General features: G+C 64.4%; 76 protein-coding genes (2 of these 76 cut by a window edge). 7 read left to right on the top strand and 69 right to left on the bottom strand.

What is annotated here, in order from left to right; all coding sequences use genetic code 11:
• Positions 1-133, top strand: partial view of a DUF2637 domain-containing protein gene (locus tag LPH33_RS04065; RefSeq protein WP_229567212.1) — the end only. The gene continues 626 nt to the left of window position 1, outside the view; the window shows 133 of its 759 coding nt (coding positions 627-759); its start codon lies off the left edge, out of view; it ends in the stop codon at positions 131-133.
• 576 nt (positions 134-709) lie between these two features.
• On the opposite strand, the gene LPH33_RS04060 is transcribed toward LPH33_RS04065, so the two are convergent.
• The 66 genes from LPH33_RS04060 to LPH33_RS03740 all read right to left on the bottom strand — a co-directional run bounded on the left by LPH33_RS04060 (position 710) and on the right by LPH33_RS03740 (position 47,758).
• Complete coding sequence (locus tag LPH33_RS04060) at positions 710-1,324, bottom strand: hypothetical protein (protein WP_229567210.1); 615 nt, start codon at positions 1,322-1,324, stop codon at positions 710-712.
• A gap of 16 nt (positions 1,325-1,340) precedes the next feature.
• Positions 1,341-1,565, bottom strand: coding sequence for a hypothetical protein (locus LPH33_RS04055; RefSeq protein WP_229567208.1), 225 nt, complete (start codon positions 1,563-1,565; stop codon positions 1,341-1,343).
• A 166-nt stretch (positions 1,566-1,731) separates the two neighbouring features.
• Positions 1,732-2,307: an IS630 family transposase gene (locus LPH33_RS04050; protein ID WP_229567206.1), complete on the bottom strand. Its 576-nt coding sequence runs from the start codon at positions 2,305-2,307 to the stop codon at positions 1,732-1,734.
• Positions 2,286-2,813: a winged helix-turn-helix domain-containing protein gene (locus LPH33_RS04045; protein WP_228524482.1), complete on the bottom strand. Its 528-nt coding sequence runs from the start codon at positions 2,811-2,813 to the stop codon at positions 2,286-2,288. The genes LPH33_RS04050 and LPH33_RS04045 overlap by 22 nt, the downstream gene beginning before the upstream one ends.
• Positions 2,814-2,823: 10 nt before the next feature.
• Positions 2,824-3,513: a hypothetical protein gene (locus LPH33_RS04040; RefSeq protein ID WP_229567205.1), complete on the bottom strand. Its 690-nt coding sequence runs from the start codon at positions 3,511-3,513 to the stop codon at positions 2,824-2,826.
• 1,790 nt (positions 3,514-5,303) lie between these two features.
• On the bottom strand, positions 5,304-5,792 hold the full coding sequence (locus LPH33_RS04035) for a hypothetical protein (RefSeq protein ID WP_229567204.1): 489 nt from the start codon (positions 5,790-5,792) through the stop codon (positions 5,304-5,306).
• A 4-nt stretch (positions 5,793-5,796) separates the two neighbouring features.
• Positions 5,797-7,275, bottom strand: coding sequence for an SGNH/GDSL hydrolase family protein (locus tag LPH33_RS04030; protein WP_229567203.1), 1,479 nt, complete (start codon positions 7,273-7,275; stop codon positions 5,797-5,799).
• Positions 7,272-8,039, bottom strand: a complete 768-nt coding sequence (locus tag LPH33_RS04025; protein ID WP_229567202.1) for a hypothetical protein — start codon at positions 8,037-8,039, stop codon at positions 7,272-7,274. Before LPH33_RS04025 ends, LPH33_RS04030 begins: the two co-directional genes overlap by 4 nt.
• Positions 8,040-8,047: 8 nt before the next feature.
• Positions 8,048-8,485 carry a hypothetical protein gene (locus LPH33_RS04020; protein ID WP_229567201.1) on the bottom strand — a complete coding sequence of 146 codons (438 nt, stop codon included), beginning with the start codon at positions 8,483-8,485 and terminating at the stop codon, positions 8,048-8,050.
• A gap of 10 nt (positions 8,486-8,495) precedes the next feature.
• Complete coding sequence (locus tag LPH33_RS04015) at positions 8,496-8,924, bottom strand: hypothetical protein (protein WP_229567200.1); 429 nt, start codon at positions 8,922-8,924, stop codon at positions 8,496-8,498.
• Between the two features lie 12 nt (positions 8,925-8,936).
• Entirely contained in the window at positions 8,937-9,815 is an 879-nt protein-coding gene (locus LPH33_RS04010) for a hypothetical protein (protein WP_229567198.1), read from the bottom strand.
• Positions 9,812-10,483 (bottom strand): hypothetical protein, encoded by a 672-nt coding sequence (locus LPH33_RS04005; protein WP_229567195.1) that lies wholly within the window; start codon positions 10,481-10,483, stop codon positions 9,812-9,814. The genes LPH33_RS04010 and LPH33_RS04005 overlap by 4 nt, the downstream gene beginning before the upstream one ends.
• Positions 10,484-10,539: 56 nt before the next feature.
• On the bottom strand, positions 10,540-10,884 hold the full coding sequence (locus LPH33_RS04000) for a hypothetical protein (RefSeq protein ID WP_229567194.1): 345 nt from the start codon (positions 10,882-10,884) through the stop codon (positions 10,540-10,542).
• Entirely contained in the window at positions 10,860-11,276 is a 417-nt protein-coding gene (locus LPH33_RS03995) for a hypothetical protein (RefSeq protein WP_229567191.1), read from the bottom strand. The genes LPH33_RS04000 and LPH33_RS03995 overlap by 25 nt, the downstream gene beginning before the upstream one ends.
• Before the next feature lie 31 nt (positions 11,277-11,307).
• Complete coding sequence (locus LPH33_RS03990) at positions 11,308-11,787, bottom strand: phage holin (protein ID WP_229567189.1); 480 nt, start codon at positions 11,785-11,787, stop codon at positions 11,308-11,310.
• 3 nt (positions 11,788-11,790) lie between these two features.
• Positions 11,791-12,891, bottom strand: coding sequence for a hypothetical protein (locus LPH33_RS03985; RefSeq protein ID WP_229567186.1), 1,101 nt, complete (start codon positions 12,889-12,891; stop codon positions 11,791-11,793).
• 36 nt (positions 12,892-12,927) lie between these two features.
• The gene (locus tag LPH33_RS03980; RefSeq protein ID WP_229567184.1) at positions 12,928-13,581 is read right to left on the bottom strand and encodes a phage gene 29 protein family protein; all 654 of its coding nucleotides are present in this window, start codon (positions 13,579-13,581) and stop codon (positions 12,928-12,930) included.
• A gap of 17 nt (positions 13,582-13,598) precedes the next feature.
• On the bottom strand, positions 13,599-14,126 hold the full coding sequence (locus tag LPH33_RS03975; protein ID WP_229567181.1) for a hypothetical protein: 528 nt from the start codon (positions 14,124-14,126) through the stop codon (positions 13,599-13,601).
• A gap of 49 nt (positions 14,127-14,175) precedes the next feature.
• On the bottom strand, positions 14,176-15,321 hold the full coding sequence (locus tag LPH33_RS03970; protein WP_229567180.1) for a hypothetical protein: 1,146 nt from the start codon (positions 15,319-15,321) through the stop codon (positions 14,176-14,178).
• A gap of 10 nt (positions 15,322-15,331) precedes the next feature.
• Positions 15,332-16,285, bottom strand: a complete 954-nt coding sequence (locus tag LPH33_RS03965) for a hypothetical protein (protein ID WP_229567177.1) — start codon at positions 16,283-16,285, stop codon at positions 15,332-15,334.
• Between the two features lie 5 nt (positions 16,286-16,290).
• Complete coding sequence (locus LPH33_RS03960) at positions 16,291-21,249, bottom strand: tape measure protein (RefSeq protein ID WP_229567176.1); 4,959 nt, start codon at positions 21,247-21,249, stop codon at positions 16,291-16,293.
• Positions 21,250-21,688: 439 nt separating this feature from the next.
• Positions 21,689-22,345: a hypothetical protein gene (locus LPH33_RS03955; RefSeq protein WP_229567173.1), complete on the bottom strand. Its 657-nt coding sequence runs from the start codon at positions 22,343-22,345 to the stop codon at positions 21,689-21,691.
• A complete protein-coding gene (locus LPH33_RS03950; RefSeq protein WP_229567171.1) occupies positions 22,288-22,701 on the bottom strand; it encodes a hypothetical protein in 414 nt (137 codons plus the stop codon). Before LPH33_RS03950 ends, LPH33_RS03955 begins: the two co-directional genes overlap by 58 nt.
• A gap of 131 nt (positions 22,702-22,832) precedes the next feature.
• Positions 22,833-23,639, bottom strand: coding sequence for an IPT/TIG domain-containing protein (locus tag LPH33_RS03945; RefSeq protein ID WP_229567168.1), 807 nt, complete (start codon positions 23,637-23,639; stop codon positions 22,833-22,835).
• Positions 23,640-23,705: 66 nt separating this feature from the next.
• Positions 23,706-24,002 carry a hypothetical protein gene (locus tag LPH33_RS03940; protein ID WP_192378676.1) on the bottom strand — a complete coding sequence of 99 codons (297 nt, stop codon included), beginning with the start codon at positions 24,000-24,002 and terminating at the stop codon, positions 23,706-23,708.
• Positions 24,003-24,084: 82 nt separating this feature from the next.
• A complete protein-coding gene (locus LPH33_RS03935; RefSeq protein ID WP_192378675.1) occupies positions 24,085-24,354 on the bottom strand; it encodes a hypothetical protein in 270 nt (89 codons plus the stop codon).
• Positions 24,354-24,755 (bottom strand): hypothetical protein, encoded by a 402-nt coding sequence (locus tag LPH33_RS03930; protein ID WP_229567166.1) that lies wholly within the window; start codon positions 24,753-24,755, stop codon positions 24,354-24,356. Before LPH33_RS03930 ends, LPH33_RS03935 begins: the two co-directional genes overlap by 1 nt.
• Positions 24,676-24,990 carry a hypothetical protein gene (locus LPH33_RS03925; protein WP_229567163.1) on the bottom strand — a complete coding sequence of 105 codons (315 nt, stop codon included), beginning with the start codon at positions 24,988-24,990 and terminating at the stop codon, positions 24,676-24,678. The genes LPH33_RS03930 and LPH33_RS03925 overlap by 80 nt, the downstream gene beginning before the upstream one ends.
• A gap of 41 nt (positions 24,991-25,031) precedes the next feature.
• Positions 25,032-25,397, bottom strand: a complete 366-nt coding sequence (locus LPH33_RS03920) for a hypothetical protein (RefSeq protein ID WP_229567161.1) — start codon at positions 25,395-25,397, stop codon at positions 25,032-25,034.
• On the bottom strand, positions 25,372-25,662 hold the full coding sequence (locus tag LPH33_RS03915; protein WP_229567158.1) for a hypothetical protein: 291 nt from the start codon (positions 25,660-25,662) through the stop codon (positions 25,372-25,374). The genes LPH33_RS03920 and LPH33_RS03915 overlap by 26 nt, the downstream gene beginning before the upstream one ends.
• Complete coding sequence (locus LPH33_RS03910) at positions 25,662-26,705, bottom strand: major capsid protein (protein ID WP_192378670.1); 1,044 nt, start codon at positions 26,703-26,705, stop codon at positions 25,662-25,664. Before LPH33_RS03910 ends, LPH33_RS03915 begins: the two co-directional genes overlap by 1 nt.
• Before the next feature lie 60 nt (positions 26,706-26,765).
• The gene (locus LPH33_RS03905) at positions 26,766-27,188 is read right to left on the bottom strand and encodes a head decoration protein (protein ID WP_229567156.1); all 423 of its coding nucleotides are present in this window, start codon (positions 27,186-27,188) and stop codon (positions 26,766-26,768) included.
• Positions 27,189-27,209: 21 nt separating this feature from the next.
• Positions 27,210-27,836 (bottom strand): hypothetical protein, encoded by a 627-nt coding sequence (locus LPH33_RS03900; protein WP_229567153.1) that lies wholly within the window; start codon positions 27,834-27,836, stop codon positions 27,210-27,212.
• A gap of 84 nt (positions 27,837-27,920) precedes the next feature.
• Positions 27,921-28,715: a hypothetical protein gene (locus tag LPH33_RS03895; RefSeq protein WP_229567151.1), complete on the bottom strand. Its 795-nt coding sequence runs from the start codon at positions 28,713-28,715 to the stop codon at positions 27,921-27,923.
• On the bottom strand, positions 28,699-30,150 hold the full coding sequence (locus LPH33_RS03890) for a phage portal protein (RefSeq protein ID WP_229567149.1): 1,452 nt from the start codon (positions 30,148-30,150) through the stop codon (positions 28,699-28,701). The genes LPH33_RS03895 and LPH33_RS03890 overlap by 17 nt, the downstream gene beginning before the upstream one ends.
• Entirely contained in the window at positions 30,147-31,784 is a 1,638-nt protein-coding gene (locus LPH33_RS03885; RefSeq protein ID WP_229567147.1) for a hypothetical protein, read from the bottom strand. Before LPH33_RS03885 ends, LPH33_RS03890 begins: the two co-directional genes overlap by 4 nt.
• Positions 31,785-31,853: 69 nt before the next feature.
• The gene (locus tag LPH33_RS03880; protein ID WP_229567145.1) at positions 31,854-32,105 is read right to left on the bottom strand and encodes a hypothetical protein; all 252 of its coding nucleotides are present in this window, start codon (positions 32,103-32,105) and stop codon (positions 31,854-31,856) included.
• Positions 32,102-32,392 (bottom strand): hypothetical protein, encoded by a 291-nt coding sequence (locus LPH33_RS03875; RefSeq protein ID WP_229567143.1) that lies wholly within the window; start codon positions 32,390-32,392, stop codon positions 32,102-32,104. Before LPH33_RS03875 ends, LPH33_RS03880 begins: the two co-directional genes overlap by 4 nt.
• Complete coding sequence (locus LPH33_RS03870) at positions 32,389-33,150, bottom strand: BRO family protein (protein WP_229567141.1); 762 nt, start codon at positions 33,148-33,150, stop codon at positions 32,389-32,391. The genes LPH33_RS03875 and LPH33_RS03870 overlap by 4 nt, the downstream gene beginning before the upstream one ends.
• 71 nt (positions 33,151-33,221) lie before the next feature.
• Positions 33,222-33,638, bottom strand: coding sequence for a hypothetical protein (locus LPH33_RS03865; protein WP_229567138.1), 417 nt, complete (start codon positions 33,636-33,638; stop codon positions 33,222-33,224).
• A 64-nt stretch (positions 33,639-33,702) separates the two neighbouring features.
• Positions 33,703-33,966, bottom strand: coding sequence for a hypothetical protein (locus LPH33_RS03860; protein ID WP_192378661.1), 264 nt, complete (start codon positions 33,964-33,966; stop codon positions 33,703-33,705).
• A 136-nt stretch (positions 33,967-34,102) separates the two neighbouring features.
• The gene (locus tag LPH33_RS26930) at positions 34,103-34,405 is read right to left on the bottom strand and encodes an HNH endonuclease (RefSeq protein ID WP_367652173.1); all 303 of its coding nucleotides are present in this window, start codon (positions 34,403-34,405) and stop codon (positions 34,103-34,105) included.
• A gap of 214 nt (positions 34,406-34,619) precedes the next feature.
• Positions 34,620-34,889 carry a hypothetical protein gene (locus LPH33_RS03855; protein ID WP_229567137.1) on the bottom strand — a complete coding sequence of 90 codons (270 nt, stop codon included), beginning with the start codon at positions 34,887-34,889 and terminating at the stop codon, positions 34,620-34,622.
• Positions 34,890-34,958: 69 nt separating this feature from the next.
• Positions 34,959-35,096: a hypothetical protein gene (locus tag LPH33_RS03850; protein ID WP_229567135.1), complete on the bottom strand. Its 138-nt coding sequence runs from the start codon at positions 35,094-35,096 to the stop codon at positions 34,959-34,961.
• Positions 35,096-35,293: a hypothetical protein gene (locus LPH33_RS03845; protein WP_229567133.1), complete on the bottom strand. Its 198-nt coding sequence runs from the start codon at positions 35,291-35,293 to the stop codon at positions 35,096-35,098. The genes LPH33_RS03850 and LPH33_RS03845 overlap by 1 nt, the downstream gene beginning before the upstream one ends.
• A gap of 272 nt (positions 35,294-35,565) precedes the next feature.
• On the bottom strand, positions 35,566-35,940 hold the full coding sequence (locus LPH33_RS03840; RefSeq protein ID WP_229567132.1) for a hypothetical protein: 375 nt from the start codon (positions 35,938-35,940) through the stop codon (positions 35,566-35,568).
• Positions 35,937-36,200, bottom strand: coding sequence for a hypothetical protein (locus tag LPH33_RS03835; protein WP_229567130.1), 264 nt, complete (start codon positions 36,198-36,200; stop codon positions 35,937-35,939). The genes LPH33_RS03840 and LPH33_RS03835 overlap by 4 nt, the downstream gene beginning before the upstream one ends.
• Entirely contained in the window at positions 36,200-36,631 is a 432-nt protein-coding gene (locus LPH33_RS03830; RefSeq protein ID WP_229567129.1) for a hypothetical protein, read from the bottom strand. The genes LPH33_RS03835 and LPH33_RS03830 overlap by 1 nt, the downstream gene beginning before the upstream one ends.
• On the bottom strand, positions 36,621-37,055 hold the full coding sequence (locus tag LPH33_RS03825) for a hypothetical protein (RefSeq protein WP_229567127.1): 435 nt from the start codon (positions 37,053-37,055) through the stop codon (positions 36,621-36,623). Before LPH33_RS03825 ends, LPH33_RS03830 begins: the two co-directional genes overlap by 11 nt.
• Positions 37,055-37,402, bottom strand: coding sequence for a hypothetical protein (locus LPH33_RS03820; protein WP_229567124.1), 348 nt, complete (start codon positions 37,400-37,402; stop codon positions 37,055-37,057). The genes LPH33_RS03825 and LPH33_RS03820 overlap by 1 nt, the downstream gene beginning before the upstream one ends.
• A gap of 136 nt (positions 37,403-37,538) precedes the next feature.
• Positions 37,539-38,294 (bottom strand): hypothetical protein, encoded by a 756-nt coding sequence (locus tag LPH33_RS03815; protein ID WP_229567122.1) that lies wholly within the window; start codon positions 38,292-38,294, stop codon positions 37,539-37,541.
• The gene (locus LPH33_RS03810) at positions 38,291-38,620 is read right to left on the bottom strand and encodes a hypothetical protein (RefSeq protein WP_229567119.1); all 330 of its coding nucleotides are present in this window, start codon (positions 38,618-38,620) and stop codon (positions 38,291-38,293) included. Before LPH33_RS03810 ends, LPH33_RS03815 begins: the two co-directional genes overlap by 4 nt.
• Positions 38,610-39,821, bottom strand: a complete 1,212-nt coding sequence (locus tag LPH33_RS03805; protein WP_229567117.1) for a hypothetical protein — start codon at positions 39,819-39,821, stop codon at positions 38,610-38,612. Before LPH33_RS03805 ends, LPH33_RS03810 begins: the two co-directional genes overlap by 11 nt.
• A gap of 132 nt (positions 39,822-39,953) precedes the next feature.
• Entirely contained in the window at positions 39,954-40,874 is a 921-nt protein-coding gene (locus LPH33_RS03800) for a hypothetical protein (protein ID WP_229567114.1), read from the bottom strand.
• Positions 40,875-41,427: 553 nt separating this feature from the next.
• Positions 41,428-41,625, bottom strand: a complete 198-nt coding sequence (locus LPH33_RS03795) for a hypothetical protein (RefSeq protein WP_229567112.1) — start codon at positions 41,623-41,625, stop codon at positions 41,428-41,430.
• The gene (locus tag LPH33_RS03790; protein WP_229567109.1) at positions 41,618-41,866 is read right to left on the bottom strand and encodes a hypothetical protein; all 249 of its coding nucleotides are present in this window, start codon (positions 41,864-41,866) and stop codon (positions 41,618-41,620) included. The genes LPH33_RS03795 and LPH33_RS03790 overlap by 8 nt, the downstream gene beginning before the upstream one ends.
• Entirely contained in the window at positions 41,863-42,642 is a 780-nt protein-coding gene (locus LPH33_RS03785; RefSeq protein ID WP_229567107.1) for a hypothetical protein, read from the bottom strand. Before LPH33_RS03785 ends, LPH33_RS03790 begins: the two co-directional genes overlap by 4 nt.
• Complete coding sequence (locus LPH33_RS03780) at positions 42,639-42,917, bottom strand: hypothetical protein (protein WP_229567105.1); 279 nt, start codon at positions 42,915-42,917, stop codon at positions 42,639-42,641. Before LPH33_RS03780 ends, LPH33_RS03785 begins: the two co-directional genes overlap by 4 nt.
• The gene (locus tag LPH33_RS03775; protein ID WP_229567103.1) at positions 42,917-43,696 is read right to left on the bottom strand and encodes a DUF6551 family protein; all 780 of its coding nucleotides are present in this window, start codon (positions 43,694-43,696) and stop codon (positions 42,917-42,919) included. Before LPH33_RS03775 ends, LPH33_RS03780 begins: the two co-directional genes overlap by 1 nt.
• Positions 43,693-44,541: a hypothetical protein gene (locus LPH33_RS03770; RefSeq protein WP_229567101.1), complete on the bottom strand. Its 849-nt coding sequence runs from the start codon at positions 44,539-44,541 to the stop codon at positions 43,693-43,695. The genes LPH33_RS03775 and LPH33_RS03770 overlap by 4 nt, the downstream gene beginning before the upstream one ends.
• Complete coding sequence (locus LPH33_RS03765) at positions 44,538-45,062, bottom strand: hypothetical protein (RefSeq protein ID WP_229567100.1); 525 nt, start codon at positions 45,060-45,062, stop codon at positions 44,538-44,540. The genes LPH33_RS03770 and LPH33_RS03765 overlap by 4 nt, the downstream gene beginning before the upstream one ends.
• 348 nt (positions 45,063-45,410) lie before the next feature.
• Positions 45,411-45,785 (bottom strand): hypothetical protein, encoded by a 375-nt coding sequence (locus LPH33_RS03760; protein WP_229567098.1) that lies wholly within the window; start codon positions 45,783-45,785, stop codon positions 45,411-45,413.
• Complete coding sequence (locus LPH33_RS03755; RefSeq protein WP_229567096.1) at positions 45,782-46,030, bottom strand: hypothetical protein; 249 nt, start codon at positions 46,028-46,030, stop codon at positions 45,782-45,784. The genes LPH33_RS03760 and LPH33_RS03755 overlap by 4 nt, the downstream gene beginning before the upstream one ends.
• Positions 46,027-46,284, bottom strand: coding sequence for a hypothetical protein (locus LPH33_RS03750; RefSeq protein ID WP_229567094.1), 258 nt, complete (start codon positions 46,282-46,284; stop codon positions 46,027-46,029). Before LPH33_RS03750 ends, LPH33_RS03755 begins: the two co-directional genes overlap by 4 nt.
• A gap of 245 nt (positions 46,285-46,529) precedes the next feature.
• Positions 46,530-47,471, bottom strand: coding sequence for a hypothetical protein (locus LPH33_RS03745; RefSeq protein ID WP_229567092.1), 942 nt, complete (start codon positions 47,469-47,471; stop codon positions 46,530-46,532).
• Complete coding sequence (locus LPH33_RS03740) at positions 47,468-47,758, bottom strand: hypothetical protein (protein WP_229567090.1); 291 nt, start codon at positions 47,756-47,758, stop codon at positions 47,468-47,470. The genes LPH33_RS03745 and LPH33_RS03740 overlap by 4 nt, the downstream gene beginning before the upstream one ends.
• Positions 47,759-47,897: 139 nt before the next feature.
• On the opposite strand from LPH33_RS03740, the gene LPH33_RS03735 reads away from it, so the two are divergent.
• Positions 47,898-48,056 carry a hypothetical protein gene (locus tag LPH33_RS03735; protein WP_229567088.1) on the top strand — a complete coding sequence of 53 codons (159 nt, stop codon included), beginning with the start codon at positions 47,898-47,900 and terminating at the stop codon, positions 48,054-48,056.
• A 289-nt stretch (positions 48,057-48,345) separates the two neighbouring features.
• Here LPH33_RS03735 and LPH33_RS03730 read toward each other — a convergent pair whose 3' ends face one another.
• The 3 genes from LPH33_RS03730 to LPH33_RS03720 all read right to left on the bottom strand — a co-directional run bounded on the left by LPH33_RS03730 (position 48,346) and on the right by LPH33_RS03720 (position 49,638).
• Entirely contained in the window at positions 48,346-49,044 is a 699-nt protein-coding gene (locus LPH33_RS03730; protein ID WP_229567086.1) for a helix-turn-helix domain-containing protein, read from the bottom strand.
• A gap of 97 nt (positions 49,045-49,141) precedes the next feature.
• Positions 49,142-49,372, bottom strand: coding sequence for a helix-turn-helix domain-containing protein (locus tag LPH33_RS03725; RefSeq protein WP_229567084.1), 231 nt, complete (start codon positions 49,370-49,372; stop codon positions 49,142-49,144).
• The gene (locus tag LPH33_RS03720; RefSeq protein ID WP_229567081.1) at positions 49,369-49,638 is read right to left on the bottom strand and encodes a transcriptional regulator; all 270 of its coding nucleotides are present in this window, start codon (positions 49,636-49,638) and stop codon (positions 49,369-49,371) included. The genes LPH33_RS03725 and LPH33_RS03720 overlap by 4 nt, the downstream gene beginning before the upstream one ends.
• Before the next feature lie 92 nt (positions 49,639-49,730).
• On the opposite strand from LPH33_RS03720, the gene LPH33_RS03715 reads away from it, so the two are divergent.
• The 5 genes from LPH33_RS03715 to LPH33_RS26925 form a co-directional block, all read left to right on the top strand.
• Complete coding sequence (locus LPH33_RS03715; RefSeq protein WP_229567079.1) at positions 49,731-50,186, top strand: hypothetical protein; 456 nt, start codon at positions 49,731-49,733, stop codon at positions 50,184-50,186.
• A 3-nt stretch (positions 50,187-50,189) separates the two neighbouring features.
• A complete protein-coding gene (locus LPH33_RS03710) occupies positions 50,190-50,630 on the top strand; it encodes an ImmA/IrrE family metallo-endopeptidase (RefSeq protein WP_229567076.1) in 441 nt (146 codons plus the stop codon).
• Between the two features lie 46 nt (positions 50,631-50,676).
• Positions 50,677-51,096, top strand: a complete 420-nt coding sequence (locus LPH33_RS03705; protein WP_229567074.1) for a hypothetical protein — start codon at positions 50,677-50,679, stop codon at positions 51,094-51,096.
• Positions 51,097-51,203: 107 nt separating this feature from the next.
• Positions 51,204-52,451 (top strand): IS256 family transposase, encoded by a 1,248-nt coding sequence (locus tag LPH33_RS03700; protein ID WP_229567071.1) that lies wholly within the window; start codon positions 51,204-51,206, stop codon positions 52,449-52,451.
• Positions 52,452-52,525: 74 nt separating this feature from the next.
• Positions 52,526-53,051: the 5' portion of a tyrosine-type recombinase/integrase gene (locus tag LPH33_RS26925; protein WP_420714474.1), read on the top strand. Its footprint extends 155 nt past the window's final position; only the first 526 of its 681 coding nucleotides appear in the window; the start codon lies at positions 52,526-52,528; the stop codon falls past the right edge of the window.

The following is a 53,051-nucleotide window of genomic DNA, read 5'->3' as shown; positions in this document are numbered from 1 at the left end:
GATCCACTGCGTCATCACAGAAGGCAAGACGGTCCGTGCGACAGGCGCCGAACTCGGTGTCTCGAAGGACAAGGTGCAACGCTGGGTGACCGCGCATCGCGCGACACTCACCACAGAGCCCGTTGCAAGTTGACGCACAGCATCAGACGACATGAGCGGGACGACACTACGCAGCGAGCGCGGCCGCCCCGGGCACAAAAAACGATCACCCCCACCGGGGGACGGCGGGGGTGATCTGGGAGAGGTGGTGCATCGGGGCGCACCACCTCCGATCAGGCTATCGATAGTTGTGGGCGCTCTTGGGGTGAAGCCACGGGTGAACTTCCTTCACGGAACTGTGACGTACACCAAATCAATCGGATACTTTATTCTAGATCATGTTCCAATTCCGATACGATTCTTGACGCACCCTGAATCTTCCTTACCGGGGAGGAGAACGCTCCGTTTCGTCCTTTGTCGGGGAGGACGAAACGGAGCTCTTCCTGCATTGAACCTGCTATCAGGCAGAGGGAAGCAATCAGACCTACTCGCCGCCAGTTCAACGCAGCTTCAAATTCGCGCGATCCTGCGGAGGGGCCGCCATACCTGATCTTACGCCGTGCCCATACCTGGGCGCACAGAGGTCAGACGATCAACGGGGTGGAATTTACCTGCGTCCGAGAGACCCGTAACGCCACTGCCATGCGGCTCGGTGGTGGCGCGAGGGGCCTTACCGAAGGCTGTCGTGAGAGTGCTTGCGGAGCTTCTTCTCATGACGAATCTCGTAGGCAGACTTCCGGACGGGTTTCCGCAGAGGCATCCCGTCTTCGAAGACTTCCAGATAGGTGGCATAGAGACGGCGCGCCGTGGCGATGAACATCAGCGAGATGTACGACGTCATCAACACGACTCCACTGGTCAGGATGATTCCCAGCGTCGTCACCTTGTCTTCCACGATCGTTGCACCCAGTATGCCCAGCAACAACGCGTCGACCAATGCTCCAACAGCGGCAAGCAGAACGCCGCTCATGGTTTCGCGGATATGGCCAGTCACTCTGGCATCCGATGAAAGTGTCAAGGAATCGGCAATACGTGCCCGCATCGTCAATATCTGGCCGGCGGCCGCGAGCAAGACACCAGCCAACAACGCAACCGCCGGCAACAGAGCCGTAGGCGACCCGAGCTGGAGGCCGAGGGCAAGCGAACCAACCGAGAGCACTACGGGGATCCCAAAGATCAGTAGGCACCCGCCGTAGTCGGGCCGACCGTCACTGTTGAACAGCTGCACCGAGCGCCAGTAGTCCGTCGCTACAGTACGCAAACTTAGCCGATCCGCGAATCCCACAGCTGCCTCCTCCCACCTAACTCAAGTCAAGCTTCTGAACTCGTCCCAACATCAATTCTGCTGTCTGCTCGCACTGGTGGTAGAAGGTTCCGTCAGACACCTCGTCCGTTCCCAGTATGTACGTGAACTTCCTGAAGTCGCTGGCGGGTGAAATCGTCTTCTTTACTCCATCGGACAGTACGTCCAAGCTCACGGTGTCGAACTCGATGTCCACGGTGCTGGTGAAGATGTCGTCTCGCATGGCCTTCGCCTGGGCGCGGGGATCCAACTTCTCGTTTGAAAGCTCAACATCCAGGTCGTCGAGAGGCTCCTCGAAGCCGTAGTACGACCTGAACCATCGCGCAGCGCGCTTCTTGACGCGTTCGTTTTCAATCTTACAGATATTTCGGTAATTGAGTGAGTAATGATCACAAGGAGAGCCCGGTGTGGTCGAGGAAGGCGTGGCACAGGTCGTAGCTCGAGCCGATCCGGGTCAGTCCGGCCTCGGTCGCCACACGGACCTCGTCGAGGGTGTCGGGGCACAGATTGGCCAGTTCGGTGGATTTCATGTTGCCCCAGACCTGTTCGATCGGGTTGAGGTCGGGCGCATACGCCGGGAGGCGTTCGACGTGGAGCCAGTGGCGTTGGGTGGCCAGCCACGCGGTCATCGCCTTGGACCGGTGGGCCATGAGCCCGTCCCAGAGCAGGATGATCTTCTCGCCGGCGAAGTGGGTGCGCAGTTCGGTGAGGAACTCGATGAGTTTGTCGGTGTTGTAGGCACCGTCGGTCATGGAGAACACGAACGCGCTGCGGTTGCGGTCGGGGCGATAGGCCAGGACTCCGGCCATGGACATGCGTTTCCAGGAGAATCGGTGATGCAGAACAGGGGTCACGCCTTTCGGCGCCCAGGTCGCGCGGACCACCGGGAGCAGCGACACGCCGCTTTCGTCCTGGAAGCAGATCCACGCACCTCGGCGCCGCGCTATTTTTTTATCCGCGGCCACTCGTTCTCGCGCCAGGCGACGATGGCGTCCTCGTCGCGTTCGACCGCCCGCCGTGCGGGACGTTGCCGGCTCCAGCCGAGCCGGGTCCGCAGGATCGTCCAGGTCTGGGTGGGCCCGTAGGTCACGCCGGTGACCCGCTCGATCACGATCGCGACCCGGCCCAGGGTCCATACCCCGGTGGCGAAGCCGTGCGCTCGAGGTCCTTGGAGTAATTCCTCTCGGATCACCTCGATCTGGGTGTCGTCGAGACGAGGCCGGCGTCCCGCCCGACCTGCACCTTCGAGCGCTTCGCTACCGCCTTCGGTCCACTGCCGATACCAGCGGGAGGCGGTCTGCTGGGAAACCTCCAGCTCGACCGCGACATCGATCTGCCGCCGTCCCGCGGCGAACATCTCCGCCGCCTGCATCCGCCGCTCACGCAACGCGTCGAGATCACGACGAGCGCCGCGTTGCTTGACTTTCCGGGCGTCGGACTCCTCGCCGGAACCGGTCTTCTTCCCTGCCATTCGTCAATGATCAAGCAGCACGGCGCGAATCACGTGCAACGACACGCCCTATTACCGAAAGATCTTTAGTGTGTACAGCCATCTCTACCGCACGGCGCTTGGGCTGACCGTCACTCTCAAAAGACCACTTCTCGAATCGCGCACCCACGATCTCGCCTCGCCGGATGAAGTTCTCCATAGCGCTCCGGTCCGCGAGATTCGCGAATGGCTTGAGCCGCCAAGGCACATCACTTGCCATCTTCAGGCCGCGCACCACAGCGGTAAGCGGACACGATCGCCCTCGTACTTCAATCGCAAGGATCCCCCGCGTATGGCCTTCGCGTGCGATCAGGGACGCACGGTAGGGAAAGACAGTCGCCTTACCTCGCAGCTTCTGTTCGTAGGTCGCGTCCTCGGGATCGAGGACAGTTCCGTCGACGTGGATCGCCCCGTATGCCAGTCTGAAGCGCACATTCTCGCTGTCGCGCTTCACTTCGGTGAAACGCAGTGAGCTTCCTGCTGCTTTCGCTGGTGACGTTCGGTCTTCCTCTTCATCGACGCCTCCGAACTTCATTGTCGAGTTCAGGTGCGCGGTAATCTCGTCCACCACAACGTCGCGATAGTCGACAGGGTCCGCGAGATCGTCCTTCTTCTTCGACAACCTCTGTTGAGCAGCACAGATAGGCTGCACCTCAGGTTTCATGTTGTCGTGGAGCTCCACGACAAACAACCGGTAACCGCACTGAGCCAACGAACCGTCCTCCCTACGCCACTGATCCCAGCGAGGTTATATCGCGAGGTCGGTGATGTGCGTTACAGGGTCATTGCAGAGGGAACCCAGTTGCCATGTCCGTATAGTCCGGGTTCTCATCGAGGCATGAGGAAGAGACGGTGGAAATGGGATGAGAACAACCCGCTGTTCGATGACCCGCAAGCCCCCGTTGGCGTACCGATGCTCATCGGCATCCTTGCGATCGGGGCGATCCTCTGGGCAGCACTCAAGTGATGGACCCACCTTCGCCGTCCTGTGGCGACGTCGAGGGCACCCGTTGACCAGGATGGTCAACCGCAGGTCTTTCCGAATATTGAAACTTGCAGTACCCTCCCTCGCGGGTCGGAGAACCCCTGTCGCCGACCCCTGAGAGCCACCGCTCTATCCCCCTGCGCGGTGGCCGCAGCCCCGTCGGCCCCTCCGCTGCTCGGCGGGGCTGCCTCGTCCCACAACCAGGATGATCCATCCGTGGCACACCGGAATCAATCGAGCAGGCCGACTCGAGGCGCTACATGAAATCGCCCCCACATGCCTGCGCAAGCAGTGGAGGCGATCTCGGCGCCGTGACGCTGGAGGCGGAACACGGCGCGATCTCGAGACTAGCGCGCAACGCAGGACCGCGCCGAGCACAACCAGCTCGTGCGCGACATCGGAGCGATCCTTGGTGGCATCTTTCATCGCACCGGCCATCGTGCGAGATCACCACTTCACGACGTCTGCGATCACACAAACACACCAACCCGCCTCCAGAGACGTGGGCCATGCATGTTCAAGGCGTCAACGGCTGGAAGTTGTCCACACCTCCGGGGACCTCCACGACCGGGCTACATTCGACGCTTCATCGCATAGCTGCGGGTGAGTCCTCAGGTGAAATCCGATCTGATCGATAACATCGCGGCCCATCGGTCGTTGATCACGATATGAGCAGGTTGTTGTGGCTGTCCATCGCATAGCTCTCGCTGTCCAGCGTCGTTGTGGTCATCGCCGGGCGCGTCATCCGCGCCCGCGAGACGACCGCGAAGGTCCCCGCCACCGGACGACAGAGATGAACCCGGCCAGACCGCACGTGAAACCAACCACGACACAAGGTTTCGAGTTTCGCGTCATCCGGTTCTGCAGTACCGTGAGGTCCGTGGCGGTCCCCCTTCCACCTCGGGACCGCCCCACATCCGGTCACAACTCATCCCCCTGCGCTGTGGCCGGAGGTCCCACCGCTCACCACTCCCTCGAGCGGTGGGACCACACCCGTTCTCGGCGTGGGCGTGGCATTGTGGATGATGCCGGTCCGCTCGGCCGCTGGGGGATCGAGCAGACCGGCCCGATGCACCCACGAAAACCGCCTCCACATGACCGTGCGCAGACCGTGGAGGCGATTTCTGTGCCGTGACGCCGGGGGCAGAATCACGACACGATCTCGACACTATCGCGTACTGTCCGACGTCGCGATGTCGGGGTGTAACCCGCCCGCGAAGGCACCACGCCCAGACTCGGAACCGGCCGACGCTTGCGACAGCTGTCCGTTTTGCGATAATCGGACACGGCGTCAAGCTCACCCGCGGGGCAGGCACAGCAACAGCGGGATGTATGGCGAGGAACCGCAGAATATGCTCGCCAGCGCCATCGAGGGGCCGCCGACCACAGACCGGCGGCCCCTCCCCGAACGGGTCGAACAAACACCAAACGGCGCCCCACCTCTTGAGAGGTGGGGCGCCGTTCCTGAACCGTGAAAGCTTCTCCTACTATCCAGAGGAGATGACGTCGAAGTACACATAGGCCGACGAGATCGACCGGGTGCTGAATGTCGAGGAGATCGTCATTTTCAGCAGGTCTCCGGTATCGACGGCAAAGTCACTCGACTCACCTGTGACGCCGTTGCTCACGTTGACCTGTTCGACCCACGCCCCGGCCGTGTAGTGCATCACCCGCCAGCGCAGATAGGCGTTCGCGGGGGATGCACCGGCGTGCACCCGGATGGTGCCGGGCCCACCGATCACCAGCGCGGTGCCTGCGTCGATCACGGTGTCGGGGAACCCTGGGCGGGGTACGAATCCGGTCACGTCGACGGTCTGCCCCGAGCTCACCGATGCCGTGCCGGTGAAGTCCATGCCCATCGGCACCAGCGGCAGCGGCGGCCACACCTGTTCGTCCCCGAGGTACACCCGGTCGAGTTCGAGGTCGCCGTGCCGGTACGCGTCCGGCCGAGAGCCGTCATCGAGCAGTGCAGGCATCAGATCACCCCTTGATCAGGTACAGCTTGTTCGGATCTCGCAGTGTCAGAGCGTCGTACTCGGCCTGGGTCATCCGCTCGTAGCTGTCGCGCTTGCGACGGGTCACGATCGTCGGGATCGACGCCATCTTCTGAGCCAACACCGCCTGCCCTTCGTACGAGGGATGGATGTTGTCATTCGTGTACGCGGGCTGCAGCGCGGTGGTCGACGTGCCACCGGAGCGCATGACCTGATCGAAGTCCACGAATCCGGCCGCTCCGAGAGGCAGGCTCTTGATCCAGTCGTTGTAGGCAATCCGCAGGTTGTTCTGCGCCGTGGTGAGCGCGTTGCGGGGCATAACGGTGCCCAGGTACAGCGGGGCTTCGTAACCGACGAGCGCGCGCACTTTCTGCACGATGGCGGTCATGTCGGCCTGGAACTGTGCGAGGGTACGTGAGCTCGAGGCGTCGTTGCTGCCCAGGCTGATGAGGATGCCGTCGAGCTGCGACTGCACCATGTCCTGACGTGTCCAGAACTCCGGGTAGGTCGCCGGCTGACCGAACAGCGCAGCGGTGATCCCGGCCATAGAGATGTTCTGCACCAGGATGTTGTTCGCCTCGGCCCACCGTTGCGGCGGGGAGGTGTGGATCGGCTGCGGCACGACGTTCGATACCGCGGTGCCCTGCGGGCCGGTGACGCCCTCGAGGATCGAATCGGCGATGACCAGCCACGCCGAGTCGTGCGTGTCGGTCGCGACCTCGTACTCGATCTGGAAATCCAGCGGGATACCGGTCGGCACGGTGCCGCCGGTCGTCGCGGGGTTCAGCGCGGCCGCAGCAGTGGTCCAGCGCCAGCACTGCCCGATCGTGGTTTTCATCGCCTGCGAGGCGAGGGTGAAGCCGATACCGATCAGGTATTCGACGCCCTTGTCGAACTGCAGCGCCGGGTCGGTGATCCAGGGGCTGTAGTAGTAGTTCCCGTTGCCCGGGATCGTCACATCGCCGGGCACGATCGTCGACGCGGCACCACCGGCGAAGTTTCCGCCGGAACTGTGGACGCCTCGGATGATGCCTTTGCAGGTCAGCGGGTTGTACGCGGCAGCGGTCATGCCGTAGTTGCGCAGCTTGAGCCGCCAGCGCAGCGTCGGTGCGAACAGCTTCACCGGGATGCGGATGCCGTGCTCGGTGGCCGCCGCGAGATCGGCGGCGACGGTCTGTCCCATGCCGCCGTTGGCGAACGTCATGATCCGGGTCTCGGGGTACGGGTCGAGGTCGACGCCGATCAGTTCGCGCACCGACAGCGCGTTCTCGGCCCGGGCGATGTCGCGTCCGATCTCGGACATGTCCGCGACGGCGTCGACGGACAGCTCGTCCTCGGGGCCGAGGAGTCCGTCGAGCCGGTCGTGGGCGGACTTGATTCCGCCCTCCATGTGGAGCAATCGGGCCGCCGACAACGGGGTGCGCGTCGACGGCCGGTTCTCCCATTCCTGCTCGTTGTAGGTCACGTCTCATCTCCTGGGAATAGGTCGTCGGACGGGAACAGGTCCTCGGCCGGATAGGGGACACCGATGTCCGGCTCGACCGGATGGGCCACTGCGACAGCTGTCGCGACAGGTACCGCTCGCGCGAGCGACCGCGACACTGACGGGGCCGGCGCCGACGCGGCGGCCCGCGCGACAGCGGCTGCGACAGTGACCTGGGCCCGTGCGACAGGGGCCGGGGCGAGTGCTGTCGCTGTCGCGGCGGGGACTGCGACGATCACGGTCACGTCCACCTCGACGGGGTGGGCCTGCCCGGTCGCGCCGGCTGTCGCGAGGTCGAGTGTCGCGGAGTAGCCCGCGACGATCGGATGGGCTGTCGCGACTGCTGTCGCCGGTTCGAGCGAGACGGTCATCTCGGTCGGCACCTGCACCAGGATCGGGTGGGCTTGGGCTGTCGCAGTCGCAGTCGGGATCTCGACGCGGGCGCCGATCAGGTGTGCGACGAGCGCGTGGCCGGTTGCTGTTGCCGTCGCGGTGGGCACCGGCACCACGATGTCTGCGACGACGGCGTGGGCTCGTGCTGTCGCCGATGCGACAGCGAGCTCGACGACGCGGTCGATGGTGAACTCGGGGTCGGGGGCGTGCGCGACGGCGACTGCGACAGGCAGCGCCACCATCGCGGGCATCGTGCCGTCCCACACCCGCAGGCCGCGCCACCACACACCCGACACCCGTTGCCCCCGCGCGTACACACCGATCTTCGGGGCGCCGTGCTGCCAGATGCTCACAGCCCGGCCTAGTCCGCGGTGATCGTGGCGATCCCGGCCGCGTTGATGGCCGCGGTGAAGGTGCCTGCGGTGGTGGAGACGTCGGCACCGAAGTCGACGTACGCGATCAGCGGCCGTGTCGCATCCGAGGCCGGGGTCGCGTCGTAGAACACCAGGTATCGGCAGGTGATCGTCGAGTCGGGCCACGACGGGTCGTCGGAGTCGAGGCGCAGCCGGTTCGTCGCGGCGTCGTAGGTGACGGTGACGCCGGTGAGGGACTTTCCGCCGGCGGTGTAGCCGGTGCCGGTGACCTCACCGGTCACCGAACTCTTGTAGCGGTGCGTGTCCTGGTTCGGGGTGTACGCGGACGTGCACAGCATCGCCTTGAGGGTGTCCGAGGCGAGGTTGATCTCGCCGGCGGCGAGGGACTGGAGGAATCCTCCGTAGAGCTTGGCGGTCACAGCCATGATGGGTCTCCTAGCCAGGAATGGTGAAGTAGACGGTGTCGGGGTCATCGAGACCGGCCGACTGCAGAGCGGTGTATTCGGATTCGGTCATCGCCTGCACGCGGGCGACACCACCTCCGTTGCGCACGAACCCGGTCGCCCACTCGATCGAGTCCGGCGGGGTGGCAGCGTCGATCAACGGCCACAACTGCACCGGTGTCGCGCTGTCCGGGATGGTGATCCGGTAGTCGGTGGGAGGTCCGGATGACATCCGCAGGACCGCAGGCCCGGGTTCGAGGTCGTCAGTGGTCAGGACACCGCCGGCAGCGACGTAGCGACTCTGGCGGGCGGTGACGACGCCACCGGTCCCGCTTGCGCGCACGGTCGGAATTTCGAAGGTAAAGATCGTCCGGTCGTCGGCGCCGGCGATGTCCCGAATGTGTGCGGTGAGCACGGTCATGCGAAGTCGCTCCTATCCGAGAACGCCGCCGTCGGGGACGGTGTCGGCGTGGTTGATATGGGTCGAGTCGCGGGACCAGCGGGTCGCGCTCAGCGAACACCACTGCGTGCCGCCGAGGACCTGGCAGAAGGTGTCCGAGATGACGCCCTGGTAGATCGGCTCGTAGCGGACCGCGAGACGGACATCGACCCAGTGCTCCTCCGCGCCGGGTTCGTCTTCCGGTGGCATCTCGGGGAGCACGAACGTCTTGGAGAACGCACCGGACCTCGCTGCGTTCGTGTATCCCAGTAGCCCGCTCTGGTGCAGTGCGAGATCCGACACCAGGTCGTGTTCTCCGGCGGTGATCAGCGCACCGGACGAGTCGACGACTTCGATCAGGAATCGCGGAAAGATCGGCGAGTAGGTGTTGTAGAACACCGGGATACCGTTCGCGTCGAGGCGAAAGTTCAGGCCGATGGAGTAGCCGGTGACCGCGAACAGCGCGTCCACCCGCCACAGCCCGCCTTTCTTCAACGTGAGGAAGCCGGTCTCGGGGCCGTTCCTCGACACCGCAAGGCCTTTCGCTGGGCCGAGCTGGGTATCGAACGGCAGCACACACCATTTCGAGTACGGAATGTTCCAGGTGTGGGACATCACCGCGGATCCGTACGCGGAGACCTCGTTGAGCAGATCGATCCGGTGACGCAGCGCCAGTTGCCCGTCCTTGAGCTCGGCAGGGATCATGCGTTGGCGTTGGCAGGCGGCCTTCCAGATGTCCTGCGCGTTGACGAACGAACCGACCGGCTGTGCCGTCATCTGGGCTTTGGCGTCATCCTCGGTCTGGGCTTGTGCCGCCGCGAACAACCCGGGGGCGAGTGATCCGTCGGGGATCGCACCGTCCGGTGATGTCATGACAGCATTCCTCCCTCGGGTGCCTCCGGGATGTCGATGTTGTGGTCGGTGTTGTTGGACCACTTGTTCACCGACAGGGCAGACCAGGTCGTGCCGCCGAAGACGCGGCGCTGGGTCGTGGTGCCCTGCCAGGCATGGGCCCGCACCATGTAGGTGTCGTCGGCGGGGATCACGAAGGTCTTCGAGAACGCGACCGTCTCGTGGCCGGCCGGGGTCACGACGATCGCGAACAGCGACTCGGAGTACGAGGTATCGGCGACGTGGTTGTACACCTCGAGGTAGATACCGGCCGACCACGGATTGCCCGGCGGGGATTTTTCCCAGCCGATCAGAAAGTCGGTGCGCCACAGTCCCTTCGTGTCGAGACGGATCCCGCCCTCGAACGGAGACGCGCCGACGTTCGGGCCGAGCTGGGTGTCGAACGGCAGAACGACTTTCCGTTGGGACGGAATCAGCCAGTTCTTCGACATGAACGTCATGCAGTACCCGTTGACGCCCTCGAGCAGATCCACCCGTTCGTTGAGCTCGAGCTGTTCGTCGAGAGCCTCACCGACGGTTCCGGCGACGTCGGATTCGAACTCCCAGTACGACTCCTGGGCGTCCTCGAAACCACCGAGTGCCCCACCGGTGGCCGCGGCCTTCGCCTCTTCCTCGGTCTGCAACTGCATCGCCCGGAACAGTCCCGGGACAAGGGAACCTTCGGGTAACGCACCATCAGGTGAGGTCACAGTTCCTCCCTGAGAATCTCAGGAGCCGCCGGCGGGGTGTGTCCCGGGACGTGCTCGTCGATCCAGCGCAACAGCACACGAATGAAACTGATTGCGGCCCTGCTGATTCGTTGCTCGTGCCGCAGTCGTCGGTCGAGTTCGTCGACGCGTTCGTTGAGCCTGCTGACCTCGCTACGCAGCGCCGCCATGTCCCGCGAGTTCGCTTCTGCGTAGGCCGCCCAGTCGGCCGTCGTGTTGCTTTCCCGGTTCGACCTCCGCATCCACAGGTGCCCGATCCACGCGACGATCGCCGCCAGGATCGGACCACCGAGGCCGATCAGGAACGCTTGGGTTGGCGACATGCACCCCCCTCGGGTGGGTCAGGAAGCGCGACCCGCTCGTAGAGAACCCCGACGCACAGCGCCAGCACAGCGATCGTCAGATACGAGGCCGCGGACACGTAGGCCCTGGGAACGCCGAGCACTGCCCACGACAGGATGAAACTCAACCCCCAGAGCAGATTGAAGAACACCGCGAACGACAAACCTGCCGACTGCAGTCGGCGGACGAGGACCGCGACCAGAGCAAAAACTCCGGTCGCGATCCATCCGACTGCGTACCAGGACAGCGGGATCGCCTGGTCGACGAACGCCAGCTGCGGGGGTGCCGAATTCGGAGAGTGCGGTCCGAGGTACGACGCGCCTCGGACGATCGAGGACACTCCCAGTGCGGCGAGAGCGATTCTGCGGACCATGACCGGCCCCCTCACATGATGTTGGGGATGGTCAGTTGTCCGCGCCGCCGGGCGACGGTGCCTCGTCGTCGTACTCGAGATCGATGGTTTCCATGGTCTCGGAGGTCTCGATGGTGAGGCCGCTGTCGACTCCCGTTCCGATTGCTGCAGTGATTCCGTCTGCTGTGATCGGCGTCGGAGTCTTAGCAGCGGCGACGGAGATACCGAGCACGGCAGCGGCGAGGCCGGCGATCGATGCCCACTGTGTGTCGGTGAAGATGCCGTACAGCTGCGCAACGCCCTGGACGGCGAGCAGCACCGAGTACAGGGCGGTGCGCACCGTCGACGTCGAATGCAGGATCGCGAATCCGAGGGCGATCACCGCGGCCGCAAGTGCTGCCCAGGCGGGCACCGCGGCGGCGTCGACGACGCCCCACGAGGCGAGCAGGGTGATCGCGGCGCCGGCAATGATGTAGACGCGTTCACGGGCTTCGGCGGGAATGGCGGTGCGGACGGTATCGAGCATGGACATGGTTCAGGCCTCCTGAATGGTGGTGGGTTGCTGGCTGGTGTCCCCGGACGCGAAACGGGCCTGCAGGGACTCGACGAGCCGCTTGGTCTCGACGATCTCTCGGTGGGTTTCGAGCAGCCAGAACACGAGTGATCCGCGACGGTCGTCGCCGTCGACGTGGGAGAGGAATCCGTCGTAGACGACCTCGTTCCAGATGTCGGCGAGGCCCGCGCGGCCCCACATCTCGCCGTCCTTGACGTGGACGTACTCACGGCCCGCATCGGAGATCTGCCGGACTTCGTGCGGCTGGCCCCACTGCAGGGCGGCGTGCTGTTCGTAGGTGAGCTCGGACACGGTTCCTCCGGGGACAGGTGCGGGGGTGGGTGCGCCTTGGCGCATGATCAGCGCCCAGGTCTTCGGGCCGACGGTGCCGTCCGGCAGCAGCGACGGGTCGGTCTTCTGCAGCGCGACGATCGCGGCCTTGGCGTCGATCCACCGGCCGGTCTGCGGGAGACCGAGCTTCGCTTGCAGGCGCTTGAGTCCGTCGATCTTGTAGGCCGGTTCACCGGCCTCACCGGAGATCGATTCCTCGGGGCCGCTGTACGGCCCGTAATACTCACCGGCGGGCAGCGGGAAGTCGTCCGGGTCGGCGACGCCGACACGGGCGGGCAGGTACCAGAAGTCGTGGTACAGCGGGTCGTTCCATGCACGGGCACTGTCGGCCACGACGTGACCGGAGCGGCCCCGGTACATGCCGCGGGATTCGAAGTTCAGCCCGTCGAAGGTGCCCGAGACGTGTGAGTTGTAGCCTCCGCCACCGTGCAGGAACCCGAGTTTGAGCAGGGCGTCGGCCGGCACTTCGGCCTTGCTGCGCGCGTGGATCAATCCGAGCTGGGCGGCGTCACCGGTCGCGACGGCGCCGTACACCCCGGGCCGGTTGCAGTTCTCCGTCGAGCCGTAGCGACGGTTGGCCTTCATGCCCTGGATGTGCGCGGCGACCGCGAAGACGAACCACGAGCAGTCACCGCCCGGGTTGCCGCTGCCGCCGTAGTGGTACGGCAGCCAGTCTTTCGACCAGATGTATTTCCGGGTCGCGTCGACCTGGGCGCGGGAGAAGGTACGCATGTGTATGTCCTCTCCTCGACGAGGTGCCGCAAGGCCTCAGTCGTCGAGTCCGAGATGGTTGATGATGCGGTCAGCGACGCCCTGCCCCACATAGGAGGCGGGCTCGACTTTCATGCCGAAGGAGTCGAGGACGCCGACGAGCTGGTCGATGTCGACCTCGAGACGACGCGCGAGATCGGACACCTGCAGGTATCCGTCCGGGGCTTCGGCCTTCGGTGCGCCGTCCAGCCCGAACTCCTCGAGCAGGGTCTTCTTCAGGTCGGCCTTGTCGGTCTGGCCGAGCTGGGAGACAAGGTCTTTCATCGTCGCGCGAGGAAGGTCCGGAGTGGACGGGTCCACCCATCGGCCGGCCGCGGTGAAGCGATCGGCCGTCATGTGCCGCGGCGCCTGGTATTTCAGCTTCGGTTTGCGCACAGGCCGGATGCCGAGCATCCACTGCCGCCACGACACCATTTCCCAGTACTCGGTGGGCAGCGGCAGCGGCGCGCCCTGGACGCCCGGCATGGCCGTGAACGTCCAGAGCAGCGCCTGCCGTGGATTCGTCAGGTCGCAGTTCTCGCGGGTGGGTAGACCTTTGCCTTCCCACGCCGGCCACTGGTCGAATGTCTTGCCGCCGATCTTGCCGAGCGTGTCGGTGAAGGCCTTCATCTGCCGGGCCTGCTTGGTTGCAGTGGTCGACGGCTTGGACATGCGAATGTTCTCCTGTTCTAGAATCCGACTTGTTGCAGGCTCGAAACGAACGCCTCGATCTGCTCCCATGCGCGGGCGACGGGGTCCTGCAGGGCCCGGTCGTCGCCGAAAGTGAGCGTCCATCCGACGGCCTCGTCACGAGACCAGGACAGGGACACCTTGGACACACGGTCCATGTAGATCCGGTACGAGCGGTCGCCGCGGATGGTGTATCCACCGCGTTTGCCGAGCCAGAGGTGGCCTTTCTGCCCGACGAGGTAGGGTGCTGCGTCGCGCACCGAAAATTCGTGCGCGGCAAACGAACGCGTCGCCCAGAACCCGGCGCGTAGCACCATCAGGGCACTGATGGTGTAGGCCTTACCGGCACCTTCCTGGAAGTACTCGAAGTATCGAGTCCATCCCGAGTTGTTCGCTCGTGCAGCGCTCCTCGCGACCATCCAGGCGAGCAGCGTGTCTTCGAAAAATGGGCGCAAGATGGCTTCGGCCACCCCGCCGACCGGCGGGACGCCGGGGATCATCGCGGTGAGATCCCCGATCATCTGCACGGTCGCGGAGATTAGTTCGTTGACAGGATCGTCTGTGCCCCAACCTTATTCAGGCTGGGGCACAGACGACCCCCGGCATCGAGTGTCCTCCCGTGACGATCTGGATTCCCTTGGACGGAGTTTTCCGCAGGCGGTAACTCTGGATCCCGGAATCCTCGGTGTCCTCGTAGATCGCGAACGGAGCCGACGCGTTCGTTTCCTTGTTGCCCGGCTCGTAGTACTCCGGTGGGATCGTGGTGTCCATCACCAGCGACTCGGTCGAGTCGATGTAGTCCTGCGTGAACTGGGTGATGGTGTGGATCAGTCCGTCCCACACGGTGCCGCCGGTCGCGGTGCCGGTGTAGCGGCCCGAGTTGTCCTCGAACGACACGACACGCGTGCCGTGACGCAGGTTCGCGCCGGGCCATGGTTCGGGATCGCCTTCGAACCACACCTCGACCTTCGGGGTGATCTCGCCGTCCTGCATCATTGCCTTGGCGACGTCGTGGTAGTTCTTGAACCGCGACGCGCCGATCCCCCACAGGTGGCCGGCCGCCATCGATTCCATGAACGAGATCGGTTTGACGACCATCGACCACGTCGACTGGTCGAGATCGGTCCGTTGGTCCGGGTCCATCGGATCGTTGGGCATCGCCCACGTCGACCCACGCTCGCGTTGCAGCTGCAGATCGAGCATCACCGACAGCACCCACGGAATCGGCCCCGGCAGGATAAACACGCGCGGGAACTGCACGTGTTCGCTGAGCCAGGGGTTGGACCAGACGGAATACCACTTCAGCCGCTCGTAGTCGGACTGGAACACCGCCTTGACGACCTGGTCGCCGGTCTCTTCGTCCAACTCGAGTTCGACGTGATCGAGCAGACCGCCGATCCGGGACTCGGCGTACTCGATCGTGATGTTGACGTTGCGTTTCTCACCGCGCAACATCCGCCCGTACTCGTCGAACAGCCACTGCCCGGTCGGATGATCGAACGGATGCTTCAGTTCGATCTGTCCGGTGTCCGCCTCGACGAGGTCTGCGCGGCAGGAGTATTCGGCTTCGACGACGTGCTGCAGGCGCATCTCGCCGTCGTGGAGCAGCACCTCCGGGGGAACTTCCCGGACGAGGCGCTCAGCCTCCTCGATCGCCTGGATCGCTGCCAGGCCCTGTTCGATCTGTTCGTCGAGCGAGAGGTCGAAGTCGATTACCGACATAGCCACCTCCTCACTTGGTGCCGTAGGGGTGCTCGTACCGGCGCGGGAGATAGAGCTTGACCTTCGCGCCGCCGGCCGGTGCGTTCATCACCGACACCGGCAGCGTCTGCTCCTGCGTGCACGGTGGGATCACGTACTTGAACCGCATACCGGGAATCGGCATCCGGCCCAATAGGTTCGTGTCCGCGGCATCGCGGATCATGAGCTTTCGCGTCGTGTCGAGACTGACACGGCCGACGCCTTCGAGCGCACCGATCGTCGGCAGCGGGATCGCACGGTTGCGGTCGTCACGTCCGGTCGCCTTCGACACCCCGGGCCGCCGGTTCCACTTCTTCCCTTCCCACGACACGTCCGGCAGGATCCAGTCGCCGCGGGTGACAACCCACTCCTGTTTCATCGGCTGATGCGTCGGGTTGCGCACGGGGATCTCACCGGCACCGGAGCGCTGTTTGGTGGACCACTCGTAGACCAGGTCCTCTTCTTCCCAGAAGGGCTGGCCGGCGCGGAGCGGGATGATCGGGTTCTCGTAGTCGGCGAGCAGCGGGTCGATGCCAGGATCGAAGTCCTCGTTCTCGTACATCTGGACGTAGAGCCACCGCGTCGTCGACGGGGTGATGACCTCGATCTTCGCCAGGTGCGCGTCGTGGTCCCATTCGTCCTCGCGGTAGCCGAACGCTTCACGGAACCGCGACGCGATGTTCTGCTGGCTACCGCCCCGCACACCCTGGGATGTGATGTTGAAACCGAGCGCGAGATCGCGCCAGTCGTGCCACTTGCCCTTCATCACGCCGCCGTCCGAGCGGGCCCCGGCCGCCCATGCGGTGCGGACCGGGGCCGAGAACAGCCCTTGGACTTGGTCTTTGCCCAGAGTGACACCCTGAGCACCCTCGCCGGGACCGTGGACGCACCAGAAGGAATCGTCTTGGCCGTGGATATTGATGGTCATGCCACGAGGCAGTGACATCGACGTCACACCATCCTCCCTCCGTAACGCATCATCTGGCGCCGCTGGGCATCGGTGGCGGACCGGATCATTCGGGACTCGTTCGCAAAGGTCGGTTGCACGATCTGGATCGAGAAGTCGTACGACGTCGGTGCTGCCGGTTCGAGCGAGTCGAGATTGGCGATCTGCGCAATGTTCTCGAACTCGGCTGGCGTGAACACCGGCTCAGGATCACGCCCGAGGTTGATTCCGATATCACCCGGATTGAGCCAGCCACCCGAGTCGTAGACCTTCGGCCCCTTCCGCAAAAGATCCTCGATCCACTTCGGAGTGCCCGTGCCAGGCAGCTTCCCCGCGAAGTCCTGCAGGCCGTCATAACCGAGCAGCCCTGCAAGCGGATGCGCATGCGCACCCTCACCATCCGCGGCATCACCCTGACGGGACCCGATGATCTCGGGCTTCTTCTCCTTCGACTTCTTCTTGGACTTACCGTCCTTCGCCGAGTCGAGTTCGTACTTCGGCCACGGAATATCCAACCACCGCGACTCGATACCGAAGATCTCGAGCGCAGAGTCGAACATGATGCCGGCGACCTGAGCGCCGTACGACGCGACGCGGTCACGCAGCGTCTCGGTCGTCCACCCGTCCTTGCCGGTGCCCTTGTCCTTCTCCTCGCGTTCCTCGATCCGTTCGATCGTGGTGTCGAGATTGTTCCGGGCCTCGAAAACTGCGAGGTCGGCCTTCTCCTTGTCGATCGTCGTCGAGTCCGGATCGGAATACACCTTGTCACGCGCCAGCTGAGCATCGAGGATGGCGATCTCGGCGCGGCGGACAGCGAGGCTGTCCTCGTCCATCTTACCTTCGAGCTCCGGGGCTGGCGTGACGATCATCGCGGCGCCACCCTCACCGTCCCGCTTCTTCTCGAGTTCCCGGACTTTCAACTCGGCCTGCGCCACCTTGATGTCGGCCTGCTGCCGGTCCGCGTCGGACTTCTTCTCGTTGGCATACGCCTTGTCACGAGCTTCCATCGCCTGCAGCACCGCAACCCGAGCCGACTCGAGGGCGAGCTCATCCTTCTCCGTCCACTCCGACGGCGGTTCCATCCCCATCGGCGTGGAACCGGTCGGCTCACCGACCTCCTGCGAAACCGCCCAATGCACGTGGTCCTGATGCTCGGCCATCGTGCCAGCCCCATAGAACCCGACGCCGTCACCGACGAACCCTTGCCCCTGACCGATATTCCGAGTGAACGGCGAATGGATCAGCTGCAGCGTGATACCGGCATAGTTGTCGGCGATCCACGCTGCGAGAGAACGCATCTCCGGCGTGGAGGGCATCCCGGCCCCGGTGTTCGAGAAGTCCGCGGCCTGATTCTTCGAGTGGTATCCGTTGTCCGTGAACCGCAACCCCGACGTGAACTCCATGCCAGGGAAGCGACGCTGGACGGCACGGACCATCGACTGGACGATCGGACCACCTTCGGCGTACTTGCCGACCTGACCAGCTGCCAGCGCAGCGCGGAACCGGTACACACCTTCGTGCCCGCCGAGACGATTGACGTCGTCGACAGTCAGCATGTGTTCACCCGGCATCGCCAAGATCGGCACCGAGTCCTTACCCCACACACCACCGGTGATCGGGCCACCCTGGGCGCGCCCGGTGACCGGAATCGGACCCCGGATGTCCGGGTTGCCGAAGTAGGTCTGACGAGCGCCGGCATCCTGATTCAGGTAGCGAACGTCGATCGTAATTGTGCGAGGCTTCGCCGCTTCGTCGATCGTGTCGCTGATCAACTTGGCGTTGTCCATCGCCTCCTTGATCTTCAACCAGAACTCGGTTTCCGGGTTCGCCGCGGCAAGTTCCTTCAGCATCTTCATGCTGATCTCGCCGTTCTCCCGCAAGCTATCGATGATCAATTCCGCTTCGGGGGTGGGCTTTTCCGCACCGAGAATCTCGATCATTCTCTCCGCTTCGCCGACGTCGAGCAGGAACCTGTCGTCGTCGAGATCCAGACCGGGAGTGGCTGTCAGGTCATCCAGAGACCGGTATTTCTCGAGGTACTCGTCGAGCAGCAACATCGATGCCGGGTCTTTCGGCTGGATGTCGACGTACGCGGTGCCCTCGATCGCCTTGAGCTGGAAACCAGCTTCGCGGAGCCAGTCCTTGGTCCCGTCATCTGTGATCGCAACACGAATGTTCTGCTCGTCGGTCGTCCGGAACAGGTTTTCGATGAGCTGTAGATCCTGTACCACCTGGTCTTTTCCGGCGACCTTCACCTGCAGGAGAAGCTCGTCGACGTTGAATCCGCGGCTTTCGAACAGGGCGCGAACCTCGTCGACCTCGAGGCCTGCGTTCGTCGCCCACCGTTTGATCTGCTCTTCGCTCTCGGCGAGGAAATCGTCGAGAGGGGCACCGGCGGTGGCGAGGCCGGCGAGCTTGGCGATGACCTCGTCCATCTCGTCACGGAGCATCCGGGCATTGGCGACGCTCATGTCCAGGGCACCGTCCTTGAACAGACCCTGCCCGATGCCTGCCTCGGCGTCCCACTCGCTGCCACCAGCGAGTTTGTCCATAAGCTCACCGAATTCGGCTGCGGCTTCTTCGACGTCCGGCTTCACGCCTGCGAGCGTCTGCAGGATCCTGTGCAACGCGCCCGCTCGATCTGCCGCCGAATTCGACTTATCCGCCAGGGTGTCAATCGCCGCAGCCATCTCCCCCGCAGCCGGCGTCGCTTTCTCCGCTGCTTCCTTCGTCGCCAGGATCGCGTCACGATCACGCTGGAGAGCATCGAGCGCAGCGACCGCCGACGAGTCCGTCTTGTCGATCCCCGCGGAGAATCGCATCCAGTGGCCCGTAGATGCGGTAAGGGTCCGGGCCAGTTCGGCGTCGGACATCGTCAGCGAGTCCAGGCCCGCTGCGACTTTCTCCGCTTCCCTGCGCACCGATTCCTGTGTGCGCTTGGACTCGGCGAACGACTTTCCGGTGCCTAGGACCGAATTCCCCAGTTCCTGCCATCCCGCGGCGGCCTTGCTCAAGAATCCGGGGCCGGTCTTGGACAACTCGGAGTTCTCTCTGCGGATCCGCGCCACGTTGTCGGCGACCACCCCGAGGACGTTGTCGTCGATCGCACCGGCACTATCAGCCATCGCGCGTGCGAGGTCACGTTGCCCGATCGCTGCCGCGGCCGCCGACTCCCTCAGAAGTTCATGGTGCCTGCGGGTAGTGCTGATCTCGGAGTTAACCGCGACGAACGCTCCGGCCGCGGCCATCAGTCCGACGACGAGTGGACCACCCATAGCGGTGACCATTCCGCCGACCGCGCGAGAAGCTCCCGACGCGGCGGTGCTCAGCGCAGACAGCCCGGCTGCTCCGGTTCCTCGGGCAACTGCACCCATCCGGGAAATGTTCGATGCGGCTGTCAGCCCAGCTGCCCGCCCGAGAGCGTCGACGCGGGTGAAGGCGTCTCCGGACCGGTTGGCCAGGTTCTGCGCGGACCGCGCGGCCGCCGCCTGTGTGCGGGACAGACCCGTCAGGTGCGTGGATGCGGTGCGGTAGGCGTCACCCATCCGTGCGAATGCAGCCGACCGTGTTTGCAGCACTGCCATCGCTGCACCCATCCGGGTGATGCGTTGGCCGGCCTGCTCCGCAAACCGCGTCTGCAGCTGCATGTGCTGACCAAATCCGCGAATGGCACCGGTGGTGTTCGTGACGACGGTACTGGTCGCCACGAACGGTGTATTGATGCGCGAGATGAGCGCGGGAATTCCCTTGAGCGCAGCGAACGCCAGGACGAGGGCGGTGACTGCACCCTGGTTGTTCTCCATCAGCGACGCGGTCGCTTGGAGAGCTGGGACGAGGGTCGCATCGAGTATCGGTGCGACTGCTTCGAGGGTGGCCAGCAGGACCTGCCACGTCGACACGCCAGTCGCGGCGGTCGCCTCCATGAGCGAAGATCCGATCTGCTTGATCGGTGGCCACAGAGCTTCCGCGGTGGACAGCAGGCCGTCGAGAACGGATGTCAGTCGGGCAACGGTGTCGGCGCCGACGTCGCTGCTGCGGAGTTCGTCGAATGCGGCGGCGAGTTTGGGGCCCCAGTCTTCGAACACCTTGTGGTCGAGCGCCTGGGCAAGGGGTTTGACAGTGTCGGTCAGTTCGTCGATCGCGGTGATTCCGGAACCGAGCCAGCCGGTCAGCCTGCCGAAGGTCGGTTCGAGTGCTGAGGCACCGAGCCTGCCCATCGCGGCCATCGTGTTCGCCCACTGAGAGGACACCGTCGTCGCCGCGGTCGCAGCACCGCCGATATTGTTCTCGATTGCCCGCCGATACGTTTCGGCGTCGACTTTGCCCTCGGACACCATGTCCGACAGCGCCTCTTGTGTGACGTCCAGTTCCTTTGCGAGGTACTGATAGATCGGGATACCGCGCTGAGCCAGCTGGTTCAGCTGGAGCGTATAGACCTTGCCCTTGGTGGTGGCCTGGTTGAACAGCAGACCGATGTCCTCGAGCGGCGCACCGGCCACGGTCGCGGTGTCCGCGACCAGTGACAGGTACTTGGTCAGTTCCTCGCCGGGCTTGATCCCTGCAGCGACGGCAGAGCCTGCCAGCGCTGCGGCTTCCCCGAGTCCGTACGACGTTCCCTTGACCGAAGCGAGACTGCTCGCCATCACCTTCTCGACCGACTGCGCGGAATGCCCTAGCGCCACGAGCTTTCCCTCCGCGTCGTCGATCGCGGAGAGTCGCTGCCAACCCTTGGTGAGAGCGGTTCCGACACCGGCGACAGCTGCGGTTGTTGCCGCCGCCGCGGCGCCGACTGCGCCGGCCTTGAGTGTTCTCCCGAGTGCGTTCGACATGCGATCGCCCATGTCCCGGCCTGCACGGTCCGCTGCGGCACCCGAAGCCTTGAGGGTTCGGTCGATCTCCCTCGACATGCCTTTCGTGTCAACGACGAGCGACACGTACGCTGTGGCCAGTTCCTGCCCTGCCATCGGGCACCTCCTTTGCACCCGGGTCCGGGTATGACGAAGCCCCCGCTTACGGATGCAAACGGGGGCTTCGAGTTCAATGTTCAGTTACATGGCGGCCGGCCTGGCAGTGTTATTCGTCGAACCGACCGAAGTGCTCTTCGAACCATTTCTGGTCCGCCGGTTCATTGCAGTCGTACGGACCACGTTCGAACGCACCGGACCTGAATTGCATGGTGAAATGCAGGGCATCGGCACGGTCCTCGCTGGGGGCGCTCGCGTCCGCGAGAGTGCTGGTTGCCTCCTGCAGTTCGAGGGAGCCAGGAGTCACCGACGCGAACAGCTCGCACGCTTCAGCGCGACGCTCCTCCACAGACGGTTCGGAACTGCATCCCGACAGAAGCAACACTGCACAGAGCGCCGCGAGAATTGTCCGTTTCATACCACCATCATCTCGCGGCGATCATTCGACGTTACGGTAGGTCTCCCTCGTGATGATCTTGTCAACGCTTGAGGAGTTGATCCCGAATCCCGCGGCGAGTTGTTCCGCATTGAGACCGGCTTGAGCCATCTTTCGGATCGCGCGTACCTCCGCCGCTCGGAGTCGGCCGCGACGGGCCGGCCGAGCAGGTTCGGGTAGCTCGACCGGGTCCGCGACTGGGACGGCGGCCTGCGTGTACTGGGCGCGCCGGCGTGCGAGTTCGGCACGAATGTCAGTTGCCGGCACCGAGACCACGTCGGTGTCCTTGACGACACGTGTGTTCGCCTTCTTCCCGTCGATGCCGGGGCGTGGCAGTGGCTTCGGTTTCGGCGTGTTCTTGTTGCCGGCGCGTTGCCAGTTGCCGCCTTGGATGCCGTCGAAGATCCCGGCGAGGAGGTACTCGATGAGGTTCCACTGCCACGAATCCGGGTGTCGTAGGCGCATCAGCGCTGAATCGGATTTCAGCCACCGGAACACGCACAGCAGGTCCCAGTACGACAGTTTCCACGTCCCGAGATCTACAAGGTTCAGTCCCCGATCGAGCAGGTCGGCCTGGATGGCCCCCGCCGTCTCCGGGTCGGCTAGGAGGCGTCGGAGGCCGAGGATTCCCCCTCCGACACCTTCGATGCCTCGACCCACATCGAGTGGATGCCGTGCTCGACGACGACGTCCTTCTCGATGTCATTTCCGTCCTTGTCCTTCTCACCGGTCTTCTCGGTCCGGAAGGTTCCGAGCAGCTGTGGACGGGTGAGCTTCGCAGCGGAAATCGCAGCGGCGACCTTCGGGTCGACCCGCCGGATCAGTTCCTTCACGAACCCGTACGAACCACGATTGCCGGGATGCTCGAGCAGTTCGACAGCCGGACCGGGCAGGTACTGCAGGAACGGCAGCCGATACGTCGGTCCGCCTTCCTCGATCTGGAAGGTGAAGTAGTTGTCGGGGTTCTCGGCGCCGGACTTGGGAACGATGAACGGCGAAGCGGAGGTAGCAGACATGGGGACACGCCTTTCTTCAGATGATGGTGTGGGAGCGCCGAGCCCGCCCGGTGAGAGGCGGCGCGTCCCAACGGTGAACCTTCACCGGGCGGGAACAAGAAGACACCCACCGAGGTGGTGTCTTGCGGGGCTCACGCGTAGGTGAGCGTGGCGGCGGCCGAGGGGCCGGCCGCGTTGGAGACGATCACCGGCACGGTTCCGGATCCGGCGGGGACGTCGAGGACAATCCAGTTCGCGGACAGCACCGTGTACTCGACAGCGTCTCCGTCGACGGTCACGCCGGTGACACCGGCGAAACCGAAGCCGCGGACCGCTACCAACCCACCGGTCGAGTCGACCGTGGCCGGGTCGAACCAGTCGATGACCGGAACGGCGGCTGCGGAACCGAGAGCCGGGGACCGGTATTCGCGAACGAAGCGGGCGTTCTTCTCGAACACCTCGATGGTGATCGGGTATTCGACCGTGTCGGTGTGCACCAGCGAGTGGTCCCCGACCGTGGTGATCTGCCCTTCGGCGACGACGAGGCGCTTGAGCCGGTTCTCGTTGTCAAGGGTGTCGGCGATCCACACGCACCGGGGCAGCACCTGCTTGGTGGAATCGACAACCGTGGGGAACCCGTCCAAGTCGAAGATGACGTTGTCGTCACCGAAGATCGACTTGAGAACGGAACCGTTGTAGTCGTCGAGCAGGGTGGTCTGCAGCGTCTCGGTGTAGTCGTTCTGCAGGATCGCCACGGTGTGCCCACCGAAGGCCTTCTTCTTCTGGGTGTCTCGGCTGATGGACCGGGCGATGCCGGATTCGCCGAGGTCACCGAGGTCCTCGTACAACGGCGAGACCGACGCCAGATCGGTGACGGCGTCGGTGGGCAGCGAAGTGCCGATGGGTGCGCGGAACAGTGTTCCGGTCGATCGGGGGGCGGCAACAGAAATGTCGGCCATGATGGGGTGCCCCTTTCGAAGGCAAGTGTGGGACGCGCCTGGGGAAAGGGAATGGAGCAGGTGGTTCTATCTCGCGGCGATGCCGAGAGTGCCGGTGATCTGCCACCGGGATTGCGTGGTCACGTCCGGGTCGTCGAAGTGGGCGCAGCCAGCTTCTTCCCAGCCGAGCAGACGCACACCGTCGACGGAACTGAACCGGTGCGCTTTGAGCAGTGCGCGCACACGGTCAGCGAGTTGTTCGGCGGCAGGCTCGTCCGGTGCCCAGCACTCGAAGATCAGCACGGGCCGGTCGGTGACCTTGTTGGCCATGACACCGCCAGCGCGGTCGACGCGCACGATCGACGGCGGCCGCGTCTTCGGCATCCTTGTTGTGACAGGGACCGGAGCGAGCAGCGGCGTAAGTAGCTTCACAACAGTGGCGAGAGCCGGGGCCGGGGTGATCAGCTCAACCACGGCCGGCCTCGAGAGCGCGGATCAGAACGTTCCGCTTCGCGTTCGACCGCTTCGCCTGTCGAGTCACGGCCGCAACGGAGGTTCGCCACCGGCCCTGGGGGCGGGCCGCGCCCTGTCGAGATGACATCTCGTACCCGGCGGAGGTTCCGCCGGCTGCACGCAGGACCGCGGCTGCTCGGCGTTCGAGGTCGGCGCGCACGCCAGGGGCGGCGCGGAGATCCTTGTAGCCCTTGATGTGGTGCTGGATGCGTACGTTCGCCATCAGAACCTCCGAGTGTAGTTCTGCATCCTCTGCTGTTCGCGTGCCCGAGCCTTCTGGAACACGCCCGGGGTGAACGCGCCGGCAGTAACGAATCGGATGTCGTCGGGGTAGGGGTCGTGGAGAGCGGCGGCAATCCGTTGGAGCGCGGAGGTGTCCGCGGTGACGTCACAGAGCACTTCCCCGTTGGCGGCAGGTTCATCGGAAACCGTCATCGTGACAGGAATGTCCACGGTTCCGATTTCGACGCCACCGTCGGGCAGTTCAGCATCGCCGAACACTGCGATGATCCGGACAGGAATTCCGTTCGGCATGACAGCCATGTCAGCCCTCCACTCGTCGTAGTTGCAGCGACACCATCCCCGGGATGAAGAAGGGGTTGTTGTTCGGATCGCTGTCCTCACCGATGACCTCGTACTGCTTTCCGTTGATCCGGACACGGTCGTGCGCTTTGGCGTTCATCGACTGCGGCGCATACAGCAACAGTTCGACGATGACCCTGTCGTGTCCGGCGACGACCGGCTCGGTGGACTTCGGTGGCTCCCACCCGAAGACACGAACCTCGACCGGCGGCGCCCATCCCTCGATGGGGTTGTTGTGGGCGTCGACGTCCGCGGACTCGCGGTACACCTCATGCAAAACCGGAATCGTGCACCTGCGCAGGAACGCCCGGGTTCGCCTCACCATGTCGCCACATTCACCACGCCGCGGCGCCACCTGCGCAGCATCCGACGGTCGGATCTCGACAGCCACGGCCCGCCGGCTGTGCTGTCTCCGGTGTAGTTCTGCGACAACTGAAAGCTGCCGGCGGACATCTGCGTGGATTCGACCCCCGGCGTGTCGATGTCGCTGTCGAGCGCCCGCGCCACGATCCGTGAGGTCACGATACGGACGGCGTCGGGCGTCGGAGTGGGCAGCGGGCGACATACGCTCGCCACCAACTCCGACGCCTCCTCGAGGAGCCCTTCGACCCGGACTGCGTCCTCGTCGGTCAGTTCACGACCGAGACGCATTTCGACGTCAACTGTCGTCGCCAGCAGAGGCATCGGGGTCCTCACCGTCGGTGTCTGCGCCCCCACCATCCGAATCGTCCGCCGGGGGCGGTGTGTCCGGAGCCGACGGCTTCGTCGTGGACTTGCGGCTCGACGTCATCTTCTTCGCGGCCGCGGCCTTCACAGGGCGTGCATCCCACACGTTCGGATTGGTGATCTTCTTGACCGCCCACGTGGGCACATCGTCACCCGGCCCGAACTGGACCATGCCGTCCGGGCCGTCGACGCACACGTAGCGGGTCAGGTTCCGGCCACCCATCAGGCCACGTCCGCGACGAGCAGCTTCTTCGCATCGGTGAGCACCGGCTGACCGACCGCATCGACATAGGTGTGCTTCGAGAACGGCGGATTGTCGTTTTTGATGACGACACCGACGATGCCGGGTGCGTCGGAGAAGCTGTAGTCGGTCTTCGCGGCGTCGAGCAGCTCGAGTGCGGTCGCAGTCAGGCCGTACCGCATGTGACCGAGCTCTGCGGGGTCCGCGGGCAGGAAGATCACCTTGTCGTCGGCGATGACCCGGGTGTCGACGTCGTCGACGGACAGCTGGGTGTCGTACGCGGGCCGCGGGGTCGGAAGGCCTTCCGAGGCGAGCAGTTCGGACAGCTCGGTCATCGTGACGCGAGTACGGCCCTGGGTGGCGCCGTACACCGCGTCGATGATCTCCTTGTTCTTCTGCATCAGCCGCAGCGAGCGCAGCGACGTGAGGAACGTTGCAGGGCGGGAGCCGTTGGTGGCGGTCCACACATCCGACCAGGCGAGCAGGTCGGTCAGCGGAACCGAACCGGTCGTGTCGGTCCATGCGGCGCCGGCGGGACTGACCGCATGGTTGGCGGGCATCCCGTAGTCCGCCTCACCCTGGAATCCGTTCTCGTTGATGGTCAGCTTGCCGTCGGTGAGAACGTCGCCCCAGGCGAGTTCGACACGGTTGAGGACCTCACGGGTGAGGTTCTCGGCGTCGTTGTAAACCGCGGTGGCAAGGGCCTCCTTGAAGGTACCTCCCGTCCGCGCGAACTCGAGCTGCAGACGCTCGTATTCACCGACACCGATGGACGAGGACAGCGGCGCCAGCGGCACGCGCGCCTCGGAGCCGACGTCCCGCTCGGAGACGTGGATCGCGCCGTCGAAGCTGCGGTACTTCGCGGTGCGGTTCTTCTTCACGATCTCCGCAAAGTCGACGGTGTTCTTGTCGCTGTACACGGTCGGGAAGATCTGGGACAGGACGTTGTCGGCCGGGGTGGGGACCCGCCGGACGAAGGTGATCAGCGCGTCCGGGGCGACCGGCGCGTCGAAGAAGATGGCCATAATTCAGTTGCTCCCTGTCAGGGGTAGTCGATCGAGAAATTGGGGTGCAGCGGTCCGCGATCAGTCGCCGGAAGCCGCGGGCGCAACGTAGGGGGTCTCGTAGCCGACCAGGCTGAGCTGGCCCTTCGCGGCGTTGTCGAGGCCGTGCCCGGCGGGCAGCCGCGACTCGGAGACGAAGCCGTGCACGATGATCGCGTTGCCGACCTTCGTCTCACCGACGACGCTCACCGAATTGAACAGGTGCCCCGCGGCGACCTCGCGGCCATCCGAGGCGGTCGCGGAGTAGGGGCCGTACAGGCCGGTCGCGGTGATCTTGCCGACCACAATGCCCGAGGGGATGTACCCGTTCGGGTAGTGCGTAGCCGGGGTGAACTTCGAAACGTCGAGGGTGACGGACGGCTTGTGGTCCGTCCCGTGCTGCGATGCAAGCCAGGAACGGTTTTCCACCTGGTGCTCGGTCCGCTTGACCGAAATACTGGTCATGACTGCCCCTTCCAGGGATCGTTACGTCTTGGGGGTCCCGAACCGTCGATCTGCCTCTGCAGCACCGAGTTCGCGGGACGATGTCTTGTTCGAGGACGGGTGGTTGATGTAGAGGTCCACCCCCGTTCCCGCTGCCGACGGCGGCGGGGTGTTCTTCAGCCGATCGGTCACCTTGGCCTTGACCTGGGCTTCGAAATCGGCGGCAGTGGGGTCGAGCGTCCCGATCTCCGCCATGAACGAGCGCGAATCGAGCAGCGCCGCGCCCACTTCGCCCCCACACAGCAGGACCGCATTCTCGATCTTCGTTTCCCGGGCCTGCTGCTGTGCCGCAGCGAGATCCGCGCTGAGCTTCGCCGGGTCCGGCGGCGTTTCCGTGTCACCGGTGAATGCCTTGGCGAAAGTATCGAACTGCTCCGCCTTGGTTTTCAGGTCGTCGTAGTCCGCGTAATCCTTCGTCAGTGTCGCCTTCTGACGTTCCAGGCGCTCGCTGACGATACGGTCGACGTCCGCCTGAGTGAACGTTTTCGGCTGTGCCGTGTCGCCCCCACCGCCGCCACCGCCACCTTCAGGGTCTGGAGGAGTGCTACCGCCTCCGTTGTCGTCGGGCAGTGGCAGCGTGAAGCCGGTACGAAACATCCTGCGGTTCATGAATCCTTCTTTCCGTGAGCCCGTCGGCATGACCGTCCATTGAGCGCTGGACGTGAGCGCAACCCCCACCAGCGGTGGGGTGGTCTATTTCGTGGCGTTGGAATTGGCACGCATGTGAGCGACGATCGAATTCAGGTCACCGGCACCAGCACCCGGAGCTACAGCCCGCGAAGCAGCGACGTAGTCCTTCTCCCACTGGGAGACGTACGACGGCGGCTCGTATGAGCCACCGGGCCGGACTTCCACCGCAATACACCGACAGCTCGGGTGGTAGGTGTCTCCGGCGGCCTGTTTGCCACGCACTCTGCCGCGCCGACCGATTCTTCCGCCGCGCTTGCGGCCCTGGTAGTTGCGCCACCATTCCCACCGTTCGGCGCCGACAGTGACCGCGGCGGCTTCGGTGGAGTAGACCGCGCCGCGCGTTGCCATGACACGGCAGAACGCGCACGCGGTCGCAGACGCGTAACGGGCCCACGTCGAGCCGGGCTCCATCCGGACGTTGCCGACAATGGTTTCGCGGGCCATGTCGAACAACGACAGCTGCAGATCGGATACCAGGCGGTCCAGCGCTTTCTCCCCGATGGCGCCGAGCGCCCAGCGGGCATTGTCGGTATACCGCTCGACGGGAGGCAATGGCGCTGGGGTGGCTCGGTAGGTGAGATTCGGGGCGGCATCGTCGTACCAGAGCGCAGCGAATTCGGAGGCGGCTGTCCCCCACTTGGACGGGATCTCGGGATAGGCCTGTTCGATCAGTCGCCGAAAAGCTTGGGACTCGAGATCCATCGCCGAGGCCGCGCGCCAGAGCTTGACGACGTCCTCGACAGCGAGGGTGTGCAGTTGCACCAGGATCCGCTGGCGTTCGCTAGGCGTCGTCGTCATCGACGCGCCTCGATGCCAGGTTGTGGACTTGCAGGTCCGTCGACGCCGTCGCGGCCGCCTGGTCGAGACCGGACAGGATCTGCGTCAGCGACGCCCGCCGCTTGTCCTCGACGAGCTGCTTCTGCTCGATATCGGACAGGCCGATGCGGTCGTAGGTGACCTTCGAGTCCGCCGGCAGGATGTTCGCCGCGACCAGCTTCATTCCGGCATCCGCGGCCGCCGACGGTGTCGGTGTGGACGGGGATGCCCACTCGACGTGTATGTCGGCGAGTTTGTCCTCGTCGACTGTGCCGTCACGCCAGAGCAGGATCTTGCGGGCGACGTTGATCCAGTGCCAGTCCATTTCGCGCATTCGCTCGATCGCGCGTTGCTCGATCTGCGACTCGAGGGCCTTGATCGAGTCCGATGAGGCCGGGTTGTCCGTCATGATTCCGAAGTACGACGCCGGGAGCCCTGAATCGGAGGCAACCATGAGCGACAGGTATTTCATGATGTCGATGTACGACGTCGGCGGCGACGGCTTGAACTCGTGCATCGTCGGGTTCGCTGTGCCGTCTTCGGCCGGCGGGACGATGTTCATCCGCCCCATCACCAGCGACCAACCCAGCCGGTACTTCTCGTCGTCACTCATGTCCTCGGTGACACCGAACTGCTCCGGATCGGCACCGATCGCCGCGCGCATCGGCCCGGAGAAGAACTCGCGGTGCACTTCGAGGCCAAGCATGGTCCGGGCCGCGGCACTGATCGTGTACTCGATCGGTGCGGTGATCAGCGACCGGCCGTTCGGGTGCGAGTCGTTGGGGCGGTGCTTGAACTGCTCGACCGGGACCTCGCCGCGCTGGTGACGGTCACGGTGCGTGACGGTGAGTCTGCGGTCCCTGCGTTCGAGGGTGATCGTCTCGTTCGGCAGGTACAGTGTCTCGGCGAGCGTCCAGCCCTTGTCATTTCGGACTTGCAGCAACGCTGCATCGAGTTGTCCGGTCCAGTAGTTTTCGCGGACCGCCATCACCGAGGGCGACTTCGATTCCACGACCATTCGGCCGGCCTTGTTCTTGCCGACGACGACGAACGATGTGCCGACTACCAGCGCGTTTTCCATGACCCGGTCCGACTTCGTGCGGAGCCTGGTCGTGGCGACGACCTTGTCGAGACTCTGCAGGTCCCCCGCCGGGGCCTGGAAGTCCAGGAACCGGGACCGTGCAGCGTTGGTGTTGACGACCGTTCCGCCCCATCCGATACGGACCGGCCAGTCCTTGAGCATCGGTGGTACCGCGATGCCGATCTGGTCGGCGACGAACTCGCCTTCGTAGAGGGCGAGTTTCTTCTCGTTCTTGGCGGCGTAGTACCGGACCTTCTCACGCAGCTCGCCGATCGTTCGGGCTTCTGCATCGGACAGTTCGTCGGGAAGCGTCTCATCCAGAATCGGATCTATCACAGCGTCACCGCCTTTCGCTTCTTCACGGGTTTGCCGATGCCCTTGGCGATCGCGTCGATGCGCGCCTTCCAGGCCATGACCGCCGCGTAGGCGGCGTCGATCTTCTCGGGACTGTCCGGATATGCCTTGAAGATGAGATAGCCGTTACGGACGTTTCGGCGACGAGCGTTGAGCACATGCCGGGTGAGAGATGGTCCACCGTCGTGGGTCATTTCGCCGTTGACGATGGCCAGCCGCATCCGTTCGACGTACTCGATCACGCGCGAGTCCTTTCCTCGTGGCCACGCTGCGATCGGTGACTGTGCGGACGCCTTGACCTTCAGCTTGCGTCCGTACTTCGCTTCCCACGCCGCGACCTGAGACGTCCATCCGGACGGATCGGCGTAGAACCCGACGACGTTCCACTGGTCCATGCACGCACGGACTGTGGAGTCGACGTCGAGGACCGACGGTGCCCAGTCCCGCCCGGCGGGGCCTGCGGGCTGTTCCCACACCCGGATCTCGAACATGTGCCCATCGGAGACACGGCACCCGACGAGCGCGGTCGCGTCGGCTTTACCGCGGTTGCGTCCGCGGGAGCCGTCGAATCCGAGCACGATCGGATCGGACGAGCCGATTACCTTGTCGACGTCCAGGCGGGCAGCCCAGTCGGGTTGCCGCACCCACGAGTCCGACGCGTGGGTGATCTGGTTGAGAAAGTCCGACCGCGCGATCTGAATGTCCGTGGCCGGATCCCAGATCCGCGAGACCAGCGCGTCGAGGTCCACGTGCCCAGGAGCACACGGAGGGTCGTGGATGACGCAACCGTCCGGATGCCCGGATGAGTCGCCGTACGCGTACCGTAGCCCGTCGATCAGCCCCGTGTACTCCTCGTCACTGTCCTCGTCGGGCGAGTCCCGGTCGGTCAGGCTCGTGTCCGGAGGCGCCTCACGATGGTCGTAGAGCAGACCTTCCTCGCGGACACGCCCTTGCCTGATGTCCGCCCAGTACGCCGCCGACTGCTCCGCAACCGAGCCTTCGCCAGGGATGAACGCATTCGGAGACTCGACCGTGCGACCACCATTCTTCGAGGTGTTCGTGCGGATCGTCTGCGCGAGCAGCGGACCACCATTCGACGGCACCCACTCCTCCGTTTGGTCCAGGACCGCGAACGTCGAGGGTGCGCCCTTGACTGTACGAGAGCTCGACGTGACCGATTTGATGTGACCGCGCGGCAGGTTCACCACTGTGTCCAGAGGTTCGAGCCCGCGGTACTCGTCGATCACGGGACCTTCGCGGAGCATCTCGAGCATCGGTTGCCACGTGTTGTTGGTCTGTTCTTCCGACACCGCAGCGATCTGCACGAGCGGGGTCCGCACCTTGGTCCAGGGCTTGCCGACCGGTTGTCCGTACGCGTCCCACCCATCCGGTAGCACCGGGGCCAGAGCTTCGACAATCGCGAGGGCCGCGAGCAGCGGAGACTTCCCCCAACCACGCGGCCGGCCGAGCAAACCCCGGTTCCGGCGAAACCGGCCCGTCTCCGGGTCGATCTCGTAGAACGCGAGGATGAAGTCCTCTTGCTCGAGATACGGAACGAACGGCTCGTACTCGTCCTTCGCTGGAGCTGCGAGGTAGGTGGTGATCCAGTCGATCACTGCGTATCCGAGGGTCGGCACCTCGCCCTCGACCGATGGCTTCCAGGGGATGGCGATGCACCCCCTTCGTCAGACGGAGTCGGAGACCTTCGTGTATGTGGCTGCAGCGTTGGCTGCACAAAGCGCCTCGGCGATCTTCAGCGCGTCGTCCGACGACAGATGTATTTCGATCACCATTGGTCCGGATGTGACAGCCACCGTGACGACGTCAGTGAGGTCGGCGCGTTCGCCGTGACCGATTGCGACAGAGATACCGTCCGATCTGATCGTCGTTTGAGGCTTGGCGTAGTAGCCGACAGGAGCAAGGTCCGAGATGGTCATACGGGGTCTCCGTTCGCGCGTTTGAAGTCGTCAGGGAACGCCTTGATATGGGCGAGAAGTGCGTTGTGCAGCCGCGCGATGTCGTCGTCGGTGAGCGAGTACGGTCCGATCTCGAACCTCGGACCCATGGCATCGAACGCAGAGCGCACCGGCATCGCGATCCATTGACCACCGGTCTCGTCGACTGCCGGTTCGATCAGCGTCTCGTCGAAGACGACCCTGCTTCCGCCCAGATCCGGGTCATCGAACCGATCGAAATCGAGTACGGGGAATCGGGACTCGATCATGACGCCGAACCCTCCAGCTCAAGCTGCACAGGTTCGGTGATCTGCGCGAGCTTCTTCCGTAGAAACTCGATTCCGGGAGGACGGACCGTTGTCGTCGCGGTGGGTACGACCTCACGGGTATTCCGGTTGATGTATGTGCCGGGCGTGACCTTGAAGTGATGGTCGTAACGTCGGTACGGGAGGTTGTTCGACTGGAGTACGCCGAGTTTGCGGAGCTCGCGCATCATGACATTGCGGCCCCAGCCAAGGATCCGCGCAGTCGCAGCGAAGTCGAACGTGCCGTCCGAGTTCATGAGCTCGTCGTAGAAGTTCGCTTTCGGTTCGAGTTCGGCGATCTTCTCGTCTTTCTCGGTGAGCATCTGCTGCGCCTCGAGGACCGCGTGCGCGAGGAGCTCGGCGCCGGTAAGTGCCGGGGCGACGCTGTATGTGCCGGTGCGCCGAATCGTCGGCAATACGTCGTGAGTGAGCCAACGCTTGATATCACGAGCCTTGGCTGACTGACTGCCCAGGATTGCGGCGTAGAAGCCAGGCTCAGAGATGATGGTCATCTGCTGGATTCCGCCAGGGGTGTGCAGATCTCGCACCCCCTTGTCCTCGGGGTCGAGTCGGCGATTCATAGCGGAGGTCGCGCTGTACTCAAGCACGGATGCGACATCGGCGGCGACGAACCACGGTTCCCCGTTGAGGTCAATAGTGCGGACGTTTGTCGTGCCGTACGTGAACGGGACGAGCTGTCCGGTAGAGTCTGATGCTGACATCGAGGTTTCCTCTCGGTGTTCGGGCCCCGCGGAGTTCACGCTCCGGCGGGGCATTTTCATTGGGTAGGTGTTCAGACCGCGCGGAACGGGCCGCGTCTCTCGCGCGCACCGCCGGTCGGTTTCGTGCGTCGCTCTTCCGCCTCATCGGCGGCGGCGAACTGGATTTTCAATCGAGCCCGGTCTTCCGGGGTCGCACCGAACTTCGCCACACGTAACCGGAGTTCGGCGGCGAGCTTGATTTCGCCGTTCCAGAACCGTGCGTGCAGCAGCGCGGTATCCATCAATTCGGACCAGTCCGTCGACGTGAAGTCCTCGGAGAGCGGCGAATCACGCCACATCTGCCACCAGTGCTTCGTGCGCGCCGGCCACTGGAAACGCTTCTTCTTCCCTGTCACCTCGTCGGTGAACCACACCGCCGGCAACGGCGGTTGCGGTTCACGGGTAGCGGGGATGATGCGTAGCGGTGCGGGTTCGGCGTTGCGGCGCACCCGTTTCGACGGGTCCTTCGGGGCGGGGCCACGGCCGGCCATGGTGGTACCTCCGTCCAGGTGATCAGTCCTCAGCGATCCACTTCCGCACGCGACAGGCCATGAACTCGGCCAGGCCGAGTTGATTCGCGATCGGGACACTGTCGTCTCGGTTGTGAAGGAACGTCGATGTGGCGGTGTCGCCGTCGGCGTCCCAATGGCGCCGGTTCGCGACGACGATGTAGTCGACGAGGACCCCGTCCTCGATGTCGGAGTAGGCCGCCCAGACGCGGTCGATCGCGGCGGTGAGCGCGTCGTCCGCGGCGATCTGTTCGGGGGTTCGAGGCATCGTTCACCTTCCATCGGTTCGGCCCGAAATCCCCAGACCCGTACAACATCTCAGCGCCTTTGCCCTCCGTGGGAACTGCGCGAGGCGAGGGGGGTCCCCCGCCACCCCCGCGCCGGACGCCGCAGGTCAGGGCGGGTCAGCGGAGGAGGCCGGGGTGAGGCTCGTCGTAGAGGGGTCGGCGGCGGCGTGCCCTGCCGTCTGCAGCCTCGACCTGGGTTTTCACATCGTGGCAGTCGTCACACAATGTCTGGCCGTTGTCGAGACTGTCGTCCCCACCTCGGGCCGTGTTGACCTTGTGGTCGGCCCGCAGGGTCCGGCCGGTGGGGTCGTGGCGGCCACACCTGCGGCATCGGTACCCGTCCCGGGTCAGGACTGCGGTGCGCCACCGCTTGTGTGCTGCGGTGCCGGTGCGGCTCCGGCCTCCCGACCGCCACGCCATCACCGACCGCCTTTCGGTGTCCCTGCCCGCATGCCCGGCCTGCGGGCAGGGCGGTCGGTGGGATCAGAGTTGATGGCGGTGAATTCGTCGCGGGATTCGGCGAAGGATGCTCGGGGTTTGTCGTCGCGAAGCATGAGGATTCGGTTCCGTTGTTCGGTCAGGTTCGGGGAGCGATCGTGGCGGGTTGTGGTCCGGCGGAGCGGAGCGGATCGGATCAGGCTTTGGCCTTGGTCTTGGCAAGCGGTGATGTTCGGGGGATGCGGATGCGTCGGCGCCGGGTCAGCAACGTGTGCGGGCCGGTGATCCCGCCGACCACCTTGGGATATCCGCGTTCATCGCGGACGATGAACGTGCCCTTCAACCATCGGTGGTTGACCTGTCGGACGGACTCGTCGAGAACGTCGTGGCATTGCGGACCAAGGATCTTCAGGACCTCGGTGTACGCGGTGGTTCCGCGACGGAAGGGATCCGGTCGTGACGACATGGGCTCTCCTCGGGGCTGGGTCGGGAAGTTCGAGGCCGGCCATGCCGGGGAGCAGGGTCCGGGGGCGGGTCAGTCCCGGGCCCCGATCCGGGATTCGAGGTGGGTTATGCGCTGGTGGAGCATCGCCACTCCGGAATTGTCGCCGTCCTGCTCCGCGATTCGGAGGAGGACCTGGGCGTCGAACAGCTGGTCCCACGGACTCGGCATCACGACCTCCGGAAGAGTCGATTGCGCACGGTGCGATCCGCGTCGACGAGCGGCAGGTCGGCCGGTTCGGCGTGGACGTGCAGGACGCCGATGTGGATCGTCACGGCCGGGTCGTGCGGGGTGTCGTTGTCGATCGCATCGGCGATGCGTCGCAACACGGCACCGGTGATCTTCGTGATCGAGCCGATCGGATCCATGACGGGACCTCCAGATGTGGGTGTGCCCCACCTACCAGCAGGGGTTGCGGTAGGTGGGGCACGGTTCCCGGCGGGCGCTGGCGAGAGCGACCGCACACCGGGAAGTTCAGGTGTTTCCCCTGGAATGCGAATGACGCGCACCCGATTTTGGGTACGCGTCATCGACAGAGGACATCATGCCTGTTGATAACTTTTTCTGCAAGCCGTCCCGAGGGCACGAGGTGTCGCACTCATCCGAACCCGTCCACCCGCAGCGGAGGCGATTGGTCGAGTCACTGTGTTTCCCCGATCTCGATGGTCAGCCAGAGCGCGCCACCGCGGCCCTTCTCGACTGGATGGATGACGGGCATCAACTTCGTCATCAGGTCAGGTGTGTCGTCGGTTACGAGGCCGGCGTCGACGAGTCCGTCGCACGCGGCCTTGAGTACGGGCGTCGGGTTCTCAGCGTCGCGGCGTCTGCGGTCCTTCGGTCGGTAGTGCAGGCACACGGTGATGTGGGCGCATCCGGTCGGGATCTTCGCTTGCTTCGCGAGCAGCCATGCGGTGGTGCGGATCTGCTTCGTTATGCGAGAGCTCTTGCTCCAGTGCATCCGCGAGTTCATCGACAGCGGCACCGAGTCGAACCCGAGGTCAAGTGTGTACGTCACGAGTCACCGTCCAGTGCTTCGCGGATGCTCGTCACGGGCACGGTGCCGACTCGGGGCCGGCCATCGATCAAGGTTAGTTCCCGAACGCGGTCGAGTGCGGTGACCTGGTCGTCGTAGCGCTCGGCTGATCGATAGAGCGCGTGAGCTACGTCGGCGTGTCCGTGGTCGGCGTGCCACTCCGCCCACTTCCGCAGGTTGTCGGTGTCCATCGCGACTTGCACGCGGATGGTGCGGCTTTCGGGTGTTGCGGGATCGGGCATCACGAGTCTCCGTTCAGTGCCCGGCGTCGGGCGTCGGTCAATTCCTCGGGGTCGTAGTGGTGTGGGTTCTGGTCACGCGCGTCACCGCACGGGTACTCGTCGCGTTCGGCGTAGCGCAGATCGCAGTAAGTGCAGCGCACGTTGCCTTCTGCGACGAGTGCATTCCACTCACGCACTCGTTGTTCCTCGGCTCGGTACCCGGTGAGTTCTCGTTCTTGTCGGTCAAGGGTGTCGAGAAGCGCAGTCACCACATCCGGGCTCATCGCACCGGCGAACTGTCCGGTGATGCCGCCGAGCAGGGCGTCAACGCACCCGGTCCAGTTGCCCGTTCCGTCGTACGGCCAACTTGGCTCGAACGACGCGGCCTTCGCCTTCCTCGCCAGTTCGCGCAGTTCGTCGCGGCCTTCGGGTGTCGTCGGATCACTCGTCATCGGACGTCTCCTCGTCGGTGTCATTCCAGAGAGCGAGCACAGCATCGACCGCCTTCCTACGTAGCGACCCGCTGTCTTTGCCGAGCATCGCCACCGGGTCCGGGTAGTTCATCGCATTCGACAGGACATTCACGAGGGCACTGTCGAGCTCGTCACGGTTCGGGTGGTTCGACCTTCCGCAATCCCTGCGCGCCTGCTCGAGTTGTTCGGTGAGGTGCGCGTTCGCCTCACCGAGCACCCCGAGGATGTTGAGGAACGACTCGGTGGTGTCGAGGAACTTCTCAGCATTCTCGAGTGCCCACACGTGCCAGTCGTCAGCGGCGACACGTTCGGCTTTCGTGCCGGGTGCTGCCTTCTCGAATCGTTCGAGCAGAGCGCGTCCTTCGACGACGTCGATGAACTTCTGCTCCGGGTTGCTTCCCATCAGTGCTCGGTCCTTTCATTGGCGAGTCGGAGTGCGCGGTCGAACGTTTCCCGCCAGCCCCAGTGGGCCGGCGGCCACATCGGCGGCCGGTTCGCGAGGCCCGGTTCGATGAGGCACCAGGTGTCTCGGCCGGCGACGGTGCTGAACCGCTTCCGCACCTGCACCTTCGGGCGCTCGCGGTCTCGCATCTCCTGGTACAGCTTGATCAGATCGGCACTTATCCGCTGGCAGTTGACCTCGGCCTGCAGTAGGTCCAACGTGCTGCGTTCGCGCAAGTACGGCAGTTCGCGAACCACTTCGATCGCGACGCGAACGTCCTTGGCGGTGAACTTGCGGGGGCTCGTCATGCGGGTCGCCTTTCAGATCGGATAGTGGATTTGAGATGCCGGGCCCAGCCGCGGCGGTTGGCCGCTGCTTTCGACCTGCCTTCGCGCTCACGCTGTTCGGCCAACCGGAGCAGAATCTTCGGAGTCAAATCGACCGTCATGCAGGTCGCCTTTCAGGTCCGATGATGTCGTTCGGTTCGCGGAGCATCTTCGACAGCCAGTCCCATTCGCGGATCGGCCACGCAGGTTGGCCCCGGAACCGCGACCCGCACGCCGACGACGGTGGCGCACAGTTCACGCCGCGGCAGATGACGAGGGGCTCGTCGTCCTCGGACTCGGGGTAGTGGATCTGCATGGTCCGCTCCCCCACACCCACCGCTGTCGCGCCGTAGCACCAGGGGCAGATCCCGTTCATCACCTGCCCGTCGCGCAGGTCGCCGAGCAACCGCGCGGCCGCCGACACGAGCGGTCCGAGCTGCTGCTCGACCCACGGGACGGTGCGGTCGTCGTTGTCGTGCGCTTCGGCCAACCATGTTGCGGTTGTCCGCATCCACGAGCACGGATCGACGGTGGCGGGCACGTGCGGGAGGAACTCCTCGGCGTGGATCGGAGGATTGGCGTCCGGGTTGTCGAGGCCCGCGGTGACGACGACGGTGCGGGCGATGTCGTCGATGGTTGTGGAGATGCGCGCGAGCAGATCGAGGACCCCGACGTCGGCCGGCGCGGGGCGGGGCACGCCCTTCTTCCCGAGCCGTTCCGCGTCCGCTGCGGTGAGCACACCAGCGCGGCGCGGAGTCTCGACCCAGGTCCGCGGCGGGCCCGGGATCTTGAGGACGACGAGCGCGGGCCATGCCTCGGTGAGGTAGTCGAGGTCGCGGATGACGCGCTGGACGTCGGGGTGGAGCAGGTTCACGCCGTCCGCCTTCCCTGGGATGCGATCTGGTGTCGGAGTCGTTGGTGGGCGTTGTTCGCCGCGCGGCGCTGCTGTTCGTCCCAGCCGTGGTGGGGGTCGGGTGCGGTGGGCAGCCAGGCGAGCAGGTCGGAGACCGGACGGTTGTGGTCGACCATGGCGGCGCAGGAGATGGCGAGTCCGATGAGCCCGGCCCGGTCGAGGCCGGCGGTGAGGCGGGCGACGTCCCGGTCGTCTCCGTCGCCGTGGGCGATGGCGACGAGTTCGAGTGCTCGCTTGTCGATGTCGTCGATCTGGCGAGGGGTGAGAGCAGCTGGGTTAGTGGGCATGGCGATCTCCTGTGGTGCGGGAGCGGGAGTTCTTGCGTGCACGACGTCGACGACGGGATCGGGATGGTGTGGGTGTGTCGGGTTGGGTGCCTGCCTGGGTTGGGCTTCCGACAAGACCCGTCCCGACCCGGCCCGACCCGACCCGACCAGTCCTGACGGATTCCGTACCCTCGTGTTCTGCTGGATCTGCGGATAATCTGCGGATTTCTGACAGAACGGGTGTTTCCGCTGGTCTGATGGTTGGTTGGACGTCCACCATTGGGTGGTTTTCTGCGTCTGGTGTGTCGCTGCCCGACTGGGTGTCGGGTCGAGGTGACGTCGCGTTCCCCGACGAGGTGTCGGGCCGCTGGGCAGGAGTGACAGGTCGTGCCGACTGGGTGTCGGTGTCCAGATTCGTGTGGTCGTTCCCCGGCTGGGTGTCGGGTCGAGTTCCTGCGGTCGCCTTGTTGGCGGGCGTCACGGTGTCGCGCTCGGTGAGTCCGGGCGCGAGGTCACCAGGGCGGAGTTTGCGGCGTGATCGCGGCGGAACGGGGAGGTTCTGCCGTCGGCGCCATTCGTTGTCCGTCAACCATTCGATGGTGCGGTCGGAGTAGTACGGGGCTACGGGTTCGGGGTAGAGCTGGTCGGCGTTGCGGGGCCGGCTGCCGTCTTTGCGGCTGGAATTGCAGCCTTGGCAGGACACGATGTAGGTGTCGATGGTCGCGGCCTGGCCGGGGACGAGGTGGTCGTATGTGCCGGAGCGGGAGGCCTTGCGGCTTCCCCAGTCCACGATGCGGCCGCACCAGCGGCACGCGTCGCCGTCGCGGATGCGGACGGGCACGATGAGGGCCGGGTTGGAGTTGTCGCGCCGTCTCTGCCGCTCGAACTCGACCTCTTCGCGCAGCCGCAGGTGGAGGAAGTCGGGATCGTCATCTACGAGCTTCCAGGCTTTGCGGCCGTCGTCGAGGAGGTGGGGTCCGGTCATGTATCCGGCGAATACTGCGACGTCGAGCAGGAAGTCCACACGGGTCGGACCAGCGATCAGAACCGCTGTACCACGGGTAATCACGTAGTCCGTTAGGTGGGAGCCCGACTGGGCGGAGCAGCGCGACACGAATCCGTGGACCTCGTTGACCAGGCGGTCATCGCATTCGTCGTGTTCGAGGACGGAGAGCACGATGGGGTGATTGGCGGATGTGTCGCCCCACCGGACCCACGTCACGGGCGACTCCTGTCACCGTGAGTGTCGGGGTGGTTGGTGGGCAGCATCATTCGTGTCCTCGCGGGTGTGTCGTCGGGGTGCAAACGCAGAGGTGCGGTGCGGGCGGTGCGCGGGGCGGGGCGGGTGTGGTGGTCATGTGGGTTCGAGGGTGGGCCAGGTGCCGATGCCGCAGATCTCGGACTCGAACACCTCGGGCATGTAGACGCGCTGCATCGTGGCGAAATAGTCGACGTCGATGCGCGGCGACGGGTTGGCGCGGGCAACGACAGACGGGTCCGTGAGGTCCTGCTCGAGGTTGCCGTTCTCGTCGCGGCGGTCAGGGACGGAGTATTCGATCCAGCACAGACCCGGGTCTTTTCCGGTAAGCCCCCGGTTCCGTACCGCTGTAAATACACGCCCGTTCGGGTGCCTGTCCTCGTGGACAGCCGAGCCGAGATACCAGACCTGCCGGCGCGGACTGCGGGGCCTGCGGAACGGCGTTCCGTGGATCGCGGCGCGTGCCCACTCGTCTGGGATGTCGTGGGCGTCGTCGATGACGAGCAGGTCGGCGTCGATCGCGTAATCGATGGCAGCAGGGCGGCGGGGGCAGAAGCGGAGCAGGCCGCCGTTTCTGGTCGTGATCAACGCGTTCGTGCGCGAGATACTCGCGGCGCGACCGAGTTCCGGGGCCTGCTCGATGGTGGCCGCGAGACGATCGAATGTGTGCCGGGCCTCGTGCCGGGTTCTGGCGGTGTAGACGATTTGCTCGCCGAGGGTGAAGAGACCACCTAGGACACGAGACTCGGCGAGGAACGTTTTGCCGTTCTGCCCGCCGGTAAGCAATCCGACCTCGGAGGCGGACCAGGTCCACCCTGCGAGGAGCGGGTTCGTACCGTCCTCTGCGAGAGTGTCCATGCGCGAGGATTTTTCGAGGACGACGTGCTGCCATGTGTCCAGGGACCATCCGGCCTTCTCGGAGATCTCGGCGAGGTCGGAGCCGAGGTTCATGTCCAGGGCGGACGGCGGCGAGGTGAAGATGCGAGGGTTGTGTCGGCGGCGTGCAGGTCGGTTCACGTGGATCGTGTCCTTTCAGGTCCGAAGGGAGTACTTGTCAGTTTCGGCGTCTTCCAGCACGTGAATCCGCGGCGGTGCACTCTGCACATCGACATCCGTAGTCCACGTATCCGGTGCGTTTTCCGTGAGGAGCGTTGGGATTAAACAGTTTTCCTGCGTGGACTATTCGCTCGGAACGCCGTCGTCCCCGGTACGCTCTGACGATGCGCTTCTTCCAGTCGAGGCAAGAAACACAGCGGCAGTAGAAGTAGCAGTACCCGGATGATGTGCCGTGCGGGGCTCGCAGGTGAGTCAGTCGACCACCGACTATCACGCGTTCATCTCTTCGAGCTTGGCGAGTGGTCGCAGAATCTTCGTTCTGTTCGGGCACAGGTTGTTCACGGTTCATCGTTCGTTGCTTTCTGTGCGTGGACGGCTGCGGACATGAGGTTGGTAACGATGTCGAGTGCTGCATCCGGGGTGAGGAGCAGACCGAGTCGGTGGCCGTTCGGCCGGACGATCAGCATGTCTACGGCGGTACCCCTGACCGAGATATGGATTCCTGGAGGCACATTCACTTCTGTCCTCGTATCTGTTCGAGGAAGTTGAGCGTGTCGATGGTCGGTTGTCCGCTGTGCTCGTGATCTCGCGCGCACCGCCACACGCCGTCTCGTAGAACGAGGATGCATTCGTCCGGGGACAGTTCGAAGGTCTCCGTCCGGCCGGGTTTCAGCAGTCCACCGTCGTTGTACGGTTCGTCGCGGTCAGGCACCGCGACCACCGAACGCTGCGACAAGTTCGCGTGTGGTCATCTGCTCGACTTCGGACTGGTCGTAGCCGAGTGAGACGGCGTAGGTGACCCAGGCGTGGTGGGCGGACTGATGGGCGGACAGCGGGCGGGTGGATTCGCGAGAGACGTCGTCGGCCGGCAGGCAGACGCCGCCGCACGGCGCGGAGCGGATCGAGGCGCACTTACGGCAGTCCCAGACTTCGAGGGTGGAGGACATGGTCATGCTGCACCGCCCATGATGTGGTCGTACCAGCGCTTCACCCAGCGGGCGTCACCGAGCGCGGTGTGCCGTTCGTCCTCGGTCGGAGGTTCGACACCGCACGCGCGTGAGAGGTCGTCCGAGCGGCAGTCCGGGGACAGGACTGCGCTGAACTCCTGTTGGATCCGATCGACGTTCTCGGTTTCCTCTGCCACGAGCTGGTCAACGAGTGCCCGTTCGTGCATGGTCGAGGTCGCGTCGTTGTACGTCCGATTCTTCTTGCCTTGCAGCTGCACAAGGCTGTTTTGCGCAGTCCTTTTCTGCTTCACGATCGGAGCGGATGCGGGCATAGCGCGGAGCCACCCCGCGGCGAGGGTTTCGACGTCGACGAGGTTGTAGTACCAGGAGGGGCACAGCTTGTGTCGGCGGAGCATCGCGGCAAGAACTTCGGTGTCGAAACTGGGCACAGCGCCGACGATGATCGCGTCACGGGTCGCACGCTCGACTTCGATCGCGGCATCGACCTCGAGGAGCAACGTCCGTTGGTCACGCGGCACCAGAGTCATATCGACGGTGAGCGACCACGATTCCTTCGGCCCGCCCCTGAACCGTTCGTGGAACCGACCAACCTGTAGGCCTTTCAGTTCGGCGTTGGTGTTGTCGACGTCGGCGATCTGGATGCACCGTTCGGTTTCGGTGCCGTCGACGTCGCGGCGGATCCACGCGATCTCCCACGGCCGGCGGTCAGCATGCAGACCGTTGGTCTCGGTGTCCAGGAACACGATCGGGCGGTTGGTCATCGTTTGGTCCTCCAGGTGTCGGCGTGAGGGCAGGTGGTGAAGTGGGACAGGTAGAGCGGCTTGTGTGCCGCGCGCAGACCGTCACGGTCCGGGCCGCTGACCATCGCCGCGTGCAGGACCTCGGAGGTGAGCGAGACGACGAGGTTTCCGCGCGGGGTGGGTTCGGGGTCGAGGGGCATCGTTTTGCGGTTCGGGGTGCGGGCCCACACGATCGGCCGGCCGCAGGAACGGCAGTGCTCGAGCGGCGCGATCATGGTGAGGTTGGCGCTGGGCATCAGATTTCCTCGACGTCGAGCTGGCCCTTGCGGGCTTGCTTGTTGTAGGCCGCGATCAGGACCCGAGCGACGCACTGCGTGAGTGTTCCGCGGGCGCGTTCTTGGAGATCGCGGGCACGGGTGACGAGCTGTCGGGAGGTCATCTCGGACATGGCGTCGCCGAGGCGTCCGTTATCGATGGTCAGCGAGTATGTGTCGAGGACGAGCGCGACGCCTTCGAGGACGACCGCCTTTCGGGCGTCGTCCTCGCCGGGCCAGATGTCGAGGACCAGGACGAGGGTGTCGGCAAGGACTTCGGGGGCAGAGCGGGACCAGATGCGTTCGAGAGCTGCGCAGCACTGCAGGTTCCTCGGTCCGGACCCTTGCGTGACCGTGAGTCCGCACTCGCCGGCGATCTTCTCGATCGAGAGGACTACGGTGTCGCCGGATCCTCGGCGGGCGTGCCAGCGATCCCAGGTGCTCAGTGCCTTCGTCTTGGCATCGATGTCGTAGAACAGCTTGGCTTCGTCGGCGAGGGACAGTCCGGTGTGGATGGTGGCTACGAGTGCGGTGACGCCGGCGCGTGAGGCTGCGGCCCAGCGGTGCTGCCCGTTGATGATCGCGTAGCGGGGTGAGCAGTGTTCGCCGCGGTCCGAGACCTCGAGGACGCCGACGAGGCGTCGGTCCCAGGTGGCGGCGATCTGGCCGGCGCGTTTGGTGTCGAGTTCGCGCTGGTACAGGCGGTCGGAGAACATGTCGTCGACAGGGACGACGTCGATGTAGGTGTCTATGTCGCTCACTGGTCCGTGCCCTTTCGTGCCCGGCGGATCTCTACGACGTCTTTTCCTGCGTGGCGGATCTCTACGACGCCAGCGGCGGCGAGCTGTTCAGCCGCGGCCTTGATCGGGTTGGGTTCGCCCTTGGTCTCGTCTTTGGTGGCGTTGCGAGGCAGCGAGTCCACGGCCGGCAGTCGGATGTCCCACGAGTCGGCCCACTGCTCACGGCGAGCACGGTCCTCGTCGGACAGATGGGCCGGGGTGAGGATGCCGAGGAAGCTCTCACCGATGACGACCGACAAGGACCGGGACTCGTCGTGCGCGGTGATCTGGATCGGCTCGCCGTACACCTTCGCTGCCGCAGAGAACGCGCTCACGACGTGCGGGGTGAGGTTGATCGTGTCCAGGTCCCCGTGCGGCAGGGACCGGATACGGGAGATGGTGTGCGCGACATCGGTGAACGAGTCGAGGGTCTCCATACGCGGTAGTTCGAGGGCCTGTCCGTCGATACCGGGCAGGCCGGAGACATCGGCGATTTTGATGTAGTTGTCGCCGGTCTCGATCTGCAGCATCGCTTCGGGTTCGTCGTTTTTGTCGGCCGGCGCCTTGAACACGGACAGGATCTTGCGGACCTGGTCGGGTGCGAGGTCGACGAGTTCACTGTCCGGGCCGACCGGGTCGTCGACGGTTTCCCACACCGAGGCGATGGCAAGGCCGGACGTCCACCCGTCGGTGGCGGTGAGGGTGAGGTTGTGTTCGCCGATCTCGACCCGTATCCGGCGGAGTGATTCCGCTTTCGGGTGGGCGTGGGGCACGACCGCGGTGCAGGCGCGCCGCAGGTCGTGCGTGGAGACACAGATGGTTGTCACTGGATTCCTTCCGGCAGCGGCGCGGTGGCGTCGAGCCACGCTGAGAGTCGGTCTCGGAGGGCTGCGGCGTCGTCGCGGCTGAGGTGCACGGATATGTCGCGTTCGCGTTCGATGTTGTCGGCATTGACCCGCATCCACAGGTGACCGGGGAACACCGAGGTCTGCACGTAGATCTCGTCGCGACTGTGCGTGACGATGACCTCGGTTCCGTAGCGGATCGCTCCCGCGACGTGGACACGTTCGACGGAGGCCCGTGCGTCTTGCTCGGCGACGATCTGCTCGTACGCATGGTTCAGTGCCCGAAGCCGTGCAATGGTTGCGTCGGTCCAGTTGAATTCGCGCGCGAGTTCGCTCATCGCGCCGAGTTGGTCCTCGGCAGGGGTGTCGGGTTCGTCGTCCCAGCCGAGGACGATTCCGTAGATCCACGCGGTGTCACTGCAGGTGGACCAATCCATCGATGACGTCGCGATCAGGTTCTCAAGCGCGTTGAGTGGCGCGACGACGTGAGCATTTGCGGTCACGGTTCGGTCCTTCCAAGAGTGTCGGTGGGAAGCGGGATTTCGAGTTGCCCTTCGATGGGCGCGGACGTCGCAAGCCGGTCGCGGCACAGCCAGCTGTGGATTCGGATTCGGCGGTCCGCTGGTTGGGAGTGCCACCAGGTGTCCGCGGCGTCGGCAGTGGTCATTCGGTCGACCTCCGGCACTGGGGGTGTTTCACGACACCGGCAGGGAGCTGTTCGCCGCAGACCGAGCAGTTCCGCACGATCGGCTGGATGTTGGCGAGCGCAGCCTTGATCGCGGATGCGACAGGGACGTTGTCAGTGACACTGACGGTGTCTTTCCGCGGCTGCCCGACCTCCGGCATCGCTGTCAGCCCTTCCGGATCTCGCGGGAGCATTCGATGCAGACCAGGTGCGGCACGGTCGAATCGGATTCCCGAGTGGGGATCTTGGGGACCAGGCACGCGTGGACGATCAGTCCTGTGCATTCGCTGCACAGTCCGCCTGGCACGTCCGTGAGCGGTTTCCGTGGTCGTGGCTTCGGTTCCGGCTTCACGAACCCGCCTCGGCGGAGCACGCGTCGCACCGCTTCGGCGTGCGTCTCGAAGGCCTTCTGGACGGATTTGTCTCGGTCCTGGAAGGCCTTCACGATTCCTTCGTGAAATTCCTGGTGGCGGTCCTGGTCCAGGACGAGTGCGCCGCACACGTTGCAGAGGACGAAGTTGCTGAACATTCTCTCGCTCATCGGGTCTTATCCCCGAGGACTTCACTGAGTTCGGTGATCATGTTGTCTTCGCCTCCCCCACCGAATTGCTGCCAGGTGCGCAGGAGCGACCGGACATTCTGGAGCTGCGCGAAGGTGGCAGCGGCAGCGAGTCGGGTCTCTGCGAGCGCGTCGACGGTCGGGGCCGCGTGGACGTGGCTTTCGTGTCCCGAGGGTCCGGGGTATCCGCCGGCGGCTGCGCGTTTCGTATCGCGGCGGTGGCTCACCGGGAGTTCTCCCGCACCGGGTCGTCGAGGATTGTTGCGACGAGTGCGAGGGCCAGCTCGGAACGGGCGTCGCGGTCGAGCGGGCCGGTGGTGGTGATGCGGACGTCTCCGGTGGCTTCGTCGAGCGTGAGGCCGGCGGTTTCGTCGGTCGAGCACCACGGCAACGCGATGGGTGGGCAGTGCAGGAGTGCGTACTGCGGTCCGAGGTGGTCGACGATCGCACGCAGATCGGTGTCGGACAGTGTGTTCGTCATCGTGGTTCTGCTCCCGGGGTAGTCGGCTCAGCTGCGGCCGGGTCGTTTGGTTACTTGGACGGGCAGGTCTAGGACGTGGGTCGTGCACCGAGTGGTGCCGTGCCAGAGGATTCCGGGACGTGATCCGACGACGAATTCTCTGCCGGAACAGATTTCAACGAAGATGGTTCCCTCGGGCAGCGTCCGGATGATCCGGTCGTCGAAGATCACGGGTTGCCCAATTCCGCGGCTGCCGTGGGCGGTACTCATGACATCTCCTGAATCAGGAGGCCCGCAGCAACGCCGACCGCCACCGCAGCCGCGGCACAGGCGACGGTGATGGTGGCCCGTAGGGCGGAGGTCACGGAGACGGGTGGTGTCGTCTCCGTGACCTCCCGATCTCCTACGCTGTGATCGCCACAACCCTCAGCAGAAGGAGAAGCATCATGGCTGAACCGACCGAAACTGAGCCGATTGTGCCAGCGCCGCTCGAGCTCGAGCATGTTCTCATCCCGAGCAAGCCCGAAGCGTACGTCGGGCGTGACCGGTACATTGTGACTGCCGTTGCTGTCTTCAACACCATCATTACTGCTCACGTCATCAAGGCGGTGGGGGGCGGTCCTGTCGGTGGGCCTTTCGACGGGATCATGCTGCGGCTGATCGACGACGACGGAACCCAATATCCCGTCTTGAGCGGTGGAAGCGGGGGCAGCATGAACGGTCAGCCGTGGGATGCCAGCCAGATGTTCACCCGACCAGCGGGGACCAGTCCGAAACGTCTTCATCTGTTGGCTGAGACGCGCAGAGAGGGGGCCGGGCTGCATCCCCTGGCCACCGTTGTCGTACCCGAGTGACGGTAGATATTTCGACGAGTAATTCCCGAAACAGTCGGTGATCCGGAGCTCCCCGATATCCGGCCACTGGTTCAGGCGCACCTCGAACCAGTGGCCGGCAAGGACAAGGTCGACGACAGAGGTCCGAGCCTCCCCAGCATGGAGGCTTGGCTTCATCTCTTCGGCGCCAGCGAGACGAGTCCATTCCGCCCCGGCGAGCGACTCGGTGAACGCCTCAGCCATCAGATCACCGAGAACGGACTCCGGGTCTTCGGCATTGTTTGTCGGGTCGGACTGTGCTGCGTCGCCGCTCGCAATGTCAGAGGAACTTGTTTGCGGGGAAGGCTTTTCGTCGTCGATACGTGTCCAGGTCATGAGAACACCCCCGTCGTGATGACGATGTACAGCCAGATGACGGTTCCGACCGCGGCGCCCAGCGTGAGGATCCACAGGGCAAGCCCGAGCAAGTCCGTGAGGGTGCCGGCAGCGGGGGCCGTGCCTTCGGTGTGGTCGAGAGGAGTGTCGCGGACGGCGACGACGTGGGCGTCGATCACGTCGTCCGGGTCGCCGTGGCTCTGGATGTCTCGGGGCGTGGAGAAGAAGTGGGCATCGAGCTCGTCGAAGATCGGGGTCATGCTCGGGTTGGGCAGTGCAAGGGTCATGGCAACTCGATTCGCTGGGGACCGGTGGTCGGACATGCAGAACGAAGGCCATACGCTCCAAATGCCGACCGAGACCGCCTCGGTGGCGTTGCCTGGCCGGTGAGATTGCAGCTCGACGGCCAGGGGAAAGAAGGGTCGTATGGATGCACAGAAAGCTGCGGGATGGGCACGAAATGGGTGGGCGCGGGCGAACAAGGTTCTTGAGGATCCGTCGGCCACGCCGAACGAGAAGGAATTAGCTCAGGCGATCACGGAAGTTGCGTACGCGGTCGTGGAGTTGGCGGGCGGCAACGACTAGCCGGTAGGCGCCCAGCGTGAGGGCACGGCGGATGCTTGCCTGCTCGGTGGCCCACCGCTGGGCGCGTTGCCATTCAGTGGGTTCGGTTCCATCAGGATTGAATGGCATTCCTGAATGGTCAGATTCCGGTTCCCACATGTGTCTGTCATCGACTTTGATCCATGGCATCGGATTCTCCGTTCAGTCTTGTCGTTTCGTTTGTGATTGAGGGGATGGAAGCCGGTGACGGCGTGGCGCACATCGGGAGCGATAGGTATCAGGACTCCGTCGGCACGCCGCCACCGGAGATTCAGTCGCGGCTGCGAGCACTCGTGTTGTGACGGAGCCGCGTTTTCGGATTCATCACGGCTGCCCGCAGGTAGTCGTCGAGATCGTCGACGTGAATTCGCCATGTGCCGTGTGGCTCTGACTGCTGGCGTCCAACAAGCTCACCTGTCCGGCAGGCGTCATAGATCTGCTTGGTGCCGCACCGCGCGTACTTCGCGGCCTCGGGAACAGTGAGCCAGGGCGATTGAAAGGCTGTCTCTTCTACGCTGTGTTCGCTAGAACCCTCGGCTGAAGGAGAAGAATGAGTAACTACTTGCTGTACGGCGAGCAGAAGTTCACGCAGGCTGGCGACGAGGCTGCTGATGCTCTCGAGGAGGACCTCAAGGTTGTCTTCGGCAACGGTGGATCCGGTGGCCTTATCACTGTCGGACTCGAAAAGGATCGGACGGCGACGATCCTCGTCACGGGAACTGTCCCCATCGCAATCGTCCGGGGCGGTGCCACCGTCAAGAAGAGTGCTGCCACTGTCTAGCGCGGCGAGGTAGTCCAGCTCAGCGAAAGTGGAGATCGCCCGCCCGAAGTTGTGGGCGATCTCCCGCTCCAGCTCCGCTTTGGTGGTGCCAACTTGAACAATCACGCGGCCGTCTGCGGTTTTTCCGACGGCGATATCTTCGCAACCGTCGATCGAGTGCAGCGTGTATTGGGTCTTCGCCTCGTTCATGGAAACTCTCCAGAATTTGTTGCTGGCGTCAGGCATTGGGCCCGATCGCGGGGGTTGTTGCGCGTCGTCACCGGGTTCGAGAGTCCGTGTGCGTGATCTAGACGGATCGGAGCTGTCGCTTCGATCGCGCCGCGGGCCGACGGAGGTAGTTGTCGAGATCGTCTCTGTGGATGCGCCATTCACCGTTTCGGCCGGACGCTTGGAATCCGACGATCTGCTCGGTGTGGAGTAGGTGGAGCACTGTTTGCGGATGGCGCTTGATGTACGCAGCTGCTTCCTTGACGGTCATCCATGGCGTGCCGGCAACTTCTGCTGTGGGGGCACTCATGCGGAGATCCGTTCTGCGTCCCTGTCTTCCCAAGTGACAATCTCGCCGAGTCCGAGCCCGAACGCCTTGGCCACCCCGATCGCGAATGCCATCGACGGTTCCTCTCCTCGGTCCCGAACCCGGACGAGGGTTGACCGACTGGTGCCGATAGCGGCAGCGAACGCGTCATCAGAGTCGATACCGGAATTGCGCTTGAGTCGAGCGAGAAGGCCGGGTCGGACCATCGCCTTTGTCTTGCTTGATCGTTCACCGACTGTGCTGTTCATGAACCAAACTGTAGCTCGAACGATCCAAATGTCAACGCATAGATGCTCCAATTTGTATTGAAATCGCTACGCATGTGTGCCATCGTTGACACATGACAACGCCTGAGCAGTGGATTCGAGACACGGTGGGAAATACGTCGATCCGCAAAGTCGCAACGGAGGCCGGCCTGAACCACACAACTCTGGCTCGACAGATCCGAGAGGGAACTCTCACCGCCGAATCTGTCGTCAAGGTTGCGCGAGCCTATGGGGTGTCGGTGGCCGACGGACTACAGGCGATCGGAGTACTGACAGAGGAGGATGTCCTGCCGATCTCCGTCGAGAAAGCACTACAGGAAGCAACGGACGAACAGCTGGCCGACGAAGTGTTGCGCCGAATGAAAGCCGGCAACGAGATATACGACCGGCCCCTCAGCGAAGTGGGCACCGTTCACACCTTAAAGCCACGCGTGCCGGATGTGGACCTCGCCGACCTCGAGGGACTCGACTACGTATCGAACAAAGACGACAATTCGGACCCAGAAGATGATCATGTATGGGACGTTTAAAGCATGCGTGATTTGGAACAAATGGCCGCTGCCGCCGGGATCCTCATTCTCGAGGGTGAGCTTCCCGGCGGCGAGCGGGGACGTTGGTATCCCAGTAAACGCGTGATTGTCCTTCAATCGGGCATGTCGGCAACGAGGACTCGGTGCGCCTTGTGTCACGAACTGGGACACGCTTTTCTGGGGCACGACATGTCTACACTCGACCCGGTCACACACGCTCGACAGGAGCGCCAGGCCGACGAATTCGCGGCCGAGAAACTGATCACCGCTGAGCGCTACGCCCGAGCCGAAACTCTTCACGGCGCATACCTTCCTTCAATCGCCAACGAACTCGGTGTGACCTTGGCGATTGCCGAGGCGTGGCGCGAGCTCTGGATGAAGAAGGGGCAGGATGGGATCCGCTCGACAACTTCCCTCTGGAAGATGGCAAGCTCGGTACGTTGACAGCTTCGGGCGGCATCGAACCGCCGGCACGTGGCCCAACGAAAAGATGGCACTCGGCAAGGCCCAGGCCGCCGAAGATGCCGATCGCATCTCCCCCACAAGCGCCGAAGCGGCTCGAATGACGTGGGGCGAATGGGAGCCGAAGTGGCAGGCCGGGCGCCGCGTCGCACCGGGGACGTTGGCGAGGGACAGCAACCGGCTCGAGAATCACGTCAAACCGAAGTGGAAAGACGTGAAGATCAACTCGATCACCGGTCACGGCATCCAGGTATGGCTTCGCGAGCTCGAGGTAGACGCGGGCCTGTCCCCGTCGACGATTCAGAAGTGCTTTCATCTGCTGTCGTCGTCTCTACGGGCGGCGGAGTTCGCTCGTGTTATTCCCTCGAATCCTTGCCGAGGCGTGAAGCTGCCGAAGGGTGGCGCAGTGATCGAGGGTAAGTCCCGGGGAGTGGTGGGAATCGGCTGAGGGCATCGGTCCAGGTCCGCGGCGTGTCGTTCCCGCTCTGCGGGTGGGCCATCGCGTAGTGATCAACGAGTTACCTCTCACAGTGACTCACAGAAAGCAGCCACGCGATGACCCACGACCATTCTGCACTGCTCGCCCAGCTCGACGCGCTCACCGGCGCCGACAGCGCCAGCGTGTTCGCCGAACTGATCCGCACCGGCCTGCAGGCTCTGATCGAAGCCGAGGCCACCGACAAGCTCGGTGCCGGCCGCTACGAACGCACCGACACCCGGATAACGCACCGCAACGGACATCGAACGAAGACCGTGGCCACCACCAGCGGCGATGTGGAGGTCAAGATCCCCAAACTACGGTCAGGATCGTTCTTCCCGTCGCTGCTGGAACGCCGCCGCCGGATCGACAAGGCGCTGTATGCGGTGGTGATGGAAGCGTATGTGCACGGCGTATCGACCCGCAGCGTCGACGACCTGGTCGGCGCGTTGGGTGTCGGATCCGGGATCTCGAAGTCGGAGGTGTCACGGATCTGCGCCGGCCTTGATGCCGAGATCGCCCGGTTCCGGGAGCGCACGCTGACGCACACGAGCTTTCCGTACGTCTTCCTCGACGCGACGTTCTGCAAGGTTCGGGTCGGTGCACACGTGGTCTCGCAGGCGCTGGTGGTCGCGACCGGGGTGTCGATCGACGGTACCCGCGAGGTGTTGGGCACCGCGGTCGGCGACAGTGAATCCTTCGAATTCTGGCGTGAGTTCCTCACCAGCCTCAAGGCCCGGGGTCTGTCGGGGGTGCATCTGGTGATCTCCGACGCCCATAGTGGGCTCAAAGCTGCGGTGATGCAGCAGTTCGCGGGCTCGTCGTGGCAGCGGTGCCGGGTGCATTTCATGCGCAACATCCGAGCAGCTGTGGCGGCCAAGCATGTGCCGCCGGTGATGGCGGCGGTCAAGACGATCTTCGCGCACACCGATCCGGTCGAGGTCGCCGCGCAGTGGGATCAGGTCACCGACACCTTCTCCGGGTCGTTTCCGAAGGTCGCGGCGTTGATGGAGGCCGCCAAGCACGATGTGTTGGCGTTCACGGCGTTTCCGAAGGCTCATTGGCAGAAGATCTGGTCCAACAATCCGATCGAGCGGTTGAACAAGGAAATCAAGCGTCGGGCCGATGTTGTGGAGATCTTTCCGAACCCGGCGGCATTCCTACGGTTGGCGACAGCGGTGGTCATCGAGCAGCACGACGAGTGGCAGGTCACCCGCCGGTATGTCTCGGATGTGAGCATGGACGAGCTCCGTGCGGTGATCGCCGCCAAGCAGCACGCTACCGAACCAGCGTTGTCGTTGACCGGCTCGAGCGAAACAGCATAGTATTCACCGCGACTCGTTGATCACCGCGCATACCGCGAGCCGATCCGAAGTCCACCACTCCACGGGGCACTATCGTGATCGAGCGGTATCTGACTCGTGACGAGGTGCAGGACCTGCTCGAGGTACTCGATGCTCGGGACCGGTTCGTCGTCGAGCTGCTGACCGGAACAGGTCTTCGCCTCGGCGAGGCCTTGGGTCTGCACTGGGAATCGGTCGACCTGACTCATCGGACCATCCGGGTCGCTCGGTCATGGGACCCAGTAGGGGGTTCGATGAAGCTTCCGAAAAGCTGGCAACAGCGGTCGGTACCGATATCCCGTCACCTCGCCGCGCTGCTACGCGCTGAGCTGTCGGCGCATGGGCCGGGGACACCGGCGGACGTGCGATACGACCGGGAGGTGCGCGCCCGTACGGGTCTGGTCATCAGAGCCCGGCAGGGTAACGGTCCTCTCGGAGAGAAACGGTTGCGCGGGCGTTGGGAGAAGGCATTCGTCCTCGCATCAGAGTCCCGGAAGAGAGTCGGCAAAGACGAGATCGCACCCGCCCGCCTCCATGATTTACGTCACACTTATGCGTCATGGCTCGTACAGGATGGCGTGT

This window comes from Rhodococcus sp. RDE2, from assembly GCF_020885655.1.
Taxonomy (GTDB): domain Bacteria; phylum Actinomycetota; class Actinomycetes; order Mycobacteriales; family Mycobacteriaceae; genus Rhodococcus; species Rhodococcus pyridinivorans.
Note: the sequence above shows the minus strand (reverse complement) of the source record. Positions and strands in the feature narration are given on the sequence as shown.

Bases quoted from the DNA above. Each gene is read 5' to 3' on its own strand.
- LPH33_RS03895 (WP_229567151.1), bottom strand. From the start codon at position 28,715: ATGACGACGACGCCTAGCGAACGCCAGCGGATCCTGGTGCAACTGCAC.
- LPH33_RS03710 (WP_229567076.1), top strand. From the start codon at position 50,190: ATGCGTGATTTGGAACAAATGGCCGCTGCCGCCGGGATCCTCATTCTC.
- LPH33_RS03720 (WP_229567081.1), bottom strand. From the start codon at position 49,638: ATGAACAGCACAGTCGGTGAACGATCAAGCAAGACAAAGGCGATGGTC.
- LPH33_RS03785 (WP_229567107.1), bottom strand. From the start codon at position 42,642: ATGACCAACCGCCCGATCGTGTTCCTGGACACCGAGACCAACGGTCTG.
- LPH33_RS03730 (WP_229567086.1), bottom strand. From the start codon at position 49,044: ATGAACGAGGCGAAGACCCAATACACGCTGCACTCGATCGACGGTTGC.
- LPH33_RS03735 (WP_229567088.1), top strand. From the start codon at position 47,898: ATGGATGCACAGAAAGCTGCGGGATGGGCACGAAATGGGTGGGCGCGG.
- LPH33_RS03705 (WP_229567074.1), top strand. From the start codon at position 50,677: ATGGCACTCGGCAAGGCCCAGGCCGCCGAAGATGCCGATCGCATCTCC.
- LPH33_RS04005 (WP_229567195.1), bottom strand. From the start codon at position 10,483: ATGCAGTTGCAGACCGAGGAAGAGGCGAAGGCCGCGGCCACCGGTGGG.
- LPH33_RS03750 (WP_229567094.1), bottom strand. From the start codon at position 46,284: ATGACGAACACACTGTCCGACACCGATCTGCGTGCGATCGTCGACCAC.
- LPH33_RS03990 (WP_229567189.1), bottom strand. From the start codon at position 11,787: ATGTCCATGCTCGATACCGTCCGCACCGCCATTCCCGCCGAAGCCCGT.
- LPH33_RS03910 (WP_192378670.1), bottom strand. From the start codon at position 26,705: ATGGCCATCTTCTTCGACGCGCCGGTCGCCCCGGACGCGCTGATCACC.
- LPH33_RS03920 (WP_229567161.1), bottom strand. From the start codon at position 25,397: ATGCCTCTGCTGGCGACGACAGTTGACGTCGAAATGCGTCTCGGTCGT.
- LPH33_RS03965 (WP_229567177.1), bottom strand. From the start codon at position 16,285: ATGTCACTGCCTCGTGGCATGACCATCAATATCCACGGCCAAGACGAT.
- LPH33_RS03915 (WP_229567158.1), bottom strand. From the start codon at position 25,662: ATGGGTGGCCGGAACCTGACCCGCTACGTGTGCGTCGACGGCCCGGAC.
- LPH33_RS03825 (WP_229567127.1), bottom strand. From the start codon at position 37,055: ATGGGAAGCAACCCGGAGCAGAAGTTCATCGACGTCGTCGAAGGACGC.
- LPH33_RS03725 (WP_229567084.1), bottom strand. From the start codon at position 49,372: ATGAGTGCCCCCACAGCAGAAGTTGCCGGCACGCCATGGATGACCGTC.
- LPH33_RS03780 (WP_229567105.1), bottom strand. From the start codon at position 42,917: ATGCCCAGCGCCAACCTCACCATGATCGCGCCGCTCGAGCACTGCCGT.
- LPH33_RS03950 (WP_229567171.1), bottom strand. From the start codon at position 22,701: ATGTCTGCTACCTCCGCTTCGCCGTTCATCGTTCCCAAGTCCGGCGCC.
- LPH33_RS03935 (WP_192378675.1), bottom strand. From the start codon at position 24,354: ATGGCGAACGTACGCATCCAGCACCACATCAAGGGCTACAAGGATCTC.
- LPH33_RS03810 (WP_229567119.1), bottom strand. From the start codon at position 38,620: ATGCCCACTAACCCAGCTGCTCTCACCCCTCGCCAGATCGACGACATC.
- LPH33_RS03940 (WP_192378676.1), bottom strand. From the start codon at position 24,002: ATGCCGAAGACGCGGCCGCCGTCGATCGTGCGCGTCGACCGCGCTGGC.
- LPH33_RS03850 (WP_229567135.1), bottom strand. From the start codon at position 35,096: ATGCCGAGTCCGTGGGACCAGCTGTTCGACGCCCAGGTCCTCCTCCGA.
- LPH33_RS03945 (WP_229567168.1), bottom strand. From the start codon at position 23,639: ATGGCCGACATTTCTGTTGCCGCCCCCCGATCGACCGGAACACTGTTC.
- LPH33_RS04020 (WP_229567201.1), bottom strand. From the start codon at position 8,485: ATGGCTGTGACCGCCAAGCTCTACGGAGGATTCCTCCAGTCCCTCGCC.
- LPH33_RS03700 (WP_229567071.1), top strand. From the start codon at position 51,204: ATGACCCACGACCATTCTGCACTGCTCGCCCAGCTCGACGCGCTCACC.
- LPH33_RS03715 (WP_229567079.1), top strand. From the start codon at position 49,731: ATGACAACGCCTGAGCAGTGGATTCGAGACACGGTGGGAAATACGTCG.
- LPH33_RS03900 (WP_229567153.1), bottom strand. From the start codon at position 27,836: ATGAACCGCAGGATGTTTCGTACCGGCTTCACGCTGCCACTGCCCGAC.
- LPH33_RS03985 (WP_229567186.1), bottom strand. From the start codon at position 12,891: ATGCGTACCTTCTCCCGCGCCCAGGTCGACGCGACCCGGAAATACATC.
- LPH33_RS04035 (WP_229567204.1), bottom strand. From the start codon at position 5,792: ATGCCTGCACTGCTCGATGACGGCTCTCGGCCGGACGCGTACCGGCAC.
- LPH33_RS04010 (WP_229567198.1), bottom strand. From the start codon at position 9,815: ATGACATCACCGGACGGTGCGATCCCCGACGGATCACTCGCCCCCGGG.
- LPH33_RS03960 (WP_229567176.1), bottom strand. From the start codon at position 21,249: ATGGCAGGGCAGGAACTGGCCACAGCGTACGTGTCGCTCGTCGTTGAC.
- LPH33_RS03845 (WP_229567133.1), bottom strand. From the start codon at position 35,293: ATGGATCCGATCGGCTCGATCACGAAGATCACCGGTGCCGTGTTGCGA.
- LPH33_RS03970 (WP_229567180.1), bottom strand. From the start codon at position 15,321: ATGTCGGTAATCGACTTCGACCTCTCGCTCGACGAACAGATCGAACAG.
- LPH33_RS03995 (WP_229567191.1), bottom strand. From the start codon at position 11,276: ATGGTCCGCAGAATCGCTCTCGCCGCACTGGGAGTGTCCTCGATCGTC.
- LPH33_RS03745 (WP_229567092.1), bottom strand. From the start codon at position 47,471: ATGACCTGGACACGTATCGACGACGAAAAGCCTTCCCCGCAAACAAGT.
- LPH33_RS03790 (WP_229567109.1), bottom strand. From the start codon at position 41,866: ATGACCATGTCCTCCACCCTCGAAGTCTGGGACTGCCGTAAGTGCGCC.
- LPH33_RS03830 (WP_229567129.1), bottom strand. From the start codon at position 36,631: ATGACGAGTGATCCGACGACACCCGAAGGCCGCGACGAACTGCGCGAA.
- LPH33_RS04015 (WP_229567200.1), bottom strand. From the start codon at position 8,924: ATGACCGTGCTCACCGCACACATTCGGGACATCGCCGGCGCCGACGAC.
- LPH33_RS03875 (WP_229567143.1), bottom strand. From the start codon at position 32,392: ATGATCGAGTCCCGATTCCCCGTACTCGATTTCGATCGGTTCGATGAC.
- LPH33_RS26930 (WP_367652173.1), bottom strand. From the start codon at position 34,405: ATGGCGTGGCGGTCGGGAGGCCGGAGCCGCACCGGCACCGCAGCACAC.
- LPH33_RS03760 (WP_229567098.1), bottom strand. From the start codon at position 45,785: ATGAGCGAGAGAATGTTCAGCAACTTCGTCCTCTGCAACGTGTGCGGC.
- LPH33_RS03835 (WP_229567130.1), bottom strand. From the start codon at position 36,200: ATGCCCGATCCCGCAACACCCGAAAGCCGCACCATCCGCGTGCAAGTC.
- LPH33_RS04045 (WP_228524482.1), bottom strand. From the start codon at position 2,813: ATGGCAGGGAAGAAGACCGGTTCCGGCGAGGAGTCCGACGCCCGGAAA.
- LPH33_RS03870 (WP_229567141.1), bottom strand. From the start codon at position 33,150: ATGTCAGCATCAGACTCTACCGGACAGCTCGTCCCGTTCACGTACGGC.
- LPH33_RS03980 (WP_229567184.1), bottom strand. From the start codon at position 13,581: ATGTCCAAGCCGTCGACCACTGCAACCAAGCAGGCCCGGCAGATGAAG.
- LPH33_RS04000 (WP_229567194.1), bottom strand. From the start codon at position 10,884: ATGTCGCCAACCCAAGCGTTCCTGATCGGCCTCGGTGGTCCGATCCTG.
- LPH33_RS03855 (WP_229567137.1), bottom strand. From the start codon at position 34,889: ATGTCGTCACGACCGGATCCCTTCCGTCGCGGAACCACCGCGTACACC.
- LPH33_RS04055 (WP_229567208.1), bottom strand. From the start codon at position 1,565: ATGCGAGACGACATCTTCACCAGCACCGTGGACATCGAGTTCGACACC.
- LPH33_RS03880 (WP_229567145.1), bottom strand. From the start codon at position 32,105: ATGACCATCTCGGACCTTGCTCCTGTCGGCTACTACGCCAAGCCTCAA.
- LPH33_RS03905 (WP_229567156.1), bottom strand. From the start codon at position 27,188: ATGACCAGTATTTCGGTCAAGCGGACCGAGCACCAGGTGGAAAACCGT.
- LPH33_RS03860 (WP_192378661.1), bottom strand. From the start codon at position 33,966: ATGCCTCGAACCCCCGAACAGATCGCCGCGGACGACGCGCTCACCGCC.
- LPH33_RS03740 (WP_229567090.1), bottom strand. From the start codon at position 47,758: ATGACCCTTGCACTGCCCAACCCGAGCATGACCCCGATCTTCGACGAG.
- LPH33_RS03820 (WP_229567124.1), bottom strand. From the start codon at position 37,402: ATGACGAGCCCCCGCAAGTTCACCGCCAAGGACGTTCGCGTCGCGATC.